Source organism: Streptococcus sp. HSISS3, from assembly GCF_000448605.1.
GTDB classification, from domain to species: domain Bacteria; phylum Bacillota; class Bacilli; order Lactobacillales; family Streptococcaceae; genus Streptococcus; species Streptococcus raffinosi.
This window is the reverse complement of record NZ_CM002130.1, coordinates 1,844,662-1,892,718: the sequence shown is the minus strand read 5'-3', so window position 1 is coordinate 1,892,718 and position 48,057 is coordinate 1,844,662. Positions and strand designations below refer to the sequence as shown.

Sequence of the window (48,057 nt, the reverse complement as noted above, 5' to 3'; positions counted from 1 at the left end):
CAATATCTGTTAGTGACACCTTTTCAGTAAGGAGCTGTGCAACTTTTTGCCGGACTAGATTGGAGATTTGGCAGTTTTTCTCAACGATTGATGTCTTAGCTACCGTGACTCTCCTACAACTTTTACACTGGAAACGACGCTTTTTTAGACGTAATAGTGTAGGTGTTCCAGCTTGTTCAAGGAGAGGAATTTTAGAAGGCTTTTGAAAGTCATATTTGATCATCTTTCCTTGGCAGTGAGGACATGATGGTGCAGGATAATCAAGTGTTGCTTGAACCTCGATGTAGGTATCTTTTTCAAAAACAAGAGAAATAATGATATTTGGGTCTTTAATTCCGATTAATTCTGTGGTATTCTTAATAAGTCTCATAAGTTCTTCCTAATGATGGTTTGGTTGCTTTTCATTATAGTTCTTATGGGACTTTTTGTCTGCATTCAAAAAGCTCTATAATCTCTATAGTGATTTTACCCACTACAGAAATTATAGAGCCCTTTATTTAAGGTACCTCTTAGGCTACAGCCTTAATCAGTCTCCTTCAGAACCCTTATTTGTCCTCCGTAGGATTGGCCTTGGGACCAGTTTAAATCCTAGGAATCCACTAGGCTATAAGATTAGTATCCTACTAGTCATGGGTGTTTTGATTTTCCTCTTTTGTCTGAATCTGTTCGCTCTTCTAAATCCTTAATCGTCTTGTTAACAGCAAGTTTCATATCCTTAACACTATTGTCATCAAAGGCATTCTATGATAGGATGAAAGGTGAAATGATAAAGAGAAGAGGAAAATCATGCGAAAGCTGTCAGAAGCAGAATGGATAAGTCGTTTTGAGCAAGTTCAGGGACGTAAGCCAAAACCTGATGAACTACAACTGGCTTATCAGTCTGGACTTATTGAAGTCTCGAAAAATTACAATTATATCTATATTCTTCTGGGCTCTCTATTAGCAATCGTTGTTGCCATAGGAATTAGTCTGATTTCAGGGACAACACATCAACAGTCTGAGGGACCTTCTACAATGGCTAGCACGCTTTTCGCATCAACGGGAATATCAAGTGACAATTCTAGTGCTTCGGCGAGTGAAAATCCACGTTGGACCAATGATAAAGGAAGTCGTCTTGCTAATTTAATGGTTTCTTGGGGTAACCAGATGAATCAACCTGGTTATCAGGAAATTACCAAAGAAGCCTCCACTATTCCTATCCATTGGGGGTCAGACCGTGATCAGGTTGTGGACGCAACCTATGCTGCAAATGGGAATAGCAGTTCTGAGTACACTATTGTTTCAGTATATGAGCGTTGGCAGGGTACGACCGTTCACCGTTATTTCTTCTCCATAAAAAGAGATGGAACACCAGTTGTTCTTTATTCATCAACCACTAATGGTAGCATTTACTATGTCAAAGAAACAGGAAATGAAAATCTCAAGTCAGCATACGCCGATATTGTCAGCAACTAAAAACTAGATTTCCAATTGGAAACCTAGTTTTTTAGTGTGAAGAAAGGCAAGATGAGAAAACTCTAAGTACCACCTGCCTAGTTAGAGTTACATTCTTTGATATTCACTTTTCTAAGTAGTGTGTTATTTAACCTTTTTAGCCAACATAGTCGCAAATTGAAGGGCAATTGGATTGCCATATTCATCTAAGCGGTGAAGGTGACCAATATTTTCATTGTATTTGACAAGCTCCCAGTCGCTATAGTAGTTTTTCAATTCGCCTTCTTCAAAGGTAAATGGGAAAGGCATGGTACAAGGGTGCTCCTCAGTATTCATGGCACAGACAATTAAATTGTAACCACCAAGGACAGTACGCTCTTGCATATTCTTGATGATAGCCGGAATTTGGTCAGGATCAAGGAACATGAAGACCACAGTTGAGAGAATAAAATCAAAGGTTTCTGATTCTGGAAGAGCAGCAAGGTTGATATCGTAGTAACCAGCTCTAACATTGTAATTTTCCTCATCAGCGATCATCTGGATACGTTGGGTAGCTTCATTATTAATGTCAACAGCAGTGACATCATGTCCAAGTGATGCTAAATAAAGAGCGTTACGACCATGACCACAACCAAGGTCTAGAGTGCGACCAGGTTTGATATAGCCAGATTGCACGGCCTCAAGAACCTCAGAGTGGGCCTTAGTATCATACTTTTTAGCCATGTAGTCCTCAGGTTTGCAATAAAAAGACAGATAGCATTCTAAATCCTCTGAAGCAGCAGCGATGCGGTGCCAAGCCTGAGGTTCTACAAAAGGAATATCTGTTTCAGGTGTGAAGAGATGTTCCGCAGTAACCTGTCCTTCTTCATCTAATTCGTAAAAATAAAGAGCCCCAGACAGGATGGTCAGTTTAGCCCATGTTCCTACCTTTGTATTATGTTTTTGAGTCACCATTTCTGGAAGAGTAGTGGCTGTCCAGTTTGGGAGACGTTTATAGCAAAGAAGTTGCTGATCTATAGTCATTTTGTGAGTTCCTTTCAATAGGTATGGTTCTATTATAGCAAAAGTTTGGAAAAGAAAAAAGTCTAGCTGGGGGGCTAGACGCTTTTATTGTGAGAGAACTGATAATCTAGGAATGGGGGAAAAGTGTTTGGGGAAGATAGGTATAAATGTTAAGAAGGGGTCCTAGACTATCAAAAACGTTCATGAGAACAATAAGTTTCAAATGATAAAATATTTATCTTGAACTCATTCGTTCTCTCTTTACACTATCTATTCTACCAAAAAAATCAGCAAAATGCTTACATAATATTAAAAAGCGTAAGAAAAAATCACGAACAGTCAATTAATGGTCTTGAATGGTAACTTTGTACAATCTATTTTGAGTGATTACTATTACAGTATCCTAAGAAATGTATTTATAGAAAGTAGATAAAAGAAAAAACGTCTAACTAAAGCAGCTAGACGTTAATTATAGGAGAGATCTGGAAATCTAGGAATGGGGGAAAAGTGTTTGGGGAAGATAGGTATAAATGTTAAGAAGGGTTCCTAGACTATATTTTATTCTGTTTATGAGAATAGTGAGTAAAAACTTATAAAAATAACTTTTTGCCTCATCCGGTCTCTCTTTACATTTTCTATTTTACCAGAAATATGGAATATAACTTTACATATTTTTAAAAAGTGTAAGAAAAAATCATGAACAGTCAATTAATAGTCTTGAATGGTCATCTCACTTTATTAAAAAAGCAGATCCCTCAGGTTCTGCTTGTAAATGATAGTAATGATTTGATACCTTAAACAATCTTACCATAGAGCTTCTTAACATTGTTAATATCAACAGGTTGGATACTTGTTTTTCCACCCTTAGGTTCCATTACAGAGGCAACTGCACTATTATGGTCAAGTCCAATCGCATGTCCCAGTTCGTGTTGGGCAGTGTTAAGGAGTTTACCACCATTTTTTTGGTAGTAGTTGTTTTTAACATGGAAGCTATTCAGGTAAACGGTAGCATTGTTATATTGCTTGGTTGGGACATAATAAGTAGAGTAGGTAACTCCAAGAGGAGATGCTACATTTTCTTCATAACGTTCATCAGCAATAATGTTAGCTTTTAGTTTATCGTCGGTAAGTAGGAAGTTAAAGGCTCCAGTATTGTTCCAAGAGGTAATAGCTTCTTTGTAAGCAGTCACTATCTCTGGAGTTTTAGCTTTGATGAAGATGGTTGCTTCATTACTTGACCAATGAGGTGTATTGTAATTTTTTTTGACAAGAACGTTGTTCTTTTGCCATACTTGCGCCACTCGGTCAACTGGTTTAGTAGCTTGGCCTGAAGCTGTGGGCTTATTTTCGGTAGTCACAGGCTTCTTAGGCTGAATAGTTGCAGTTGTTGAAGGCTTGTTTGCAACTGTAGCTGGTTTCTTGGGTTGGTTAGCCGTAGAACTTGATGTTTTAGGTTTAGAAGTTCCAGTAGTCGCTGGTTTTGTCGTGTCTGTTAATGGTTTTGGAAAATAGGTAGACAAAATTTTATGAACATTGCCATTGTCAATTGTCGTTGAAACCCATGTAGCACCATCTTTTGACCAAGTTTGCGCTTGTGCGACAGTTTCGGTCTTTGATGTTGCTTTATTTTCTTGAGATTGAGAATGACTTTCTGAACTTGTCGGAATCTTAGTCTCATAGGTTATGACTCCGGTCTGACGATTAACAGTGCTACTTGCTGTTTGACTATTTTGAGCTAATTCGTCAAAAGTTGGAGTAGTTGAGGTAGATTGATTAAAATCATTTTCATGTGTATGTTGGTCATCCACAGAGGTGTGTGAGATTGTGGTGACGGCAGCAGGTGCTTCAGAAGCAATAGCAGCATGTGTTTGAGTGCCAGTATTTGTACTTGTCTCAAGTTCGGCAAAAGTCAGTGCCTGAGTGGAATCTGAGACATAAGTCTGATCAGCAGAAGCTGTCTGAGAATGTCCCAAAAGAAAAACACTCATGATACCAACAGTTGCAAGGGTTAACAAGGTCCTTGAATGGAATCCTTGTCTTTCAGTAAAACGTAACATAACTTTCTCCTTTTTAATATAAAACAAAAACAGTCCTAATAATACCATCTGAAAATGAATATAAAGTGACAACAATATAACAATTGTTATATAAATAAAAACTTGGTCGTTAAAAAAAGACTTTATACAGAAAAAAGAATAATATCCGCTTAAATATGATAAAATGACAAGTAGGTATGCTAAGTGCATTAGAAAGAAAGAGGGAAATAAGATGCTTTCTATTATCATCCTGGAAGATGATGCCTTACAGCGTCACCGTGTTGGTCGCTTATTGGACGAAGCGGTCGAGGAGTCTAAGGCTGTTGTTAATGACATCACATTCTTTGAGAATGGTCAGGAATTGTTAGATGCTGACAGAGGTTCAGGTAAATCCATGATTTACCTTCTGGATATTGACCTCAAAAATCAGACCAAGCAGGGACTAGATATTGGTTTGGAGATTCGAAAAGAAGACTTGAAGGCACAAATTGCTTTTGTAACAGCCTACTCGGAGTTTATGCCTTTGACTTTTCGTTATAAGATTCAAGCCCTTGATTTTGTGGATAAATCCATGGAAGATGTGGATCTCAAGAGAGCTTTGGTAGAGCTTTTGGATTTTGCCCAGTCGCAGGTTGAGCAAGAAACGAAGACACAGAGTCTCACTGTTAAAACGGATAAAAATGATGTCAGTATTCCTTATAATGACATTTTGTATATTGAGACAGCTCCTGTTCCACATAAGTTGATTGCCCATACCAAGACAAACTTGGTTGAATTTTATGGGAAAATTGCAGAGGTGGCAAAACTGGATGATATATTCTTCCAACCCCACCGCTCTTTCGTCGTTAATGTCAGCAATGTGACAAGTGTGGATCGTACCGCTAATATGGTTTTCTTTGATGACGATGAGTCTTGCCTCCTTTCGCGAACACGTAAAAAAGAACTTTTGGAACGATTGAAAAATCGTTAAAGTATCTAGCCTATCCTTCTTCTCTAATAGTTATTAAAAATTTTCTGAAAACCGAGATGATTATTCAGTTTTATCTCATCTATTGACGGGAATTGTGATAAAATAGTAGCGTGGCTTTTATCATATACCTATCATGACTAGAAGGAGGTGGCTAACTATCATATGATGATTGATTTTCAAATTGCATTAGAGTATCTTTTGCATTTTATCGTCATACAATGGATTTACGAACAGACCAGTTTGGTTAGGGTTCCCCGACTGATTCTCCCCTTGGCTTTCTTAGTAGAATTCCTAGGAGGATTACTCGGTTCCTCTTTCGGGGTCGGCTTGTCCTTTATGACGCCTTTCTATCTTCTTTTCTATGCCTATTTCTTTGGCAAGGAAAGAACGGCCAATATGTTGGCCTTCTATGCCTTCTACCCTTTAGTCATTTATCTGTTGATATTTAATGGTTATTCTTATTTCTTGATGCCAGCCTTTAATATCACTTCAGATTTTCTCAACAAGAGTTATCTTTATTTTATTTTCTTTGACCTTCTAATTGTTCCAACCTTTGTTGCTCTTTCCAAGCTCCTTAATATTGACTTTAAATCTTTAAGGGTCTTGGAGAGAGACCGTAAGTTTAGTCGAATTATGTTTTTCACTAACTTTATCTTGATTAGTTATGTGATTTTTAACTATGCTGTGGTTGTAGCTTCGCAATTCTTTTCACTCTACTATGCTGGTCCTATCGTAACCTTAGTTGGTTTTGCATCTATCCTTTTTGCTGTATATAGTGTCAATAAGTATGCAGATGAGTACTTTGAAAATCAGCGTCGGAAAGAAAATCGTCGTCACTTGGATGATTTAGAAAAGTATTCTGAGCAAGTTGAGAGCCTTTATGAAACACTACGTGGTTTTCGTCATGATTATACCAATGTTCTGATTTCGCTTAGTGAGGCGATACAGATGAGAGATATTGACCAGATCAAGATGATTTATGACACTGTCCTTAAAGATTCAGCATCAGATTTGAGGCAACAAAAATTTGATTTGGCGAAACTAACACATGTAACCAATATGCCACTCAAGAGCCTGTTATCTTCTAAACTGGCTGAGGCGTTTGATAAGGGAATTCATTGTCATGTTGAGGTCGAAGAAGGTGTTTTCTTCACAGATATGCGTGTCTTGGACTTGATTACTATTACATCAATCCTCTGCGATAATGCGATTGAGGCAGCTGTTCTGTCAGAAACACCAAAGTTGTCTATTGCTATCTTTAAGATGGAGGGGCAGTCTGTAATTGCTGTTGAAAATTCCACTAAGGAAGCTTCTATTGACATAGCTCCTTTGAAGCAAAGAGGATTTTCGACCAAGGGAACAGGTCGTGGTTTAGGCTTAGCAAATATTGAAGAAATTCTCTTCAGATATGACAATGTGTCACTCGAAACGGAGTCAGCACAGCACCGTTTTGTGCAGTTATTGTCCGTTACACCAAAACAAGATTAATTGGGGATTTAATAAGAGTTTTTAGAATTCTTGTTAGTCCCTATTTTTATGTTTTGAAATATGTTAAAATAGTAACGTTAATCATGTGTTTTTTAATTTAGGGGGATTTATTATGTTGAAAGACGAATGGTTAGAATACTTTGAAGCTGTCAATGGGCGAAAGCCGAGGCCTATTGATTTTAAAGAGGCTCTAGAAAGAGGAGAGTTTATCCTCTCTGAGGAGTCAGACTCAAGCCAAGTAACTAATCAAGCACCGTCTGATCAAGGACAAGCATCGCCTGATCAATCATTAGATGGAGAAACTGCAACCGCAAAAGCACTAGCCCAGTCTCAAAAAGAGCGTAACGGCGCACAAGAGGCCCTAGCTAATGCGGCTCAAGAAAAGAGAAAAGCGCTATCCCAAGAAAGTGCTCTCCAAGTGAAGACGCTTCAATCAGGTCGTGAAGCTGAGGTTCTTCAAAAGGAAGAAGAACAGCGTCAACGTGTCGCTGAAGCTAAAGAACGGTTGGCTAGTTATGCGCCAACACGTCTGGATTCAGTAAGCCATTCAGCAAGTGCTGCGAGTGCAACTATTCAGGATATTCCAGTGTTCAGCAATGAATCACAATATCATGACAGTTCTGAGGACTTGAAAAAAGCCAACCGAAAAGAAGAAAAAGAGGCCAAGAAAATTGCTCGTCAGGCTGCTCGTGATAAGAAAAAGGCCGAAAAGCTTGCTGATAAAGTCAAGTCCAAAGAAGATCAGACTGTAATCAAACTAGAAAAGAAATTGGAAAGTCAGATTCGTCTTCTAGAAAGTGTTCAGAACATTGACAAAAAATCACAGAAGGCAAAAAGTTGGGGTAAAGGGGCCTTGATTTCTAGCCTTATTGCCGTTGTTTTGATGCTGTTGATTGGTGGTGTTTATGGCTTTTGGCGTAACGCTTCAGGTAACATTGAGGGGACTTGGGAATTAAAAACGTCAAAAGTCTTGGATGAAAATTCTGGCAAGTTAACCAATGCTCTTAAGGAGCATGAAAACAATAATGAAATTTATGTCTCTTTCCTTAAGGTTGACCATTCCAATAATCTACAGACACATTCTTACTTCTATACTAAGGGTAAGGAGGACCACCCTACTTTTACGGCTTCAGATTATCTGAAGGAGTATCAAGTTGTTGATCAGTGGAATAAGTCTATTACCTATACCAAGGAAGTCTCAGAATTTAAGCGTGAGTTGACTCGGGTGGTCTCAGAACTTTATCCAAATGCCGATAAGAACTTAGTGGATTACTATATTTCGGATAATGTAGATAACTATAGACTTTATCGCAAAGGAAAACGAACCAAGTCGTATACTGTTAATAAGGATACCTTGGTTGTTTCTACCTATAATGAAGATGGTAAACTGACTAGCCGTGATACTTATGAGAAGGTCTCAAAAGCGACAGCTAAAGGCTTAGAAGCTGAATATGCTGAAGCAAAAGTGGCTTACGAAAAAATCATAAGACTACAAGCAAAAAATAGGTAAAAAGTGAGTTAGAGGTTGTCTCTAACTTTTTTTGTTGAAAATTTGAGTCTGTCAAGTTTTTTTCTTGACACATAAAAATGTTATGGTATACTAGATAAGGTCGAGAGGTGATTAATGCCTCCACCATAATAAAAAACTAAAGAAAAGAGATATTACAAAATGGCAGTAAAAATCCGTTTGACTCGTATGGGTTCTAAGAAAAAACCTTTCTACCGTATTAACGTTGCAGATTCACGTGCTCCACGTGATGGACGTTTCATCGAAACAGTTGGTACTTACAACCCACTCGTTGAAGAAAACCAAGTAACAATCAAAGAAGATCGTATTCTTGAATGGTTGTCTAAAGGTGCACAACCTTCAGATACAGTTCGTAACATCCTTTCAAAAGAAGGCGTTATGAAGAAATTCCACGAATCAAAATTCTCAAAATAATTTTTTAGCCTATGGATACCATTGAAAATCTTATTATCGCTATCGTTAAACCTTTAATTGCTTCACCAGATCAGTTGACCATTAAAATTGTTGATGGCTCTGAGTTTTTGGAGTACCATCTTGACCTCGACCCAGCAGACATTGGGCGTGTTATCGGGAAAAAAGGACGTACTATTACGGCGATAAGAGCGATTGTCTATTCGGTACCTACTCAAGGTAAGAAGGTTCGTCTTGTTATTGACGAAAAAGAGAATGCTTAAGAGGCGACCTTAGGGTTGTCTTTTTTGCATTTTTTGGTTAACCCTCTTAGTCTTTGGTATAATATGAGGGTTAAACATAATACCTAAGTCAAAGATTAATCTGAAAGAAGGAGCAAGAATGACTTATCAAGAAGCGTTAGAGTGGATTCACGGTCAGTTGAAGTTTGGCATTAAGCCAGGTTTGGAACGTATGGCCTGGATGCTTGAAGAACTAGGAAACCCACAAGACAATTTGAAGGCTGTGCATATCGTTGGGACTAATGGAAAAGGGTCTACGGTAAATGCCCTACAAACGATTTTTAGTCAAGCAGGTTATGAAGTTGGAACCTTTACCTCGCCTTACATTATTGATTTTAAGGAACGGATTTCTGTCAATGGTCGTATGATTTCAGAAGAGGCGTTGTTGGACTTGGTTGAACGTGTTAAGCCTGTAGTTGATCGTCTACCAAAAGAGACAGAGCATGAAAATGCGACAGAGTTTGAGATTATCACAGTCTTGATGTTTCTCTACTTTGGACAAGTCCATCCTGTGGATATTGCATTTATAGAGGCTGGAATGGGCGGCTTGCATGATTCGACTAATCTATTTAGTCCTCTAGCGGTCATCTGTCCATCTATTGGTCTGGATCATCAGGCGGTTTTGGGAAATACTCATGCTGAAATTGCGGCAGAAAAGGCTGGTGTTTTGAAAAATGGAGCTCCCTTTATTTTTGCGACTGAGCGAGATGATGTTCGAGCAGTCTTTGAAAAGAAAGCACATGAAGAAGGGGCTAAGACCTACGAGTTAGGAAAAGATTTCACAGCTAACGGAACAAGTCATTCCTTTGATTTTGCTTACGAGGGACAAAAGCTAGAAAATATCTCATTGGCTATGGCTGGTCAGCATCAGGTGGCTAATGCTAGTTTGGCCATCATGACTTCTTTGCTGCTTCAAAAAGATTATCCAGAAGTGACTCCTGACCTCATTAAGGCTGCCTTAGCTCATGCTAGTTGGCTAGGTCGAACAGAGTTTTTGATGCCTAATCTCATGATAGATGGTGCTCATAATAACGAGAGTGTTAAGGTCTTGATTGATTTGTTAAAATCAGAATATGCGGATAAGGATATTGAATTGCTTTTTGCAGCTATTGATACCAAGCCTATTGATAGTATGTTGGCTCAGTTAGAGTCGGTCGGTGATTTGACAGTAACCAGCTTTGAGTATCCAAATAGTGTCAAATTGGACAAGTACCCAGCTGCTTACAAAAAGGTCCCAGGCTTCCAAACTTGGATCAAGAATCATGTATCAGCGGATAAAGACAAATTATATGTGATTACAGGATCTCTTTATTTTATTTCTCAAGTTCGAAAATGGCTTTTAGAGCGAAAAAGTAACGTTTAGACTTGAAAGATAAGACTTAGGGGCGTATAATACCCCATATGTTTTAAAAGTAAGGAGAAAAAATGCTTCAACGTCTGAAAAACATTTTAATAGGTGAACCCTTGACCCAGGATAATAGCAGTGATGATCACTTATTATCTAAGGTTCAAGCGTTAGCCATGTTGTCGAGTGATGCTCTATCATCTATCGCATATGGTCCTGAACAGGTCGTATTGGTCTTGATGGCTGTATCAAGCGCTGCTATTTGGTGGTCTATCCCTATTGGGGTTTTGGTTTTAGTCCTTTTGGCTAGCCTTACTATTTCTTACAGACAGGTAATTAAGGCCTATCCACAAGGTGGTGGTGCCTACATGGTAACTTCGGAAAATCTGTCACCTAAATTTGGTTTGATAGCTGGTGGTAGCCTCTTAGTCGACTATATGTTGACAGTAGCCGTTTCAGTTGCCTCAGGTGCGGATGCCATTACTTCAGCTATTCCTTTACTTCATCCCTATAATCTGGAAATCTCAATGATTTTGGTGCTTGTTTTGATGGTGATGAACCTCAGGGGAATGCGTGAATCGGCAAAATCTCTGATGATTCCTGTTTATCTCTTTATTGTCTCAACGATGTTCTTATTAGGATTTGGTTTCTTACAGATCTTAACGGGGCATATGCCTTATGCGGCTACGGCCCATTTAGGCCAACCGATTACAGGTGTGTCAGTGATTCTTATTTTAAGGGCTTTTACATCAGGTTCGGCTTCATTGACAGGGGTGGAAGCTATTTCTAATGCAGTGCCTTTCTTTAAGAAACCTAAGCCTAAAAACGCTGCATCAACCCTCTTTATCATGTCAAGCATCTTGGGGATTATGTTTGCCGGGATTACCTTCCTAAACTGGTGGACTGGCATTACACCTCATTCAGGTGTGACAATTTTGGCACAGATGGCTAGAGAAATTCTTGGCTATTCATGGATTGGTAGTATCTTATTTTATATCTTCCAATTCTCAACTGCTATGATTCTTGCAGTAGCAGCAAATACTGGTTTTTCAGCCTTTCCGATGTTGTCCTTTAATATGGCTAAGAATAAATACATGCCTCACATGTATCTTGAAAAAGGTGCACGTATGGGATACTCTAACGGTATCTTGACGCTGGCTATTGGGGCCATTACCCTCTTATTCATTTTCCGAGGAAATACGGAACGGTTGATTCCGCTTTATACTATTGGGGTGTTCATTCCTTTTGCACTTTCTCAAACAGGGATGGTTGTCCATTGGATTCGTGAATATGGTAAGGGATTCTGGAAACACTCTTTAGCTAATATTTTAGGTGCCCTAATTTGTTATGCTATCGTCCTCATTCTCTTCCTTTTCCGTCTAGGAGATATTTGGCCATTCTTCCCTATTATTGCGATTTTGATGTGGATGTTCCTTAAGATTAAGAAACATTACAATGGGGTTGCTCAACAATTGCGTATTGATGGTCAAGTCAAAGAACATCATTATCAAGGCAATATTGTCCTTATCTTGGTGGGGAATGTTACAAAGGCTAATATTGGTGCTATTTCTTATGCACGTTCTATTGGTGATAAGGTTATCGCTATGCATGTGTCTACTAAAGATACAGAGAATAAGGACAAGGAAACCGAACAAGAGTTTAAAAAATATTTCCCAGAAATCGAGATGGTTCATATCCAATCACCTTACAGTTCAATTACGCAGTCAACTATTCAATATGTAGACGAAGTAGCTACTCAGGCTGAAAAAGAGAATGCGACTCTGACTGTTATGATTCCACAGTTTGTTCCGAAAAAATCATGGCAAACCATGCTTCACAACCAGATGAGTTTACGATTGAAATATTATCTCAAATGGCGTGAGAATATTGTCATTTCATCATATTCTTACCACTTAAAAGATTAAATAAAGACAAGCGAGGACAGTCCCCATGTGACGGGGAGTCTTCGCTTTTTTAGCTGGAATTCAGCTAGGCAATTTTATTTTTTGCAAGAAAAATCGAGCAAAATGAGTTATAATAGATAGTACTATAACGTTTCAAGAGGAAATTATGGCAAATCAAGAAAAAGTAGAACAAGCAGTCTATCAATTATTGGAAGCTCTGGGTGAAAATCCTGAGCGTGAAGGTCTTTTGGATACGCCAAAACGTGTGGCTAAGATGTATGCTGAGATGTTTTCAGGCTTAAATGAAGACCCTAAAGATCAGTTTACAGCAGTCTTTTCAGAAGTACATGACGAAGTTGTCCTTGTCAAGGATATTCCTTTTTACTCTATGTGTGAGCATCATTTGGTTCCCTTTTATGGAAAGGCTCATGTAGCTTATCTGCCAAGTGGGGATAAGGTGACTGGACTGTCAAAATTAGCACGTGCTGTTGAAGTGGCGGCCCGTCGTCCACAATTGCAAGAACGTCTGACAGATCAAGTCGCTACAGCGCTTGAAGAAGCCCTTAATCCTCGAGGTGTTTTTGTCATGGTGGAAGCAGAACACATGTGTATGACCATGCGTGGTATTAAGAAACCAGGAAGTAAGACCATCACAACAGTTGCTAAAGGCCTTTATAAAGAAGACCGTGAAGAACGTAAGGAAATTCTTTCTTTGATGCGTGATTTTTAGGAGTTAAAATGTTTATTGGTAAACATGAGATTGCAGGTAAGGCCTGCATTATGGGAATCTTGAATGTCACCCCAGATTCTTTTTCAGACGGTGGTGATTTTGACACAATAGAAGATGCGCTAGCTCAGGTTGAGCGTATGATTGCTCAAGGGGCTAGTATTATTGACGTGGGTGGTGAGTCTACAAGACCCGGAGCAGAATTTGTTACCGAGGAAGAAGAGATTGCTCGTATTGTGCCAATTATACAAGCTATTAAGGCAAATTATGACGTTCTCGTCAGTATTGATACCTACAAGACAGCTACTGCTAGAGTTGCTCTTGAAGCAGGTGCGGATATTCTTAATGATGTTTGGACAGGTCTTTATGATGGTCAGATGTTAGCTTTAGCTGCTGAGAAAGACGTGCCAATCATCCTAATGCACAATCAAAAGGAAGAAATTTACAATGACGTCACTGAAGATGTCTGTGCCTTTCTCAATCAACGTGCGCAAGCTGCCTTGGAAGCTGGTGTAGCCAAGGAAAATATCTGGATTGATCCTGGCTTTGGTTTTGCTAAAAATGTCCAACACAATATAGATCTGCTTAAAGGCTTGGACAAGGTTGTTGAGCTTGGGTATCCTGTTCTTTTTGGGATTTCTCGTAAGCGTGTTGTGGATTATCTCCTAGGTGGAAATATTCCTGCCAAGGACCGTGATCAAGGGACAGCTGCTCTATCTGGTTATGCTGTTAGCAAGGGATGTCAAATTGTTCGTGTCCATAATGTTGAAGCCAATCGTGATATTGTCAAGACTATCGCAGGAATTTTATGAAACGAAAAAAAAGCTCAAATCGAGCTTTTTTCTTAGTCTTGAATTGTCCAAACGCTGACAGATTTTTCAGAAACTGGGAAGTCTCCCCATCCGTCTTCATCAATAGTTACAGTATCAGAGCAGTTTCCAAGGATGTCATGGAAGGTTTGTCCAGCCCAATCACTGCCAATTTCCATAGTTTTGCTGTTAGCAACATCATTAGAAATGGTTACGGCTAATGGAGTACCGCCTTCGTTGCCAGAGCGTGTCCATCCGATACAGTTAGGGTCGTCAAAGTAGTCTTTTTGCTCTCCGTAAGCTAATTCTTTACGAGCGTAAAGTAGGGTGTCTAAGACCTCTTGGAAACTTTCCTGAGCAAACTCCCCTTCGATACCATAGTAGTCCCCATAAAACAGGCAAGGAAGACCATCTTCACGAAGTAGAATAAGAGCGTAAGCAGCTGGCTTAAACCATTCTTCAACAGTTGATTCTAGAGCCTGTCCACGTTGGGTATCGTGGTTCTCTACGAAGGTTACCGCATGCTCTGGGTGATTTTTGACTAATGTTTGATCGAAAATAGTCGTCAAATCGTAATCGGCCCCTTCCAGGCTGGCATCGTATAAGTTGTTATGAAGGCGAACATCCACAAGGTCAAAGCGGTTTTCAGTTTTTTCGAGATAAGTATTATTATCTTCTTCCTTGGCATTCCAAAATTCCCCAAAGACATAGAAGTCTTGTCCTTGTTTTTCTTTGACGTCACGTATGAAATTACGCATAAAGAAAGAGTCTATATGTTTGACAGCATCCATGCGGAAACCGAGGACTCCAGTTGTTTGTACGAACCAGTCGACCCAACTGTAGATATTTTCAATGACTTCAGGATGCTTATAGTCTAGATTGGCATACATAAGGTAGTCAAAGTTACCGTTTTCGTTGTCTACCAAGTCGTTTTCAGCCCAACCTTTGTTGTCACCTTGGATAAGATAGATACCACTTTTATTACGTTTGGCATCGAAGTCCGTCCCGTTAAAGTGGTACCAGTGCCATTCAAAATCGTTGTAGGCCTTTTGACGACCATCAAATGTGAAATGTGTCCACCCTTCAATTTCAAAAGGCTTGCTGATTTCTTTTGTACGATCCTCTGGGTCAACTTCGACCACTTCGAAGGTCTCGAGTTTATCCGCTGCCGCCTTGTGATTAAGGACGACGTCAGCCATGGGTACAATACCAACGTCTTTGAGGCGATTAATAGCATTGAGATATTCATCTTTGAAACCGTACTTAGTGCGAATAGTACCTTTTTGATCGAATTCGCCTAGGTCAAAGAGGTCATAGACTCCGTAACCGACATCATCTTTATTAGTGCCTTTAAAAGCAGGTGGCATCCAAACATGGCTAATACCAAGGTCTGAGAGGTGTTGGGCATCTTCAGCCAAGTGATTCCAATGTTGTCCATCGCTTGGAAGATACCATTCAAAATATTGCATTACAGTTTGATTTGTCATAGTTAATTCCTTGTTCATTGAGAAAGTCATTGATGTTGTAGCAGTAGGTTATTTAACCTCTGCACCTTTATTTTATCAAATAAGAATAATTGTGCAAGCGTTTGCATTGAATAAAGTGACAAAAGTCTCTGTTTTGTCTAAAAAATCATACGAATTAGAGCGTAACTTTTTAGCTGTTTTATGCTAGAATAAGGGTAAGTTTAGTCGTCTAAAGGAGAGTAAATGGATAAAATAATTTTGAATGGTTGCCGTTTCTATGGCTATCATGGTGCTTTTGCTGAGGAACAAACCCTAGGACAGATTTTTGTGGTGGATTTGGAATTGGCAGTTGATTTGGTCAAGGCCTCACGAAGTGATGAACTAGCAGATACGGTTCATTATGGCTTGGTTTTTGAGGCTGTGAAGAGACAGGTGGAAGAAGTAAAGTATAGCTTAATTGAGCGTTTAGCTGGTGCTATTTGCGAAGATTTATTTGCTCAATTTGGCCCTATCCAAGCCATTAAGATTCGTATTTATAAGGAGAATCCACCTATTAACGGACATTACAAGAGTGTGGGAATTGAGTTGGAGCGTAGCCGATGACAAAAGTTTACTTGAGTTTGGGGTCTAACATGGGCGACCGCCAAGGCTATCTCCAAAGAGCTGTGGAAGCCTTGAAGCAGTTGACTGATACTGAGGTTGAAACCGTGTCCTCTTATTATGAAACAGCCGCTTGGGGGCTAACAGATCAGGCTGATTTTTTAAACCTCGCCTTGGCATTAGAAACGCAGTTGCCAGCTGAAAGCCTACTCAGTGCTTGTCAGGCCATTGAGAAAGACTTGGATCGCGTTCGCCATGAGCATTGGGGACCCCGGACCGTGGATATTGATATTCTTCTCTATGGACAGGAAATTTGGGAGACTGAGCATCTGATAGTACCACATCCTTTCATGACTCAGAGAGCCTTTGTTTTGGTTCCTCTGCTAGAAATTGCAAAGGACTTAGTTGAGCCTCAAACTGGTCAAACCTACGAAAATTATTTGAGTCAATTAGACACTAATGATGTTCACAAATTCGTGACTTCGGACTAGTTTTTACTAAAATTCCTTGTCGTCAAGATGGGGATTTTTTGCTATAATTAATCTTGGCTTTTGCTGTATTTTTCCTCGATGTTCGAGGGGAAAATAGTAACACATTTGTAGGTTCTGCCTTTAATGATAGGGAAGCCTATCACAATGCCTACGAAGAAATAAAAAGAATAGAAAAGTATGGAAAAAATATGCTTGATGAATTAAAAAAGATTTAGTGGGAATTGATATTCGTTTCAATGAACCCTTAAAACGTTACACCTATACCAAGGTTGGTGGACCAGCAGATTATTTGGCCTTTCCACGTAATCGTTATGAGCTTTCTCGTATTGTCAAATTTGCTAATAAGCAAGGGATTCCCTGGATGGTTCTTGGAAATGCTAGTAATTTGATTGTCCGTGATGGCGGTATCCGAGGCTTTGTGATTATGTTTGACAAGCTTAACGGTATTGCAGTAAACGGTTATCAAATTGAAGCAGAAGCGGGTGCTAATTTGATTGCGACAACAAAGGTGGCTCGTTTCCAAAGCTTGACTGGTTTTGAATTTGCAGCAGGCATCCCAGGTAGTGTTGGTGGTGCTGTATTCATGAATGCTGGGGCCTATGGCGGAGAGATTGCTCATATCTTGGTTTCTGCTCAGGTTTTGACAAAAGACGGTGATATTCGTACCATTGCGGCACGTGACATGCGTTTTGGTTACCGTCGCTCGGTTCTTCAGGAGACTGGTGAAGTTGTTATTTCAGCTAAGTTTAATCTCCATCCAGGTGACTATCATCAAATTAAGAATGAAATGAATCGCCTCAATCACTTACGTGAACTTAAGCAACCTCTCGAATACCCTTCATGTGGTTCTGTTTTTAAACGCCCACCAGGCCACTTTGCTGGTCAGCTTATTACGGAAGCTAATCTTAAAGGACATCGTATCGGTGGTGTTGAAGTTTCAACCAAGCATGCTGGTTTCATGGTCAATGTGGATCAAGGAACAGCTAAAGATTATGAGGATCTTATCGCCGATGTCATTGCCAAGGTTAAGGAAAATTCTGGAGTTACCTTAGAACCTGAAGTTCGTATCATTGGTGATAAGCTTAACTAAATCAACCCCTATCTTATATTTAATTTTTATGGAGGACTTATGACAATTGACTAATCCGATTATTGCCTTTCAAAACGTCTCAAAAGTGTTTGAAGACAGTGGCACACAAGTTTTAAAAGACATCAACTTCGAACTAGAAGAAGGAAAATTCTATACTCTTCTTGGAGCTTCTGGCTCTGGGAAATCAACCATTTTGAATATCATTGCTGGCCTCTTGGATGCGACCAGTGGTGACGTCCTTTTAGATGGAAAACGTATCAATGATATCCCTATCAATAAAAGGGATGTCCACACCGTTTTCCAATCTTATGCCCTCTTCCCACATATGAATGTCTTTGACAATGTGGCCTTTGCGCTTAAGTTAAAAAAGGTCCCTAAAAAGGAGATTGAAGAGCGTGTAGAAGAAGCCTTGAAAATGGTTCAACTAGATGGTTATCAAAAGCGCTCAATTCAAAAATTATCTGGTGGACAACGTCAACGGGTGGCCATTGCCCGTGCGATTATCAACCAACCACGAGTGGTCCTTTTAGATGAGCCTCTGTCAGCACTGGATTTGAAGCTACGTACTGAAATGCAATACGAGTTGCGTGAATTGCAGCAGCGACTAGGGATTACCTTTGTCTTTGTTACCCACGACCAAGAAGAAGCCCTGGCTATGTCGGATTGGATTTTTGTTATGAATGATGGGGAAATTGTTCAGTCAGGAACCCCTGTTGATATCTATGATGAGCCTATCAACCACTTTGTAGCTACTTTTATTGGAGAATCCAACATTCTTCCTGGCGTGATGATTGAGGATTATCTGGTTGAGTTCAATGGGAAACGCTTCGAATCTGTTGATGGAGGAATGCGTCCTAACGAACCTGTTGAAGTGGTTATCCGTCCTGAAGATTTACAAATCACGCTTCCTGAAGAAGGGAAGCTGCAAGTTCGAGTGGAAACGCAACTCTTCCGTGGGGTTCACTATGAAATTATTGCTCATGATAATCTTGGCAATGAATGGATGATCCACTCGACCCGTAAGGCTATTGAGGGTGAGATTATTGGTCTTGATTTTACGCCTGAAGATATTCACATCATGCGTCTCAATGAGACAGAAGAAGAATTTGATGCTCGTATTGAAGAATATGTGGAAATGGAAGAGCATGAAGATGGCTTGATTAATGCCATTGAGGAGGAGCGCCATGAAGAAAACAGCTAGCCTCTTTTCGGTACCCTACCTGCTTTGGCTTCTGCTTTTTGTGGTCGCTCCAGTGCTCATGCTCTTGTATCAGTCTTTCTTTGATATCAGTGGCAACTTTACTTTAGATAATTACGGGACCTTCTTTTCCAGTTGGACCTACTTGAGGATGAGCTTCAACTCGGTTCTTTATGCGGCTATTATTACTATAGTCACTCTCCTCATTTCCTATCCTACGGCTTATCTTTTGACGAGACTCAAGCATAAACAGCTTTGGTTAATGCTTGTCATTTTGCCGACCTGGGTCAATCTCCTTCTTAAAGCTTATGCCTTTATGGGGATTTTTGGTCAACAAGGTGGGATTAACGCCTTTCTTGGTTTCTTTGGTATTGCACCTATGCAAATCCTTTTTACGGATTTCTCCTTTATTTTTGTAGCCAGCTACATCGAAATACCATTTATGATTCTGCCGATTTATAATGCCCTAGATGATTTGGATGAAAATATCGTTAATGCGAGCAAGGATTTGGGTGCTAATGATTGGCAGACCTTTACTAAGGTTATCTTTCCTTTGTCGCTTAACGGGGTTCGTTCAGGTGTGCAATCAGTCTTCATCCCTAGTCTCAGTCTCTTTATGTTGACACGCTTGATTGGTGGTAACCGAGTGATTACACTAGGAACGGCTATTGAACAGCACTTCCTTACAACGCAAAATTGGGGGATGGGGGCAACCATTGGGGTTGTTCTCATTGCTGCTATGATTGCGACTATGTGGTTAACGAAGGAGAGACGTCAATGAAAAAATTTGCAAATCTCTATCTCGTTTTTGTCTTTGTTATCCTCTATTTGCCTATCTTTTATTTAATCGCCTATTCTTTCAATAGTGGTGGCGATATGAATCAATTCAAAGGCTTTACGTTGGATAATTATCATAGCATGTTTTCAGATAGTCGACTCATGTTGATTTTGGCTCAAACCTTCTTCTTAGCCTTTCTTAGTGCTCTCTTGGCGACACTCATTGGTACCTTCGGGTCTATCTTTATCTATGAGAGCAAACAGAGGCAGCAAACGGGGATTTTATCTCTAAATAACGTACTCATGGTTGCACCCGACGTTATGATTGGTGCTAGTTTCTTAATTCTATTTACCTTAATTGGCTTTCAGCTCGGTTTCGTCTCTGTTTTGCTAAGCCACATCGCCTTTTCAATTCCAATTGTGGTTCTCATGGTTTTACCACGTCTCAAGGAAATGAATCGTGATATGGTAAATGCGGCCTATGACTTGGGTGCGACCCAGTGGCAGATGTTGCAAGAGGTAATGCTACCATACTTGACACCTGGAATTATCGCTGGTTATTTTATGGCCTTTACTTATTCTTTGGATGACTTTGCCGTGACCTTCTTCGTTACGGGTAATGGTTTTTCAACACTTGCTGTGGAGATTTACTCACGTGCTCGTAAGGGAATTTCTTTGGAAATCAATGCCCTCTCAACCGTTGTTTTCCTATTCTCTATCCTTTTGGTTATTGGCTATTACTTGATTACCAAGGAGAAAAAGGAGGAGCAAGATGCGTAGACTCTATGAATTTTTACTAGGGATTGTGGCCATTATACTTGTCCTTTGGGGAATTTCTGCCTATATGCAAAGTCACACAGGAAGTGCCTCTGATAAATTAGTGATTTATAACTGGGGGGACTATATTGATCCTGATCTCTTGACCAAGTTCACTAAGGAAACAGGCATCAAAGTTCAGTATGAAACTTTTGATTCCAATGAGGCCATGTATACCAAGATTAAGCAGGGGGGGACAACCTACGACATTGCTGTACCGTCAGACTATACCATTGATAAAATGGTTAAGGAAAACCTGTTGGTGAAATTGGATAAATCTAAAATCCATGGCTTTGATCAAATTGGCTCAAGCTTCAAGGGACTTAGTTTCGACCCTCACAATGATTATTCCATTCCTTATTTCTGGGGGACTGTCGGCATTGTCTATAATACAAAATTGGTAAAAAAAGCTCCTCAGCATTGGAATGATCTCTGGTCGCCTGATTACAAAGACCAAATTATGCTAGTTGATGGGGCACGTGAAGTCATTGGCTTTTCACTTAATAGCTTGGGATACAGTCTGAACACCAAGAACATGACGGAGTTGCGTTTGGCGGAGACCAAGCTCAATAGTTTAACCCCTAATATCAAAGCTATTGTAGGCGATGAAATGAAGGGCTACATGATTCAAGGTGATGCTGCTATCGGAGTAACCTTCTCAGGGGAAGCTAGTGAGATGCTTGATAAAAATGAGAATCTTCGTTATGTTGTTCCTTCTGAGGGCTCAAATCTTTGGTTTGATAATCTGGTTATCCCGAAGACAGTTAAGCACAAAAAAGAGGCTTATGCCTTTATCAATTTCATGCTTAAGCCAGAAAATGCAGCTCAAAATGCCGAATACATCGGTTATGCAACACCTAACGATGCAGCCAAAGCCTTGCTTCCAAAGCGGATTACTGATGATAAAGCCTTCTATCCATCAGAATCAACGATCAAAAACCTAGAAGTCTATGATAATCTAGGCCAAAAATGGTTAGGCATCTATAACGATATTTACCTTCAAGTTAAGATGTATCGTAAATAAGCCTTCTAAGTTTAAGTGCTAGATTCAAAGTAAAACAATTCTTCAAATGCTTTTATTTCAAAAATAATGAGAGGCTGAAACACTATCGTTTCAGCCTTTTTACTAATGCCAATAAATATCGCTTATTAATCCTCATTTCCATAAGAATCATAGGGGCTTTGGCTAATGTCTATGAAGGGAGCAAAAAGAAGATTTGTTTTTCTTGAATAATTGTATTGCTGTGCTATAATAAAGCAAAGGAATTTATAATGTTTATTTTGGAGGACTTAACATGCAAGCAGCACTTCTCTTTTTACTGATCTCCTTCCTAATTCTCATGGGAATTCTCATCAGTATGCTTTATGTCGTTCGTCAGCAGTCAGTAGCTATTGTTGAACGTTTTGGACGCTATCAAAAAATTGCAACGAGTGGTATCCATATGCGTCTGCCATTTGGTATCGATAAAATTGCCGCACGTATTCAATTACGCTTGCTTCAAAGCGAGATTGTAGTGGAAACTAAGACCAAAGACAATGTCTTTGTCATGATGAATGTTGCTACACAGTACCGTGTTAATGAGCAAAATGTGACCGATGCATACTACAAACTCATGCGTCCAGAGGCTCAAATTAAGTCATATATTGAGGATGCCCTCCGTTCATCCGTTCCTAAATTGACACTTGATGAGCTTTTTGAGAAGAAAGATGAAATTGCCCTTGAAGTACAACACCAAGTGGCTGAAGAAATGACAACCTACGGTTATATCATTGTGAAGACTTTGATTACTAAGGTTGAACCTGATGCTGAAGTTAAACAGTCTATGAATGAAATCAATGCTGCCCAACGTAAGCGTGTAGCAGCCCAAGAATTGGCAGAAGCGGATAAAATCAAGATTGTCACAGCAGCCGAAGCCGAAGCTGAAAAAGACCGCCTTCATGGGGTAGGTATTGCCCAACAACGTAAGGCCATCGTTGATGGTTTGGCTGAATCTATTGCTGAATTGAAAGAAGCTAATGTGGGTATGTCTGAAGAGCAGATTATGTCTATTCTCTTGACCAACCAATATTTAGATACCCTTAATACCTTTGCTGTTAAAGGTAATCAAACCTTATTCTTACCGAATAATCCAAATGGAGTAGATGATATTCGTACCCAAATTTTGTCAGCCTTGAAGACAGATAAATAGTAAGCAAACAAAGAAGCCAGATTTGAGATAATCTGACTTTTTTGTTTATTTTTCTAAGAACTGAGCCAAGCGGATAACTTCAATCTTATAGCCATCTGGATCAGTGATAAAATAGTACATTTTTGGTTTACCAGGAAGACCTGAGAGATCAGTGACAGTGTAGCCAGCTTCTTTGTGGGCTTGGTGTGTAGCTTCTAGGTCATCAACACCAACAGCGATGTGTCCATAGCCATTTCCAAGGTCGTAAGCTTCATGATCGTAATTGTATGTTAATTCCAACTCGTAATCAGGATCGTCTTCGAGTTGCATGTAGACAAGCGTGAATTTATATTCTGGAAAATCATTACGACGGACTTCTTTGAAACCAAGAGCGTCTTGGTAAAAGTTTAGTGAAGCTTCTAGGTCCTTAACACGAACACAAGTGTGTAGGAATTTAGTCATGTGAGAGACTCCTTTTATCTAATTTTGTATTCTCATAGTAGCATTTTGGGACCGTTTTTTCTAGTCTTAGCTACATGTGATATAATGGCGAAAAAGAATCTGAGGAGGTATCTATGACTATTTTAGCGATTGATTTTGGCGGAACTCAGGTCAAGTCTGCCCTTGTTTCGGAGGAGTTTGCCCTTGAAAAGAGTCTACCAACGCAATCATCTCCACAAACCTTGAATCAAACCCTTGATGTGATTGACTATTTGGTAACGTCGGTTAAAGTAGCCTTAACGGGCATTGCTATCAGTGTTCCTGGGACAGTAGATACTGATGAGGGTGTTATTTATCACGGAGGCTTGTTGCGATTCTTCCACGGTTTTCGTATCAAAGACATCCTTGAAGCCAAGTATCATTTACCAGTCACGGCTCTTAATGATGGGAAAGCAGCAGCTTTAGGCGAGCTGGCGATGGGGCATTTACAGGGAGTGACCAACGGTGCAGCCCTTGTTTTGGGTTCAGGTCTAGGTGGTGGTCTTATTATTAATGGTAAACTTTTTCAAGGAAGTCACTTTCAAGCGGCTGAGTTAACATTTCTTCTTCCAGTTCAAATGGAAAAAGTTAATCCTTCACAAATGCGAGGAACAACTCTTTCAGCTGTTGGTTTCATTACTAGGGTTAATGAAGTGCTGGGTAATGCTGATTTAAAAGATGGTCGTGAAGCTTTTAAGGCAATCAATGCTAGAGATGAAGCTGTTTATCCAATTTTTGAGGCCTATTGTCGAAGCTTAGCCATTACTATTCTAAATCTTCAATCCATCTTTGATATGGAAATCTTTGTTCTTGGAGGTGGTATTTCAGCTCAGCCGGTTCTGATTGAGGAGGTCAACCGCCAGTTTGATAAGGTTCGCCATGAGATAGACTTTATCGGAAAAATTATTAAACGACCTAAAATTGTCGCCTGCCATCACCATAATGGTGCTAATTTGATTGGTGCGGCTTATTTCCTTAAACAGAGATAACGGATACTAAAATAAAATGGCAGCAAAAATATACATAAAATACCTAACTTTTTTGTGACGAGCGGGCAATTCCGTTCGTTTTTTGCTCTTAGGACTTTACAATATTCAGAAAATTCGCTATAATGGGACCATTAAAATTTTGGAGGTGTCTTTATGACAATTTATAATTTCTCAGCAGGACCTGCTACATTACCAAAACCAGTGCTTGAAAAAGCGCAAGCTGAATTGCTTAACTACCAAGATTCCGGTATGTCCGTGCTAGAAATGTCCCACCGTTCTCCAGAATTTGACAAAATCGTTAAAGATGCGGAAGCGACACTTCGTGAGCTTATGGCTATTCCTGATAACTATAAGGTTATTTTCTTGCAAGGTGGCGGCTCTACACAATTCTCAATGCTACCACTGAACCTCGCTCAAGGTAAGAAAGCTTACTACCTTGTAGGTGGTTCATGGGGTAAAAAAGCTTATACAGAAGCTGTTAAACTTTCAAAAACCATTCCTTTTGAACCAATTCTTTTGGCGTCATCTGAGGATACTGTTTACGATCATATTCCAAGTTTTGATCCTTCAACGATTGATCCAGAAGCTGCCTATGTTCACTTGACTACTAACAATACCATTGAAGGAACAGCTATCTATGATTTGCCTGATACCAATGGTGTGCCAATTGTAGCTGATATGTCTTCAAATATTTTGGCTGCTCGCTATAACGTTGAAGATTTTGCCCTTATCTATGCTGGTGCTCAGAAAAATATTGGACCTGCTGGTGTGACAGTGGTTATCGTCCGTGAAGACTTCCTTAACGACCAACCACAATTGTCTGCTATGTTGGACTACCGTATTCAAGCTGAAGCAGGATCACTTTACAATACACCACCATGTTTCAGTATTTATATTTCAAAACTCGTCTTTGACTGGGTTAAAAATGAAATTGGTGGCGTAGATAAGATGGCGGAAATTCAACGTGAAAAATCAGGTCTTCTTTATGATTATATCGAGTCATCTGATTTTTACACCAATCCTGTTAAAGATGCCAAGGATCGTTCTGTCTGCAACATTCCATTTGTCACGCCAAGTAAAGACTTGGATGCTAAATTTGTAGCAGAAGCAGATGCTCTTGGTTTCAAGAATATCAAGGGTCACCGTTCAGTTGGTGGTATGCGTGCCAGTGTTTATAACGCCTTTCCACGCCAAGGTGTCCTTGATTTGATCGACTTTATGAAGAAATTTGAAGCTGAAAATAAGTAATTAGGTAAAGAGATGGAAATTAGACAAGCCTTTCCAAATGAAATTAAGCCCATCATGACGGTTATTGAGAGTGCCAGAGCTGCTCTAGCAGAAGCTGGCAGTTCCCAATGGCAAGGGGCTGATGGTTACCCTACTGAAGAAACCATCTTTGATGATGTCCTCAAAGGACAAGCCTATGTCGGTATCATTGACGGTCAAATTGTTTCTTATGCTGCGGTGGTTACTGATGGAGACCCTGCTTACGACAAAATCTATGACGGTGATTGGAAGCATCACAATAAGCGATACATTACTTTTCATAGGATTGCCGTTTTGACTGAGGTTACAGGTCAAAGGGTCGCTCAAACCTTTATTCAAGGTCTTATCGAGGGAACTGACGCTCATGATTTTCGTTGCGACACGCATGAAAAGAACCTTGTCATGTAGCATATTTTGGAGAAACTAGGTTATGTCTATTGTGGCAAGGTTCCTATTGACGGGGAACGATTTGCCTATCAGAAAATCAAAACCAAGAGGGAAAAGGCCTTCTATCAAGAAGTTGATGAGGCAACCCATCATGGTATACATTGATTTAAGAGGAATAAAATTATGGTATTTAGTGTAAAAACGTATAACAATATTAACCAGATTGGTTTGAAGGAACTTGGAAATCATTTTCAAATCGATGGTGATTTAGCGAAAAATCCGGATGCTTACATCATTCGTAGTCAAAATCTCCATGATACAGTTTTCCCTGAAAATTTGAAAGCCATTGCTCGTGCCGGTGCCGGTACTAACAATATCCCAGTTGCTGAAGCCACTCAAAAAGGAATTGTTGTCTTCAATACTCCAGGAGCTAATGCTAATGCAGTTAAAGAAGCTGTTTTGGCTTCTATCTTGCTCTCAGCACGTGACTATATTGCGGCCAATGCTTGGGTTAATACGCTTAGTGGTGACGATGTGCCTAAACAAATCGAAGCAGGTAAGAAACAGTTTGCAGGTAGTGAGATTGCTGGTAAAACACTTGGTGTTATCGGACTTGGTGCCATTGGTGCCCGTATTGCCAATGATGCTTACCGTTTGGGAATGAAGGTCTATGGTTATGACCCATATGTTTCTATTGAAGCTGCCTGGAATATCTCTCACCATGTCAGACGTGTTTCTGATCTCAAAGAAATCTTTGAAAACTGTGACTATATCACCGTTCACGTTCCGTTGACACCTGATACGAAAGGTACTTTCAATGCGGACGCCTTTAACCTCATGCAAAAAGGAACAACAATCATCAACTTTGCCCGTGCAGAATTGGTAGAGAATGATGCGCTCTTTGATGCTTTGGAAACAGGTGTAGTAAAACGTTATATCACGGACTTTGGGACAGAAGAACTGCTTAACAAGCCTAATGTGACAGTCTTCCCGCATGTGGGTGGTTCAACAGGTGAAGCAGAACTCAACTGTGCGATTATGGCTGGTCAAACCATCCGTCGCTTCATGGAAACAGGTGAAATTGTCAATTCTGTTAACTTCCCACGTGTACAACAAGCTTTGAGCGCTCCATATCGTATCACCTTGATTAATAAAAACGTGCCTAACATTGTGGCTCGTATCTCAACAGCGGTCTCTGATTTTAATATCAATATTGACAATATCATCAACCGTTCAAAGGGAGAGTATGCTTATACCCTTCTTGACCTTGATGAAACAGACAAGTCTAAGATTGATGAATTGGTCGCTAAGTTCGAGGCTAGTGACAATATCGTACGAGTACGTTTGATTAAAGGTAAATAATTCAAAATAAGCTGACAGGGACATGTGTTTCCTGTCTTTTTGTTATAATGAACCTATGTTTTATCGTCAGTATTATGTATCTCCCCTTGGTCGCCTGTCCTTGGTGGCTAGTGAGGAAGCCCTCTATGGTATATGGTTAGAAGGACAAAATCATTTTCAAGCTGGTCTTGAGGAAGAAAAGTTAGTAGACACCTCAAATCCTATTTTAGAAGTGACAAAGAAGTGGTTGCAGGCCTATTTTGAAGGTGAAAATCCAAGCCCAAATATCCTTCCATTAGCTGAACGAGGAACAGACTTCCAACAAAAAGTTTGGTCGGCTTTAAGAGCGATTCCGTATGGACAAAGCAGATCATATGGTCAGATTGGTAAGCAGCTTTCTTGTCATTCAGCTCAGGCTGTTGGAACCGCTGTTGGGAAGAATCCCTGGTTGATACTTATTCCTTGTCACCGTGTCCTACCTAACACCGGTCATATAGGAAATTATGCTGCTGGAGAGGCTGCCAAGCGTTTCTTACTCCATTTGGAAGGGCTTAGGTTTGACAAGATGTAGAAACATGCTTATGCTATAGAAAAGGAGAAAAACATGTATACTTTTTATGAATATCCAAAATGCAGCACTTGTCGTAAGGCTAAAGCTGAACTCAATCAATTAGGTATTGAGGTTGAGTCCATCAACATTAAGGAAAATCCACCTTCAGCTCAATTTCTAAAAGAGCTTCTAGAGGGGTCAGATTTAGAGCTCAAGAAATTCTTTAATACGAGTGGACAATCCTACCGTTCTTTAGGATTGAAGGACAAGCTTCCAACCTTATCGGTAGATGAAGCTGTAAAACTCTTAGCTTCAGATGGTATGCTGATTAAACGTCCTATCTTGATTAAGGATGGTAAGGTTTTACAAATTGGCTACCGTACGCCTTACCAAGACTTAAATTTATAAAAAATAAGCAAAATGTCTTGCCACGGTAAACAGTGATATGGTAAGATAGAAACAGTTGCCGCTATAGTTAAATGGTATAATAGAGCAATGGTAATGCTCCGTTCCGAGTTCAATTCTCGGTGGTGGCATCTGTGATTTACTCCAGCTTAGAGCTGGAGTTTTTTCTTGTTCAAAGGGAGCCCGTGGACGGTAGGGATTTTTCAAAAGAATTTACTGAAAACTCTTGAAATCCAAGAAAAAAGGAGTAGACTATTAGGTGATTAAACCTAGGAGGCAACTCGTGAAATACTACGTTCAATTCATGTTGATTTGTTTGTTTGCCGTTATCGGCGAAGCCATTTCAACTTTTTTTAAACTACCCATACCTGGAAGCATTATTGGTCTATTCTTGCTTTTGATTGCTCTGCAGCTCAAGTGGATTCGTTTGCGTCATATTCATGCAGTCGCAGAATTTTTAATAGCTAATATGACCATTCTATTTTTGCCAGCAGGTGTCGGTATTATGGAACGATGGGATGCTATTTCTGATAACATTGTCCCTATTATTTTGATTATTATGGGTGCCTTGGTTCTTAATATTGTAGTGATTGCAGTAGTTGTTGGCTTTATCAAGAAACACTTCGAAGGTGACTACAAGGAGGTTAAACGTGGCTAATTTTTATAACACACCCTTGTTTGGCTTAACCCTTTCTGTGTTGGCCTATACAATCGGGCTTTTGATTTACCGTCGTTTTCCTAATCCATTGACAACACCTCTTCTTGTATCTACTGCCTTGATTATCTTGATTTTGCACTATACAGGAATTTCATATAAGGATTACTATGTGGGTGGGTCATACCTTAATAGCTTGATTATTCCGTCAACGGTTGCCCTAGCTGTTCCTTTTTATAAAAATCTTCACCTCATGCGTCACCATTATAAGAGTATCTTGATTGGTTCGACTTTGGCCTGTGTTCTCAATACAAGTTACACGGCCTTGATTGCTAAGCTTTTTGGGATGGATTATTTCCTAGCGATTTCCCTCTTTCCAAAGTCTGTAACGACGGCCATGGCTGTGGGGATTTCTGAAAAAATGCAAGGGATTACGACCGTTACCCTAGTAGTCGTTGTTATTACGGGAATTTTAACCTCTGTCCTAGGTCCTGTTTTTCTCAAAATAATGGGGATCAAGGACCCGGTAGCTATTGGGCTTGCTCTCGGAGGAACTGGACATGCCGTAGGTACTGGAGCTGCCTTTAGATATGGCCAAGTAGCAGGTGCCATGGGTGGATTATCTATAGCTGTGACAGGGATTTTATACGTCTTTATTAGCCCTATTGTGGCTAGTTTGATTTTAAGCTAAAAAATTAAGGCTTGGACTGGTTTTCCAAGCCTTTTTAGCTGTGAAAAACAAGCAAAATCTGACCTTTTATGTTATAATTAAGGTTATGAATTATGGAGATTATATCTGGGATTTGGGTGGTACCTTACTAGATAATTATCAGGTGTCAACCCAAGCCTTTCAAGCAACTTTGAAACAATTTAACCGTACGGCGGAATTTCAAGCAGTCTATGATGCTCTTAAGGTGTCAACCAGTACTGCTATTGGAATGTTTGCACCTGATATAGCTGATTTTCGCACCCTATATAAGCAGGAAGAGGCTAAGCATTTGCAAGAACCTGTGCTTTTTGAAGGAGCTAAGGCGATTCTGGCTAAGATTGTAGCTGAAGGTGGGCGTAACTTTTTGGTTAGCCACCGTAACCATCTAGTGCTAGACATCCTGGATAAAGCAGAGATAACTCCTTACTTTACAGAGATTGTAACTTCGGAAAATGGTTTTGCGAGAAAGCCTAGTCCTGAGAGTTTCCTTTATTTAATAAAAAAATACGATATTAAACACGGCTTGGTCATTGGTGACCGCCAGATAGATATTGAGGCTGGAAAAGCGGCAGGTATGGACACCTTACTTGTTGATGGCCATAAATCATTATTGGAGATAGTGACATAGATGACTGATGAATTAAAAAATTTCGAAGAAAAAGCACAAGAATATGATGCTAGTCAGATTCAAGTTCTAGAAGGACTTGAAGCGGTGCGTATGCGCCCAGGGATGTATATTGGCTCAACCTCTAAAGAGGGCTTGCATCATTTGGTATGGGAAATAGTTGATAACTCTATTGATGAGGCGCTGGCTGGTTTTGCCACTCATATTCAAGTTTTTATTGAGCCTGACAATTCCATTACGGTTGTCGATGACGGTCGTGGTATCCCAGTAGGCATCCAAGAGAAAACAGGTCGTCCAGCGGTTGAAACAGTCTTTACGGTCCTTCACGCTGGTGGTAAATTTGGCGGTGGCGGCTACAAGGTCTCTGGTGGTTTGCACGGAGTTGGTTCTTCGGTCGTCAATGCCCTCTCAACCCAACTGGATGTTAAGGTCTATAAAAATGGCCATATTCACTTCCAAGAGTATAAACGTGGTGTTGTGGTAGACGATTTAGCGATTATTGGTGATACAGAGAAACACGGAACAACCGTTCACTTTACTCCGGATCCAGAAATTTTCCAAGAAACAACGGAGTTTGATTTTGGAAAATTAGCTAAACGTATCCAAGAATTGGCCTTCTTGAACAAGGGGTTACGCATTTCGATCACTGATAAACGTGAGGGTCTTGAGCAAGAGAAACATTATCACTATGAGGGTGGTATCACCTCTTATGTCAAATACATCAATGAAAACAAGGATGTTATCTTTGATGAGCCTATTTACACGGATGGTGAAATGGATGGTATTTCAGTCGAAGTTGCTATGCAGTATACGACTGGCTACCATGAAACTGTCATGAGTTTTGCCAACAACATCCACACCCATGAAGGTGGTACTCACGAGCAAGGTTTCCGTACGGCCTTAACACGTGTCATTAATGATTATGCACGTCAAAATAAGATTCTTAAGGATAAAGATGATAATTTGACTGGGGACGATGTTCGTGAAGGTCTTACAGCCATTATCTCTGTTAAGCATCCCAACCCACAATTTGAAGGTCAAACCAAGACCAAGCTAGGGAACTCTGAAGTGGTTAAGATTACTAACCGTCTTTTCAGCGAAGCCCTTAGTCGTTTCCTTTTGGAAAATCCAGCTATCGCTAAAAAGATTGTTGAAAAAGGAATTTTGGCTTCTAAGGCTCGTATTGCAGCCAAGCGTGCGCGTGAAGTGACCCGTAAGAAGTCAGGCCTTGAAATCTCTAACCTTCCAGGTAAGTTGGCGGATTGTTCGTCAAACAATGCCGAAATGAATGAGCTCTTCATTGTCGAAGGGGATTCAGCTGGTGGTTCTGCTAAGTCAGGTCGTAACCGTGAATTCCAAGCCATCCTACCTATTCGTGGTAAGATTTTGAATGTTGAAAAGGCAAGCATGGATAAGATTCTGGCTAATGAAGAAATTCGTTCCCTGTTCACAGCTATGGGTACAGGATTTGGTGCAGAGTTTGATGTCAGCAAGGCTCGTTACCACAAATTGGTTATCATGACCGATGCCGATGTTGATGGAGCTCACATTCGTACTTTGCTCTTGACCTTGATTTATCGCTTTATGCGTCCAATCTTGGAAGCGGGTTATGTTTACATTGCTCAACCTCCAATTTATGGGGTTAAGGTTGGCTCTGAAATCAAAGAGTACATCCAACCAGGTGTAAATCAGGAAGAAAAATTACGTGCTGCTCTTGAAAATTACAGTGTGGGACGTTCAAAACCTACAGTACAACGTTACAAAGGTTTAGGTGAAATGGATGATCACCAACTTTGGGAAACAACCATGGATCCTGCAAATCGTTTGATGGCACGAGTTTCTGTGGATGATGCTGCAGAAGCAGATAAGATTTTTGATATGTTGATGGGGGACAAGGTTGAACCTCGCCGCGAATTTATCGAAGAAAATGCCGTTTACAGTACTCTAGATATCTAATATTCTTTTAGAAAAGGGTGCAATGCTAGGATAACTATGATATAATCGTAATGTTATTCTACATTTATGAACATAATAGACGATTAAGGAGAAACTATGTCTAGCGGAATTGTTTTACTGATTGTAGTGGTAGTTATACTTGTAATTGTCGCTTACTTAGTCGGTATTCTTATTAGAAAACGAAATGATTCGCGGATTGCAAATCTTGAAGAACGCAAGCAAGGCTTGTTTGACTTGCCGATAAATGAAGAAATTGAAGAAGTCAAAAAGCTTCACTTGATTGGGCAAAGTCAGACAACCTTCCGTGAATGGAATCAGAAATGGGTAGATATCTCGACAAATTCATTTGCAGATATTGAAAATCATATTTTCGAAGCTGAAAATATGAACGATACCTTCCATTTTTTCAAGGCTAGTGGTGAAATTAATAATATCGAGAGTCAGTTAGATCTTGTGGAAGAAGACATTAAGTCTATCCGTGAGGCTCTCTCAACCTTGAAAAAACAAGAAGAAAAGAACAGTGCTCGTGTGAAGCATGCTCTTGACTTGTATGAAGAGTTGCAAAACTCTATTGAAGAAAATTCTGATAACTTTGGCTCTACCATGAGCGAAATCAATAAACAGCTTAAAAATATTGAAGCTGAGTTTTCAGAATTCGTGACTCTCAACTCATCGGGTGACCCTGTTGAAGCATCAAGTATTTTGGATCGTGCAGAAGAGCACACGATTGCTTTGGGTCAAATTTCAGAGAAGATTCCAGCCATTGTCGCTAAGTTGGAAGACGACTTCCCAGATCAGTTGGATGATTTGGAATCTGGCTATCGTAAGCTGATTGAGCAAAATTATCACTTCCCTGAAAAAAATATCGAACGTCGTTTCCAAGAGATTCGTGAAGCTATCCGTTCAAATTCAAGTGAGTTGGTTTCTCTTGACTTGGATCGTGCGGAAGAAGAAAATGTTGAGATTCAAGATAAGATTAACAACTTGTATAGCATTTTTGAACGTGAAATTGCATCTTACAAAGTTGTTATGCGTCACAAGAAAGTCTTGCCAGACTATCTCAAGCATGCTAAGAATAATAATAAGCAACTTCAAGAAGAACTTGAACGTCTCATGTTAACCTACATCTTCGATGAAACTTATGCTGCGGATGTTCGTAGCTTTGCTTCTGATATTTCAGGTGTGGAAACAGCTGTTCTCCCAACTCTTGAAAACTTTGATACTCAGGTTAAACCTTTCTCAGAGCTCGAGAAAACATTTGAAAAGAGTCTCAACACCCTGTCTGCTGTTGAAAATGGACAGGTAGAGGTCTTTGGAAACCTTCAGGCTATTGAGAAAAATGAAGCTAAGGCACGTGAAGCACTTGATGTGTATGTTAATAAATTGCATGTTATCAAGCGTTTCATGGAAAAACGTAACCTTCCAGGAATTCCTCAGTCCTTCTTGAGTGTTTTCTTCTCAACAAGCGCTCAGATTGAGGCTCTCATGGATGAGCTTAGCCGTGGACGTATTAATATTGATGCGGTAATGCGCTTGACTGAAACCTCTAAAAATGCCATCGATCATTTGGAAGAGACAGCTTACTTGGTTGTTCAAAATGCAACCTTGACAGAACAGCTTTTGCAGTACTCAAACCGTTACCGTTCTTTCGAACCTGCTGTTCAAAGTAGCTTTGAACACGCCCTAAAATTGTTCGAAGTTGACCACGATTATGATGCATCTTTAGAAGAAATTTCTTACGCCTTGGAAACAGTAGAACCTGGTGTAACAGAGCGTTTTGTATCATCTTATGAGAAAACACGAGAACTTATTCGTATGTAAGTAAAAGATTCTGGACCTTGGTCCAGGATTTTTTGTAAGAAGCATTTATTATTTTACAGTTAAACGCCAACCTAGTTAAAAATAAAATAGGTATTTAAAAAAGAGAGGTAATTATGTCACAAGTTAAAGGGTTATTGGTCATGGACGTAGACTCAACTCTTGTCCAAGAAGAAGTCATTGATTTACTGGGAGAAGAGGCAGGTGTCGGTCAACAAGTCGCTGAAATCACAGAGCGTGCCATGCGTGGTGAACTGGATTTTAGACAGGCTCTCAATGAGCGTGTAGCAACCTTAAAAGGATTACCAGAAAGTATCTTTGACAAGGTCTATGCTCGCATTCATTTTAATAAGGGAGCTAAGGAACTAGTGGATGAACTTCATGCACGTGGCTACAAGGTAGGTTTGGTTTCTGGAGGCTTCCACGAGACGGTTGACAGACTAGCCTCGGAGGCAGGCATTGACTATGTTATGGCTAACCATCTAGAGGTGGTAGATGGTGTTTTGACGGGTAAGGTTTATGGTGAAATCGTCACCAAAGATGTCAAGGTAGCCAAACTCAAGGATTGGGCAGCAGAAAATGGCCTCGACCTCTCGCAAACTATTGCTATGGGTGACGGTGCCAATGATTTGCCGATGATTAAGACAGCTGGCATCGGTATCGCTTTTTGTGCCAAGCCAATCGTCCGTGAACAAGCTCCATACCAAATCTCAGAACCAGATTTGTATAAGGTCATTGAGATCTTGGATGAGGTTGGAAAATAGTAGAGATAAAAAGAGTCCTTTGGATGATTTCAAGGGACTCTTTGTGCATAAAAAAAGCACCGAATCGGCGCCACTTTTTCAAGTTGAATACGGACTAAGCCTTATTTTAACTCGCTGTCTTGTTTCGAATGGTTTCAAACCACTATTATTATATAGTTTTGTAACTAATATGTCAATTACTACAGGGTAAAGTATAAAATATTTTATTCTTGATTACAAGATTTTAACGTCATACTATTTAATCAGTAATTCTATCAGATATTGAAATGTTATTTAATAAGTGTATAATATTTTCTATAAATTTAGATTTTTCAAATAAGGAGAAATGTATGACTAAGCCATACTCAATTGGACTTGATATTGGAACGAATAGTGTTGGATGGGCCGTTATAACTGATAGTTACAAGGTTCCGTCTAAAAAAATGAAAGTCTTAGGAAATACCAGTAAAAAATATGTTAGAAAGAACCTGTTGGGGGCATTGCTCTTTGAATCCGGAATCACAGCAGAAGGAAGAAGATTAAAGCGTACTGCAAGACGCCGTTATACTAGACGTCGAAATCGTATTCTTTATTTACAGGAAATTTTTAGCACAGAGATGGCTAAGATAGATGAATCTTTCTTTCAAAGACTAGATGACTCATTTTTAGTTCCTGATGAAAAGCGTGACAGTAAGTATCCGATTTTTGGGAACCTAGTAAAAGAAAAACCTACCATGATGAATTTCCAACTATCTATCATTTAAGGAAATATTTAGCAGATAGTTCTAAAAAAGCAGATTTACGTCTAGTTTATCTTGCATTGGCTCATATGATTAAGTATAGAGGTCACTTCTTAATTGAAGGAGATTTTAATTCTAGAAATAATGATATTAAGAAGAATTTTCAAGATTTTTTGGACAGTTATAATGCTATTTTTGAATCGGATTTATCACTTGAGAATAGTAAACAGCTTGAGGAAATTGTTAAAGATAAAATTAGCAAATCAGCTAAGAAAGATCGTTTATTAAAACTATTTCCTGGGGAAAAGAATTCAGGGATTTTTTCAGAGTTTCTGAAGTTGATTGTAGGAAATCAAGCTGACTTTAGGAAATATTTTAATTTAGACGAAAAAACTTCCTTACATTTTTCTAAAGAAAGCTATGACGAAGATTTAGAGACGTTGTTAGGTCACATTGGAGATGATTACAGTGATGTCTTTCTCAAAGCCAAAAAACTTTATGACGCAATTCTTTTATCAGGTATTCTGACTGTAACTGATAACGAGACAGAAGCACCTCTTTCTTCTGCCATGATAATGCGATATAAGGAACACGAAGGAGATTTGGCTTTACTAAAGGCATATATAAGAAATATTTCGCTAGAAACCTATAACGAAGTATTTAAAGACGACACTAAGAATGGTTATGCTGGTTATATTGATGGAAAAACAAATCAGGAAGATTTCTACGTTTATCTAAAAAAACTATTGACGGGTCTTGAAGGTGCGGACTATTTTCTTGAAAAAATTAATCGAGAAGACTTTTTAAGAAAGCAACGTACATTTGATAACGGTTCGATACCATATCAGATTCATCTTCAAGAAATGAGAGCTATTATTGATAAGCAAGCTAAATTTTATCCTTTCTTGGCTAAAAATAAAGAAAAAATTGAGAAGATTTTAACCTTCCGAATTCCTTATTATGTAGGTCCACTTGCGAGAGGGAATAGTGACTTCGCTTGGTCAATAAGAAAACGAAATGAAAAAATTACACCTTGGAATTTTGAGGACGTTATTGACAAAGAATCTTCGGCAGAAGCTTTCATTAATCGAATGACTAGTTTTGATTTGTATTTGCCAGAAGAGAAGGTGCTTCCAAAGCATAGTCTCTTATACGAAACTTTTACTGTATATAATGAATTAACAAAAGTTAGATTTATTGCCGAAAGTATGAGAGATTATCAATTTTTAGATAGTAAGCAGAAGAAAGATATTGTCCGACTTTATTTTAAAAATAAAAGGAAAGTTACTGATAAGGATATTATTGAATATTTACATGCAATTGATGGATATGATGGAATTGAATTAAAAGGCATAGAGAAACAGTTTAATTCTAGTTTATCTACTTATCACGATCTTTTAAATATTATTAAAGATAAAGAGTTTTTGGATGATAGTTCAAATGAAACGATTATCGAAGAAATTATCCATACTTTGACAATTTTTGAAGATAGAGAGATGATAAAACAACGTCTTTCAAAATTTGAGAATATATTCGATAAATCCGTTTTGAAAAAGTTATCTCGTAGACATTACACTGGCTGGGGTAAGTTATCTGCTAAGCTTATTAATGGTATTCGTGATGAAAAATCTGGTAATACTATTCTTGATTACTTAATTGATGATGGTGTTTCTAACCGTAATTTCATGCAACTTATTCACGATGATGCTCTTTCTTTTAAAAAGAAGATAAAGAAAGCACAAATTATTGGTGACAAAGATAATATTAAACAAGTTGTTAAGTCTTTGCCAGGAAGTCCTGCGATTAAAAAAGGTATTTTACAAAGTATAAAAATTGTAGATGAATTGGTTAAAGTAATGGGAAGGGAACCTGAGTCAATTGTTGTTGAGATGGCTCGTGAAAATCAATATACCAATCAAGGTAAGTCTAATTCCCAACAACGCTTGAAACGTTTAGAAGAATCTCTCAAAGGCTTAGGTAGTAAGATACTTAAGGAAAATGTTCCTACAAGACTTTCTAAAATAGACAATAACGCACTTCAAAATGATCGACTTTATTTGTATTATCTTCAAAACGGAAAAGATATGTATACCGGAGAAGAATTAGATATTGATAGATTAAGTAATTATGATATTGATCATATTATTCCTCAAGCTTTTTTGAAAGATGATTCTATTGACAATAAAGTACTTGTTTCATCTGCTAGCAACCGTGGTAAATCAGATGATGTTCCAAGTTTAGAGGTTGTTAAAAAAAGAAAGACACTTTGGTATCAATTATTGAAATCAAAATTAATTTCTCAACGAAAATTTGATAATCTGACAAAAGCTGAGCGAGGAGGTTTGTCACAAGAGGAGAAAGCTGGGTTTATTCAACGCCAGTTGGTTGAAACACGTCAAATAACAAAACATGTAGCTCGTTTACTTGATGAGAAATTTAATAATAAAAAAGATGAAAATAATAGAGCGGTACGAACAGTAAAAATTATTACCTTGAAATCTAGCTTAGTTTCTCAATTTCGTAAGGATTTTGAACTTTATAAAGTTCGTGAAATCAATGATTTTCATCATGCTCATGATGCCTATTTGAATGCCGTTGTAGCAAGTGCTTTACTTAAGAAATACCCTAAACTAGAGCCAGAATTTGTGTACGGTGACTATCCAAAATACAATAGTTTTAGAGAAAGAAAGTCAGCTACAGAAAAGGTATATTTCTATTCAAATATCATGAATATCTTTAAAAAATCTATTTCTTTAGCTGATGGTACAGTTATTGAAAGACCACTTATTGAGGTAAATGAGGAGACCGGTGAATCCGTTTGGAATAAAGTAGCAGACCTAAGTACTGTTAGAAAAGTTCTTTCATATTCACAAGTTAATGTTGTCAAAAAAGTTGAGGAACAGAATCACGGATTGGATAGAGGAAAACCAAAGGGATTGTTTAATGCAAATCTTTCTTCGAAACCAAAACAAAATAGTAAAGAAAATTTAGTAGGTGCTAAAGAGTACCTTGACCCCAAAAAGTACGGAGGGTATGCTGGAATTTCTAATTCATTTGCTATTCTTGTTAAAGGTACAATTGAAAAAGGTGCTAAGAAAAAATAACAAATGTACTAGAATTTCAAGGAATTTCTATTTTAGATAGGATTTATTATAGAAAAGATAAACTTAATTTTTTACTTGAAAAAGGTTATAAAGATATTGAGTTAATTATTGAATTACCTAAATATAGTTTATTTGAACTTTCAGATGGTTCACGTCGGATGTTGGCTAGTATTTTGTCAACGAATAATAAGAGGGGAGAGATTCACAAAGGGAATCAGATTTTTATTTCACAGAAGTTTGTGAAATTACTTTATCATGCTAAAAGAATAAGTAGCACATTTAATGAGAATCATAGAAAATATGTTGAAAATCATAAAAAAGAGTTTGAAGAATTATTTTACTATATTCTTGAGTTTAATGAGAATTATGTTGGAGCTAAAAAGAATGGTGAACTCTTAAAATCTGCCTTTCAATCATGGCAAAATCATAGTATAGATGAACTCTGTAGTAGTTTTATAGGACCTACCGGAAGTGAAAGAAAGGGACTATTTGAATTAACCTCTCGCGGAGGTGCTGCTGATTTTGAATTTTTAGGTGTTAAAATTTCAAGGTATAGAGACTATACCCCATCATCCCTATTAAAAGATGCCACACTTATTCACCAATCTGTTACAGGCCTCTATGAAACACGAATAGACCTTGGCAAACTAGGAGAGGATTAATGGCGGGTTGGAGAACAGTAGTCGTAAACACACATTCTAAACTGTCATATAAGAATAATCACCTTATTTTTAGAAACTCATATAAAACTGAGATGATTCATCTTTCTGAGATTGATATACTTTTATTGGAAACTACTGATATTGTACTAACCACTATGTTAGTAAAGAGATTAGTTGATGAAAATATTCTTGTTATTTTCTGTGATGATAAACGATTGCCGACAGCTTTTCTTACACCGTATTATGCACGTCATGATTCTAGTCTACAAATAGCTAGACAAATTTCTTGGAAAGAAGATGTTAAATGTGAAGTATGGACGGCTATTATTGCACAAAAGATATTGAATCAGTCCTACTATTTGGGAGAATGTTCCTTCTTTGAGAAATCTCAATCAATTATGGAGTTATATCATGGTTTAGAACAGTTTGATCCTAGTAATCGTGAGGGTCACTCTGCCAGAATTTATTTTAATACACTTTTCGGTAATGACTTTACTAGGGAAAGTGATAATGATATCAATGCAGCATTGGATTATGGATATACCTTATTATTGAGTATGTTTGCACGTGAGGTTGTCATCTGTGGTTGTATGACACAAATTGGTTTAAAGCATGCTAATCAGTTTAATCAATTTAACCTTGCTAGTGATATTATGGAGCCATTTAGACCAATTATAGATAGAATTGTTTATCAAAATCGTCATAATAATTTCGTCAAAATCAAAAAAGAACTCTTTTCGATTTTTTCAGAAACCTATCCCTATAATGGAAAAGAGATGTATTTATCAAACATTGTTAGTGATTATACAAAAAAAGTTATAAAAGCGTTAAATCAGTTAGATGAGGAAATTCCTGAATTTAGAATATGAGTTATAGATATATGCGAATGATATTAATGTTTGATATGCCAACAGATACTGCTGAAGATAGGAAAGCGTATCGTAGGTTTAGAAAGTTTCTTTTAAGTGAAGGTTTCATCATGCACCAGTTTTCGGTATATAGTAAACTTTTATTAAATAATACCGCCAATACAGCAATGGTTGGACGACTTAAAGCTAATAATCCTAAAAAAGGAAATATAACAATACTAACAGTTACTGAAAAGCAATTTGCCCGTATGATTTATTTGTACGGAGATAAAAACACTAGTATTGCCAATTCAGACGAAAGGTTAGTGTTCTTAGGAGAAAATTATTTTGATGAAGATTAATTTTTCGCTTTTGGGTGAGCCTATGGAGGTTAACCAGGGGACAGTTCTCGTAATTGAGGATGTGAGTGTGTTTGCTCAATTAGTCAAGGAATTCTATCAGTATGATGAACAATCGAATTTAACAATATTTGATAGTAAAATAAGGAGTATAAGGTCCTCTGAATTACTTTTAATAACAGATATTTTAGGTTACGATATTAATACTTCTCAGGTATTAAAGTTGCTTCACACAGATATTGTAAACCAGTTGAATGATAAACCTGAAGTTAGATCAGAAATAGATTCTTTGGTATCATTAATTACTGATATTATAATGGCAGAGTGTTTAGAAAATGAACTAGATATAGAGTATGATGAGATTACACTTTTAGAACTAGTTAAAGTATTAGGTATCAGAATCGAAACTAAGTCTTGTACGGTTTTTGAAAAAATATTTGAGATCTTACAGATTTTCAAATATTTAGTTAAAAAGAAAATTTTAGTATTCGTCAATAGCTTGTCGTATTTTTCTAAAGATGAAATTTATCAAATCTTGGAATATATAAAGTTATTACAAGCTGATGTATTATTTTTGGAACCTAGACAGATTAAAGGGATTCAACAATTTATTTTAGACAAGGATTATATTTTGATGCCCTATAATAACTAGTAATTTGGTAATAAGTATAGATAGTCTTGAGTTATTTCAAGACTATCTTTTAGTATTTAGTAGTTTCTGTATGAAGTTGAATGGAATAATTATTTTGTTAGAGAGTAGATTATAAGGCTTTGATAGAGGAGGAGTTAAGTTGCTTTACATATGATTATTAAGAAATAATCCAATATGGTTACAGTCACATCTTGTCTAAAACGTTGATATATAAGGTTTTTTAAGGTATAATAAATATAAAATGGAATCATTTTGAAACTGAAGTCATGCTGAGATGAATAGCGCGATTACGAAATCTGGTAGAGAAAAACGATATACGAGGTTTTAGAGCTGTGTTGTTTCGAATGGTTCCAAAACTTTTATCACAGGTTTTGTTTCTGCTGGGAAGTTTTAGAGCTGTGTTGTTTCGAATGGTTCCAAAACAGTGGAAATGGGACTTACGATGCTGGTACAGTTTTAGAGCTGTGTTGTTTCGAATGGTTCCAAAACAAATTAACGGAAGACATAGATGCAAGCCTTGTTTTAGAGCTGTGTTGTTTCGAATGGTTCCAAAACATTAATAGTGATATCGAGTATAGACTAGGTGTTTTAGAGCTGTGTTGTTTCGAATGGTTCCAAAACGTCTGCTATGACGGTCTTTAATGGGCTTGTGTTTTAGAGCTGTGTTGTTTCGAATGGTTCCAAAACTAATGTTTTTGATTCCGTTTAAGACAAATTGTTTTAGAGCTGTGTTGTTTCGAATGGTTCCAAAACCTATCTGTAATCGGTATGTCTTGGACAAGTGTTTTAGAGCTGTGTTGTTTCGAATGGTTCCAAAACTTATACTCTTTCTCAGCTACCTTAATACTAGTTTTAGAGCTGTGTTGTTTCGAATGGTTCCAAAACATTTAACGCAGAATTGTCAGCGTTCTTGGCGTTTTAGAGCTGTGTTGTTTCGAATGGTTTCAAACCCCATTGTAATGATTTTTGGTTGACTTCTCTTCAAACGCATCTTATCATAGAGGAGTATAGTATTGAAATGGGGGAAGAGACATGTTATACGAATATCCAGCGATTTTTCACACGATTGAGGAAGGTTATCAAATTAGTTTTCCTGATTTTGGTCGTAGCATTAGGGCAGATTCTTTACCTCTTGCCATGACAAAAGCGTCTGTGTTCTTATCACATATTATTAAGGGGTATGGAGATAAGGCTTTACCTGAGCCGACTGCGGTAAGTAGCATTCCTAATGAGGAAGAACTCGTCGTGTTAATCCAAACAGAGCTTGATTAAGACTAAAAACTCTCGGAAAATTAATTCCCGAGAGTTTTAGGTTTTATTGGCCACATAGACGCCCAAGACGACTAAAATTCCTGCAAAAATTTGTAAATACGAGAAGGGTTCTCCTAAGACGACGACAGCCGCTAGAATTGAGATAATTGTCGAAATCCCAATAAAGGATGCTGTTCGGTTAACCCCGATATTTGCGATGGCAAAATTTGATAGAAGATAGCCCAGAACACTGCATCCCAAGCCTTGATAAAGGATGGTGATAGTGAATTTTGGATTGGTCACAGGGATTAGCAAGAGCTCTTTCAAATCGCCTGCTAGAAAGCCTTGGCTGAGTGCAAAGAGTCCAAATGTCAGGCAACCACTGGCAAGCATAAAATAAGTAATCTCAAGACTACTGAATTGACTAGCCCTTTCAACATCAACGCAATACAGGGCGTAGGAGACAACTGCTAGACCTAGAATCAAGTAGCCCACCAGGGAGAAGTGAGTAGAACCGCCAGCAGCAAAGACAGCCATGATGATACCGACGAGGGTTGTGATGACACCGACCACCTGCCAACGGCTGGGCCATTCTTTTAAAATAAGGCTAGACATGATAAGGGCAACAACTGGGATGCAGGCAAGAAAGGCTCCACTTTCAGAAGCTGTCGTCATACGAATACCAATTGTTTCACAGATAAAATAGATTATCGGATTGAGGATAGCAATACGTGTCAGAGGTTTAAGATTCCTACCGTTAATGTTTATCCGACGTCGACTGATGAGAAAATAGAGGTTAATAAAAAGGAAGGCTGTGACAAAACGCCAAGAGATTAAAGCCAGGTCACTGACCTGTGCTGTAATAGATTTGGTAAAGATAAAACTGAGCCCAAAGAGAATCTCACAAGTCGCTGCAGCCAAACATCCCAAGATGATTTTATTTTTCATTGTCTCACCTCCTGAATTTGGATTACCACGCCTATTATAACACTTTCAGGAAGCGTTTACATCAATCTGAATCTAAAAAATAGACTAGCAGAATAGCTAGCCTTTTTTATCTTATTTAGTTACCAATTGAGACAGTTCCGTCTGATCCGACTTTGACGTTTGTACCGTCTTGGCTATTAACTTCGACTGAAACATCTTGACCAACTGTTTCGCTGTTACCTTCGCTATCGTTGGCTTCTACAGTGTTATTGCCGTTTGTTTTTGCTGAGTTATCGTTTCCGTCGCTGACTTCAGTTGATCCATCTTTGTTGACTTTTACTGAAGCATTTGAATCAGTTGAAGAAGATTCTTTGGTCACCTTGCTTGATGATGGTGCTGAAGATGACGAGTCAGTTTTGTCTTTAGGGTTGCCACATGCTGCTAAGGTCAACAAGGCAAGAACTGAGACAGAGGCTAAAGTTAGTTTAGAAAATGTTTTCATAATAGTCTCCCTTTTTTCTTAATACATCCATTGTAAAGGAAAAATTGGAAATTCGAAAGCGCTCTCAAACGATTTTATCTAACTGTAATTCCTCAGTAATAGTGGTGTTGTGCTAGGCTAATCTATTGGAAAATAAGAGGTTAGCTCCTTAACGCTTTCCATCATAATGACAGACAGTTCAAGTCGTTAAGCTCGGTAGGTCAGCTTCTCTTTGTTATAATAAGAGTAAAACGTAATGAGGTGACTAAGATGTATCAAACAACTATTAAGGGTGACAAACCTTATCATTCCCTTTCAGAGGGTTACGGGGCACCTGTGGAACTTTTTGGCTACACTGAGGACGGGGAAACACCCATGAGTTTGGTGAATATTGCTTTGGCTTCTTGTGTAACCATGTGTTTACAGAGTTATTTTGCAAAGTTTCAGGGAAAGGAGGAGCTTGCTATTCGGGTTGATTCTAGCTATGAAGAGGGGCTTTTCAAGCTGAAGATACATTTGCCTGAGAACTTGGTTATCGAAAATGAGGATAAATTGCTGGCTTTTGTGGATGAGTTTTGTCGTGTCAAGAAGCTCTTTCGTGAAGATATAGTGGTTGATATCAGCTTAGCTCCATAAGCTGATTATCCTTTACCAAGTTCGTGTTATACTAGTAAGTAAAGATAAGCTATTTGCTTTAAAGTGGAATAGACAATGATAGGAGGGCTTGCTATGCAAGACAAACTACATGAAATTCGAGTATTTGAGAATTTTCGAGAAGAACTGTTTGAAACTGGTCATGTCATCGTGACGACAAAGGTGGTTGAGAAGTCTCTAAATTATTTTGGCAACGCACATGGTGGTTATTTATTCACGCTTTGTGATCAGGTGGCTGGACTGGTGGCCATCTCAACAGGTGATTATGCAGTGACACTTCAGTCTAATATCAATTATCTAAAGGCTGGACATCTGTCTGATGACCTAAAGATTGAAGGGCTTTGTGTCCATAATGGTAAGTCTACCAAGGTGGTGGATGTCCTCGTCACTAACCAGGAGGAGAAAATCCTAACTAGGGCAACATTTACCATGTATGTGACAGGTGCAGTAGAAGATTAGAGAGGAAGAGCTTATGTCAGATTTTCAAACCATGGACGATTTTGCGGTCTTTGTCAATGACTACCTGACACCAGAACAAGTGATTGTACAAGCTTATTCTTATGCTGCTGATCAGCAAGAACTGTCTCTTCTCGTGACTATTGATGACTATGAGATGATGTGTCGTTGGCATGTTGTTTGGACCTTCTCTGGCTTACACCAGGCCTTCTTTCAGTCTATGATGGATTCTGATAACGGTTTTTTCATTGATGCGAATAGCTTGGCGATGAAGGTACGTCTCAAGGATCAGGAACTCTTGTTCCAAGCAAGTGCACTGGAAATGGTGGTTGTCGATTACCCAGATCCCCTCTATCGTTTGGCTGAAGTATCTTTTAACCAAGGCGGTCAGCGTTACACTTATCTTTGTGAAGATAAAAGCGTGGAGGTAGAGGATTGGGTGCTTGTTCCTATAGGTTCTGGTAATAAGGAAAAGCAAGCCTTTGTGGAAAAAATCTCCTATGCCTTAGCTGATGAGACACCGATTCAGCCAACAGAGATGAAACAGGTTATTCAAAAACTTCATCTGGTGACTGTTCGTTATGATATGGAAATTGTTAAAAAAGGCTTTTTGACGTTTTCAGGTCTGACTTTTGAGGGTGGAGAAATTGGCAAGCCGACAGAGCCTCTCTGGATTCCTTTTCTTGCAGAGCGAGATGATCAGTCCCTTACTACTTATGGGATTCGCATCACTGACGGAAGTCGAAAAACTTATGTCACTGCCTTGGCTGGTGAGGACGATGCCTTGGAGATGATTGCCCTTGCACCGGCGAATTATGCAGTTTTTAAACTTAAGGGGCCGGCGACAGCAGCGGTCTGGGAGAGTTTTCAGCATGCTAAGAAACATTTTGACATTATTAACCAGCCCATGGTAGAGGTCTATCCACCAGGTAATCGTCAGGCAGAAGATTATGAGATGGAAGTTTGGATTCCGATAAAGGAGGATGTGTAGATGCGTCTGGACAAGTTTTTGGTTGACTGTGGTCTTGGCAGTCGTAGTCAAGTCAAGATCTATCTTAAGAAAAAGCAGGTGACCGTCAATGGTCAGGTGGAAACGTCTCCTAAGACTCAGATTGATGAGAAGAAGGACCAGATTGCTTATCAAAGTCAGGAACTAACACATGAGACCTTTGTTTACTATCTCTTGAATAAGCCAAAAGGTGTGATTTCGGCAACAGAAGATGCTCGTCATAAGACGGTTTTAGATTTACTGGATGAGACAGCTCGTCACAAGCAGGTTTTTCCGGTTGGTCGGTTGGATATTGATACTCATGGCCTGCTTCTATTGACCAACAATGGTGATTTGGCTCACGCTATGTTATCACCTAGAAAACATGTGGACAAGATTTATCAAGCTAAGGTAGCAGGTGTCATGGACGAAGCAGATATGCAAGCTTTTGAAAAGGGAATTGAGCTAAAAGACCACACTTGCCAACCAGCTAAATTAGAGATTTTGTCAGTAGATCAGGCAGTTAAAACGAGTACAGTTCAGGTTACCATTGCCGAAGGTAAATTCCACCAAGTCAAGCGCATGGTAGCTGCTTGTGGTAAGGAAGTGACAGACTTGCAACGTTTGAGTATGGGATCTTTAGTTTTGCCAGATGATTTAGAAATTGGCACTTGGCGTCGATTGACTCAAGAGGAGTTAGACGGATTAAGCGTTTTTGGAATTCCTTTGGCTTAAGCTTAACAAACAGTTGCGAAATAGGTAGATTTTTGTTACCATTAAAATGATATACTAGAAGAAAAAAGAGGTAAATTCAAGTGGCATTTGGAGATAACGGACCACGTAAGAAATCATTCTTTGAACGTCTGACAATAGTTGTCGTTTTAATTATGTTATTAGTAACAGTTGGGGCATTGATTTTCCAAGCAGTCGCAGCTGTCCTTTAAGACGCTATTAAGCGTTTTTTTGTGTATGTCGGAAACTCATTGCTTTAAGATGAAATGAGGGCATGCAACATGTGTCAGAAAGAGAGAAAATAATAGATGAGTATGTTTTTAGATACGGCCAAGATCAGCGTCAAAGCTGGTCGTGGTGGCGATGGGATGGTTGCCTTCCGTCGTGAAAAATATGTGCCGAATGGCGGTCCTTGGGGCGGTGACGGCGGAAAGGGTGGCTCAGTCATTTTCAAGGTTGACGAAGGCTTGCGTACCCTTATGGATTTCCGTTATAACCGTAAGTTCAAGGCCAAGAACGGTGAAAAAGGGATGACCAAGGGAATGCATGGTCGTGGTGCCGAAGACCTGATTGTGAGTATTCCGCCAGGTACAACAGTGCGTGATGCTGAAACGGGCAAGGTTATTACTGACCTAGTCGAAGAAGGTCAAGAGTTTGTCATTGCTCATGGCGGTCGTGGCGGTCGTGGAAATATCCGTTTTGCGACGCCTCGTAATCCTGCACCTGAAATCGCTGAGAATGGTGAACCAGGTGAAGAACGTGAACTTCAGTTGGAACTGAAGATTTTGGCTGATGTTGGTTTGGTTGGTTTTCCATCTGTTGGTAAATCAACAATTCTTAGTGTGGTAACGGCAGCCAAGCCAAAGATTGGTGCCTACCACTTTACGACGATTGTTCCTAACTTGGGAATGGTTCGTACTAAGTCAGGTGAGAGCTTTGCCATGGCTGACCTTCCGGGCTTGATTGAAGGGGCTAGTCAGGGTGTTGGATTGGGGACACAGTTCCTTCGCCACATTGAGCGTACCCGTGTTATCCTTCATGTGATTGATATGTCGGGAAGTGAGGGGCGTGATCCTTACGAAGATTACCTTCAAATTAACAAGGAATTGGAAACTTACAACCTGCGCTTGATGGAACGTCCGCAAATTATTGTTGCTAATAAGATGGACATGCCTGAGGCTGAGGAAAACTTGAAAGAGTTTAAGGAAAAATTGGCTGCTAATTACGATGAATTCGAAGAGTTACCACAAATTTTCCCAATTTCAAGTTTGGCTCATCAAGGTCTAGAGAACCTTTTGGAAGCGACCGCAGAACTTCTTGATCAAACAGATGAATTCTTACTTTATAGTGAAGAAGATATGGAACAAGAAGAAGTATACTATGGCTTTAACGAGGATGAACGTCCATTTGAAATTAGCCGCGATGACGATGCTTCATGGGTACTTTCTGGTGAAAAACTTGAAAAACTCTTTATCATGACAAACATGGAACGTGACGAATCAATTATGAAATTTGCACGTCAATTGCGTGGAATGGGAGTTGACGAAGCACTCCGTGAACGTGGGGCTAAGGATGGCGACATTGTTCGTATTGGTAACTTCGAATTTGAGTTTGTGGATTGACGTTGAAAGACTCTCTAAGTGCTAAAGCACTTGATAGTCTACGGCAGTCGCTATGGCGAACTGCCTATCAACCTCACTAACTACGTTAAGTCGGTAAAATCGACCGACTAACCTTC

46 protein-coding genes, 1 tRNA gene, 2 pseudogenes and 1 CRISPR repeat array are annotated in these 48,057 nt (G+C 39.0%); of the genes and pseudogenes, 42 read left to right on the top strand and 7 right to left on the bottom strand.

From position 1 onward, the window contains the following. Positions 1-370 (bottom strand): ISL3 family transposase (locus HSISS3_RS08660; protein ID WP_042771964.1); only part of this gene is annotated, 370 nt, incomplete at its 3' end. Between the two features lie 416 nt (positions 371-786). On the opposite strand from HSISS3_RS08660, the gene HSISS3_RS08655 reads away from it, so the two are divergent. Then, positions 787-1,455, top strand: coding sequence for a DUF4767 domain-containing protein (locus HSISS3_RS08655; protein WP_021152411.1), 669 nt, complete (start codon positions 787-789; stop codon positions 1,453-1,455). A 123-nt stretch (positions 1,456-1,578) separates the two neighbouring features. Here HSISS3_RS08655 and tehB read toward each other — a convergent pair whose 3' ends face one another. Together tehB and HSISS3_RS08645 are read right to left on the bottom strand one after the other, a co-directional pair. Further along, positions 1,579-2,457 carry an SAM-dependent methyltransferase TehB gene (tehB, locus tag HSISS3_RS08650; RefSeq protein WP_021152410.1) on the bottom strand — a complete coding sequence of 293 codons (879 nt, stop codon included), beginning with the start codon at positions 2,455-2,457 and terminating at the stop codon, positions 1,579-1,581. Positions 2,458-3,230: 773 nt separating this feature from the next. Continuing rightward, positions 3,231-4,493, bottom strand: a complete 1,263-nt coding sequence (locus HSISS3_RS08645; RefSeq protein ID WP_021152409.1) for a matrixin family metalloprotease — start codon at positions 4,491-4,493, stop codon at positions 3,231-3,233. A 211-nt stretch (positions 4,494-4,704) separates the two neighbouring features. Between HSISS3_RS08645 and HSISS3_RS08640 the strand changes: the two genes are divergently transcribed. The 9 genes from HSISS3_RS08640 to folP all read left to right on the top strand — a co-directional run bounded on the left by HSISS3_RS08640 (position 4,705) and on the right by folP (position 13,938). Next, positions 4,705-5,442, top strand: coding sequence for a LytR/AlgR family response regulator transcription factor (locus HSISS3_RS08640; RefSeq protein WP_021152408.1), 738 nt, complete (start codon positions 4,705-4,707; stop codon positions 5,440-5,442). Positions 5,443-5,604: 162 nt separating this feature from the next. Next, the gene (locus HSISS3_RS08635) at positions 5,605-6,930 is read left to right on the top strand and encodes a sensor histidine kinase (RefSeq protein WP_196757044.1); all 1,326 of its coding nucleotides are present in this window, start codon (positions 5,605-5,607) and stop codon (positions 6,928-6,930) included. A gap of 112 nt (positions 6,931-7,042) precedes the next feature. Continuing rightward, positions 7,043-8,440, top strand: a complete 1,398-nt coding sequence (locus HSISS3_RS08630; RefSeq protein ID WP_021152407.1) for a hypothetical protein — start codon at positions 7,043-7,045, stop codon at positions 8,438-8,440. A gap of 159 nt (positions 8,441-8,599) precedes the next feature. Beyond that, entirely contained in the window at positions 8,600-8,872 is a 273-nt protein-coding gene (rpsP, locus tag HSISS3_RS08625) for a 30S ribosomal protein S16 (protein WP_008535277.1), read from the top strand. 11 nt (positions 8,873-8,883) lie between these two features. Then, complete coding sequence (locus HSISS3_RS08620) at positions 8,884-9,132, top strand: KH domain-containing protein (RefSeq protein WP_021146292.1); 249 nt, start codon at positions 8,884-8,886, stop codon at positions 9,130-9,132. Positions 9,133-9,250: 118 nt separating this feature from the next. Next, complete coding sequence (locus tag HSISS3_RS08615) at positions 9,251-10,513, top strand: bifunctional folylpolyglutamate synthase/dihydrofolate synthase (RefSeq protein WP_021146291.1); 1,263 nt, start codon at positions 9,251-9,253, stop codon at positions 10,511-10,513. Between the two features lie 62 nt (positions 10,514-10,575). Then, positions 10,576-12,420, top strand: a complete 1,845-nt coding sequence (locus HSISS3_RS08610; RefSeq protein ID WP_008535274.1) for an APC family permease — start codon at positions 10,576-10,578, stop codon at positions 12,418-12,420. Between the two features lie 145 nt (positions 12,421-12,565). Then, positions 12,566-13,129 (top strand): GTP cyclohydrolase I FolE, encoded by a 564-nt coding sequence (gene folE / locus HSISS3_RS08605; protein WP_002884345.1) that lies wholly within the window; start codon positions 12,566-12,568, stop codon positions 13,127-13,129. An 8-nt stretch (positions 13,130-13,137) separates the two neighbouring features. Next, positions 13,138-13,938 carry a dihydropteroate synthase gene (gene folP, locus HSISS3_RS08600; RefSeq protein ID WP_021152406.1) on the top strand — a complete coding sequence of 267 codons (801 nt, stop codon included), beginning with the start codon at positions 13,138-13,140 and terminating at the stop codon, positions 13,936-13,938. Between the two features lie 32 nt (positions 13,939-13,970). On the opposite strand, the gene HSISS3_RS08595 is transcribed toward folP, so the two are convergent. Then, positions 13,971-15,422, bottom strand: coding sequence for an alpha-amylase (locus HSISS3_RS08595; protein ID WP_021152405.1), 1,452 nt, complete (start codon positions 15,420-15,422; stop codon positions 13,971-13,973). Positions 15,423-15,644: 222 nt separating this feature from the next. Here HSISS3_RS08595 and folB point away from each other — a divergent pair, with 222 nt between their 5' ends. From folB to HSISS3_RS08555, 8 genes are all read left to right on the top strand, one after another. After that, complete coding sequence (folB, locus tag HSISS3_RS08590) at positions 15,645-16,004, top strand: dihydroneopterin aldolase (RefSeq protein ID WP_021146287.1); 360 nt, start codon at positions 15,645-15,647, stop codon at positions 16,002-16,004. Beyond that, entirely contained in the window at positions 16,001-16,492 is a 492-nt protein-coding gene (gene folK, locus HSISS3_RS08585) for a 2-amino-4-hydroxy-6-hydroxymethyldihydropteridine diphosphokinase (protein ID WP_008535265.1), read from the top strand. The genes folB and folK overlap by 4 nt, the downstream gene beginning before the upstream one ends. A gap of 199 nt (positions 16,493-16,691) precedes the next feature. Continuing rightward, a complete protein-coding gene (gene murB, locus HSISS3_RS08580) occupies positions 16,692-17,582 on the top strand; it encodes a UDP-N-acetylmuramate dehydrogenase (RefSeq protein ID WP_042771961.1) in 891 nt (296 codons plus the stop codon). Positions 17,583-17,628: 46 nt separating this feature from the next. Further along, positions 17,629-18,783: an ABC transporter ATP-binding protein gene (locus HSISS3_RS08575; RefSeq protein WP_002887695.1), complete on the top strand. Its 1,155-nt coding sequence runs from the start codon at positions 17,629-17,631 to the stop codon at positions 18,781-18,783. Next, positions 18,767-19,561, top strand: a complete 795-nt coding sequence (locus tag HSISS3_RS08570; protein WP_021146283.1) for an ABC transporter permease — start codon at positions 18,767-18,769, stop codon at positions 19,559-19,561. The genes HSISS3_RS08575 and HSISS3_RS08570 overlap by 17 nt, the downstream gene beginning before the upstream one ends. Then, complete coding sequence (locus HSISS3_RS08565) at positions 19,558-20,337, top strand: ABC transporter permease (RefSeq protein ID WP_021152402.1); 780 nt, start codon at positions 19,558-19,560, stop codon at positions 20,335-20,337. Before HSISS3_RS08570 ends, HSISS3_RS08565 begins: the two co-directional genes overlap by 4 nt. After that, the gene (locus HSISS3_RS08560) at positions 20,330-21,397 is read left to right on the top strand and encodes an ABC transporter substrate-binding protein (protein ID WP_008535261.1); all 1,068 of its coding nucleotides are present in this window, start codon (positions 20,330-20,332) and stop codon (positions 21,395-21,397) included. Before HSISS3_RS08565 ends, HSISS3_RS08560 begins: the two co-directional genes overlap by 8 nt. Positions 21,398-21,668: 271 nt before the next feature. After that, complete coding sequence (locus tag HSISS3_RS08555; protein WP_008535250.1) at positions 21,669-22,562, top strand: SPFH domain-containing protein; 894 nt, start codon at positions 21,669-21,671, stop codon at positions 22,560-22,562. Positions 22,563-22,607: 45 nt separating this feature from the next. Here HSISS3_RS08555 and HSISS3_RS08550 read toward each other — a convergent pair whose 3' ends face one another. Next, a complete protein-coding gene (locus HSISS3_RS08550; RefSeq protein WP_008535248.1) occupies positions 22,608-23,003 on the bottom strand; it encodes a lactoylglutathione lyase in 396 nt (131 codons plus the stop codon). A gap of 113 nt (positions 23,004-23,116) precedes the next feature. On the opposite strand from HSISS3_RS08550, the gene HSISS3_RS08545 reads away from it, so the two are divergent. The 18 genes and pseudogenes from HSISS3_RS08545 (at position 23,117) to HSISS3_RS08455 (ending at position 42,102) form a co-directional block, all read left to right on the top strand. After that, a complete protein-coding gene (locus tag HSISS3_RS08545) occupies positions 23,117-24,010 on the top strand; it encodes an ROK family protein (RefSeq protein ID WP_021152401.1) in 894 nt (297 codons plus the stop codon). Positions 24,011-24,163: 153 nt separating this feature from the next. Further along, positions 24,164-25,258 (top strand): 3-phosphoserine/phosphohydroxythreonine transaminase, encoded by a 1,095-nt coding sequence (gene serC / locus HSISS3_RS08540; RefSeq protein ID WP_002887682.1) that lies wholly within the window; start codon positions 24,164-24,166, stop codon positions 25,256-25,258. A gap of 12 nt (positions 25,259-25,270) precedes the next feature. Further along, positions 25,271-25,828 (top strand): annotated as a pseudogene (locus HSISS3_RS08535) (GNAT family N-acetyltransferase). An 18-nt stretch (positions 25,829-25,846) separates the two neighbouring features. After that, positions 25,847-27,025 carry a 3-phosphoglycerate dehydrogenase family protein gene (locus HSISS3_RS08530; protein WP_008535241.1) on the top strand — a complete coding sequence of 393 codons (1,179 nt, stop codon included), beginning with the start codon at positions 25,847-25,849 and terminating at the stop codon, positions 27,023-27,025. A gap of 55 nt (positions 27,026-27,080) precedes the next feature. After that, positions 27,081-27,575, top strand: a complete 495-nt coding sequence (locus tag HSISS3_RS08525; RefSeq protein ID WP_021146275.1) for a methylated-DNA--[protein]-cysteine S-methyltransferase — start codon at positions 27,081-27,083, stop codon at positions 27,573-27,575. A gap of 33 nt (positions 27,576-27,608) precedes the next feature. After that, a complete protein-coding gene (locus HSISS3_RS08520) occupies positions 27,609-27,962 on the top strand; it encodes an arsenate reductase family protein (protein WP_008535237.1) in 354 nt (117 codons plus the stop codon). Positions 27,963-28,019: 57 nt separating this feature from the next. Continuing rightward, positions 28,020-28,090, top strand: a tRNA-Thr gene (locus HSISS3_RS08515). A 152-nt stretch (positions 28,091-28,242) separates the two neighbouring features. Beyond that, the gene (locus HSISS3_RS08510; RefSeq protein WP_021146274.1) at positions 28,243-28,617 is read left to right on the top strand and encodes a CidA/LrgA family protein; all 375 of its coding nucleotides are present in this window, start codon (positions 28,243-28,245) and stop codon (positions 28,615-28,617) included. Beyond that, positions 28,610-29,305 (top strand): LrgB family protein, encoded by a 696-nt coding sequence (locus HSISS3_RS08505; protein ID WP_021146273.1) that lies wholly within the window; start codon positions 28,610-28,612, stop codon positions 29,303-29,305. The genes HSISS3_RS08510 and HSISS3_RS08505 overlap by 8 nt, the downstream gene beginning before the upstream one ends. Before the next feature lie 85 nt (positions 29,306-29,390). Continuing rightward, the gene (locus HSISS3_RS08500; RefSeq protein ID WP_021152398.1) at positions 29,391-29,951 is read left to right on the top strand and encodes an HAD-IA family hydrolase; all 561 of its coding nucleotides are present in this window, start codon (positions 29,391-29,393) and stop codon (positions 29,949-29,951) included. Further along, the gene (gyrB, locus tag HSISS3_RS08495; protein WP_002887798.1) at positions 29,952-31,904 is read left to right on the top strand and encodes a DNA topoisomerase (ATP-hydrolyzing) subunit B; all 1,953 of its coding nucleotides are present in this window, start codon (positions 29,952-29,954) and stop codon (positions 31,902-31,904) included. It begins immediately after the preceding gene. Between the two features lie 96 nt (positions 31,905-32,000). Further along, positions 32,001-33,725, top strand: a complete 1,725-nt coding sequence (gene ezrA / locus HSISS3_RS08490) for a septation ring formation regulator EzrA (protein WP_021152397.1) — start codon at positions 32,001-32,003, stop codon at positions 33,723-33,725. Between the two features lie 113 nt (positions 33,726-33,838). After that, a complete protein-coding gene (serB, locus tag HSISS3_RS08485; RefSeq protein WP_021152396.1) occupies positions 33,839-34,486 on the top strand; it encodes a phosphoserine phosphatase SerB in 648 nt (215 codons plus the stop codon). Between the two features lie 329 nt (positions 34,487-34,815). Next, positions 34,816-38,971: pseudogene (gene cas9, locus HSISS3_RS08475) on the top strand (type II CRISPR RNA-guided endonuclease Cas9). Continuing rightward, positions 38,971-39,840, top strand: a complete 870-nt coding sequence (gene cas1 / locus HSISS3_RS08470; RefSeq protein ID WP_021152392.1) for a type II CRISPR-associated endonuclease Cas1 — start codon at positions 38,971-38,973, stop codon at positions 39,838-39,840. Before cas9 ends, cas1 begins: the two are co-directional and overlap by 1 nt. Further along, positions 39,837-40,181, top strand: coding sequence for a CRISPR-associated endonuclease Cas2 (gene cas2 / locus HSISS3_RS08465; RefSeq protein ID WP_042767104.1), 345 nt, complete (start codon positions 39,837-39,839; stop codon positions 40,179-40,181). Before cas1 ends, cas2 begins: the two co-directional genes overlap by 4 nt. Continuing rightward, a complete protein-coding gene (gene csn2 / locus HSISS3_RS08460) occupies positions 40,171-40,830 on the top strand; it encodes a type II-A CRISPR-associated protein Csn2 (protein ID WP_021152390.1) in 660 nt (219 codons plus the stop codon). Before cas2 ends, csn2 begins: the two co-directional genes overlap by 11 nt. Positions 40,831-41,151: 321 nt before the next feature. Beyond that, positions 41,152-41,781: direct repeats of the CRISPR family, unit length 36 nt; unit sequence GTTTTAGAGCTGTGTTGTTTCGAATGGTTCCAAAAC. A gap of 81 nt (positions 41,782-41,862) precedes the next feature. Next, positions 41,863-42,102 (top strand): hypothetical protein, encoded by a 240-nt coding sequence (locus tag HSISS3_RS08455; protein WP_002884756.1) that lies wholly within the window; start codon positions 41,863-41,865, stop codon positions 42,100-42,102. A 36-nt stretch (positions 42,103-42,138) separates the two neighbouring features. On the opposite strand, the gene HSISS3_RS08450 is transcribed toward HSISS3_RS08455, so the two are convergent. Continuing rightward, a complete protein-coding gene (locus HSISS3_RS08450; protein WP_021152388.1) occupies positions 42,139-43,029 on the bottom strand; it encodes a DMT family transporter in 891 nt (296 codons plus the stop codon). 115 nt (positions 43,030-43,144) lie between these two features. Beyond that, positions 43,145-43,510 (bottom strand): hypothetical protein, encoded by a 366-nt coding sequence (locus HSISS3_RS08445; RefSeq protein WP_021152387.1) that lies wholly within the window; start codon positions 43,508-43,510, stop codon positions 43,145-43,147. A 249-nt stretch (positions 43,511-43,759) separates the two neighbouring features. On the opposite strand from HSISS3_RS08445, the gene HSISS3_RS08440 reads away from it, so the two are divergent. From HSISS3_RS08440 to obgE, 6 genes are all read left to right on the top strand, one after another. Continuing rightward, positions 43,760-44,125 carry an OsmC family protein gene (locus HSISS3_RS08440; RefSeq protein WP_021152386.1) on the top strand — a complete coding sequence of 122 codons (366 nt, stop codon included), beginning with the start codon at positions 43,760-43,762 and terminating at the stop codon, positions 44,123-44,125. 93 nt (positions 44,126-44,218) lie between these two features. Next, positions 44,219-44,602, top strand: coding sequence for a PaaI family thioesterase (locus tag HSISS3_RS08435; RefSeq protein ID WP_008535228.1), 384 nt, complete (start codon positions 44,219-44,221; stop codon positions 44,600-44,602). A 13-nt stretch (positions 44,603-44,615) separates the two neighbouring features. Then, entirely contained in the window at positions 44,616-45,590 is a 975-nt protein-coding gene (locus HSISS3_RS08430; RefSeq protein WP_021152385.1) for a GyrI-like domain-containing protein, read from the top strand. Further along, positions 45,591-46,322, top strand: a complete 732-nt coding sequence (locus HSISS3_RS08425; RefSeq protein WP_008535225.1) for a pseudouridine synthase — start codon at positions 45,591-45,593, stop codon at positions 46,320-46,322. It abuts the gene before it with no gap. Positions 46,323-46,402: 80 nt separating this feature from the next. Further along, positions 46,403-46,531, top strand: coding sequence for a DUF4044 domain-containing protein (locus HSISS3_RS11770; protein ID WP_021146256.1), 129 nt, complete (start codon positions 46,403-46,405; stop codon positions 46,529-46,531). Positions 46,532-46,627: 96 nt separating this feature from the next. Next, complete coding sequence (obgE, locus tag HSISS3_RS08420; RefSeq protein ID WP_008535223.1) at positions 46,628-47,941, top strand: GTPase ObgE; 1,314 nt, start codon at positions 46,628-46,630, stop codon at positions 47,939-47,941. Positions 47,942-48,057 lie beyond the last annotated feature (116 nt).

Excerpts from the sequence above, each read along its gene's own strand:
- folP (WP_021152406.1), top strand. The coding sequence starts at position 13,138 with ATGTTTATTGGTAAACATGAGATTGCAGGTAAGGCCTGCATTATGGGA.
- HSISS3_RS08545 (WP_021152401.1), top strand. The coding sequence starts at position 23,117 with ATGACTATTTTAGCGATTGATTTTGGCGGAACTCAGGTCAAGTCTGCC.
- HSISS3_RS08560 (WP_008535261.1), top strand. The coding sequence starts at position 20,330 with ATGCGTAGACTCTATGAATTTTTACTAGGGATTGTGGCCATTATACTT.
- serB (WP_021152396.1), top strand. The coding sequence starts at position 33,839 with ATGTCACAAGTTAAAGGGTTATTGGTCATGGACGTAGACTCAACTCTT.
- HSISS3_RS08435 (WP_008535228.1), top strand. The coding sequence starts at position 44,219 with ATGCAAGACAAACTACATGAAATTCGAGTATTTGAGAATTTTCGAGAA.
- csn2 (WP_021152390.1), top strand. The coding sequence starts at position 40,171 with ATGAAGATTAATTTTTCGCTTTTGGGTGAGCCTATGGAGGTTAACCAG.
- gyrB (WP_002887798.1), top strand. The coding sequence starts at position 29,952 with ATGACTGATGAATTAAAAAATTTCGAAGAAAAAGCACAAGAATATGAT.
- HSISS3_RS08645 (WP_021152409.1), bottom strand. The coding sequence starts at position 4,493 with ATGTTACGTTTTACTGAAAGACAAGGATTCCATTCAAGGACCTTGTTA.
- serC (WP_002887682.1), top strand. The coding sequence starts at position 24,164 with ATGACAATTTATAATTTCTCAGCAGGACCTGCTACATTACCAAAACCA.
- folE (WP_002884345.1), top strand. The coding sequence starts at position 12,566 with ATGGCAAATCAAGAAAAAGTAGAACAAGCAGTCTATCAATTATTGGAA.
- HSISS3_RS08640 (WP_021152408.1), top strand. The coding sequence starts at position 4,705 with ATGCTTTCTATTATCATCCTGGAAGATGATGCCTTACAGCGTCACCGT.
- cas1 (WP_021152392.1), top strand. The coding sequence starts at position 38,971 with ATGGCGGGTTGGAGAACAGTAGTCGTAAACACACATTCTAAACTGTCA.
- folB (WP_021146287.1), top strand. The coding sequence starts at position 15,645 with ATGGATAAAATAATTTTGAATGGTTGCCGTTTCTATGGCTATCATGGT.
- ezrA (WP_021152397.1), top strand. The coding sequence starts at position 32,001 with ATGTCTAGCGGAATTGTTTTACTGATTGTAGTGGTAGTTATACTTGTA.
- HSISS3_RS08550 (WP_008535248.1), bottom strand. The coding sequence starts at position 23,003 with ATGACTAAATTCCTACACACTTGTGTTCGTGTTAAGGACCTAGAAGCT.
- folK (WP_008535265.1), top strand. The coding sequence starts at position 16,001 with ATGACAAAAGTTTACTTGAGTTTGGGGTCTAACATGGGCGACCGCCAA.
- HSISS3_RS08425 (WP_008535225.1), top strand. The coding sequence starts at position 45,591 with ATGCGTCTGGACAAGTTTTTGGTTGACTGTGGTCTTGGCAGTCGTAGT.
- HSISS3_RS08530 (WP_008535241.1), top strand. The coding sequence starts at position 25,847 with ATGGTATTTAGTGTAAAAACGTATAACAATATTAACCAGATTGGTTTG.
- HSISS3_RS08595 (WP_021152405.1), bottom strand. The coding sequence starts at position 15,422 with ATGACAAATCAAACTGTAATGCAATATTTTGAATGGTATCTTCCAAGC.
- HSISS3_RS08450 (WP_021152388.1), bottom strand. The coding sequence starts at position 43,029 with ATGAAAAATAAAATCATCTTGGGATGTTTGGCTGCAGCGACTTGTGAG.
- HSISS3_RS08570 (WP_021146283.1), top strand. The coding sequence starts at position 18,767 with ATGAAGAAAACAGCTAGCCTCTTTTCGGTACCCTACCTGCTTTGGCTT.
- HSISS3_RS08500 (WP_021152398.1), top strand. The coding sequence starts at position 29,391 with ATGAATTATGGAGATTATATCTGGGATTTGGGTGGTACCTTACTAGAT.
- HSISS3_RS08620 (WP_021146292.1), top strand. The coding sequence starts at position 8,884 with ATGGATACCATTGAAAATCTTATTATCGCTATCGTTAAACCTTTAATT.
- obgE (WP_008535223.1), top strand. The coding sequence starts at position 46,628 with ATGAGTATGTTTTTAGATACGGCCAAGATCAGCGTCAAAGCTGGTCGT.
- HSISS3_RS08440 (WP_021152386.1), top strand. The coding sequence starts at position 43,760 with ATGTATCAAACAACTATTAAGGGTGACAAACCTTATCATTCCCTTTCA.
- HSISS3_RS08610 (WP_008535274.1), top strand. The coding sequence starts at position 10,576 with ATGCTTCAACGTCTGAAAAACATTTTAATAGGTGAACCCTTGACCCAG.
- rpsP (WP_008535277.1), top strand. The coding sequence starts at position 8,600 with ATGGCAGTAAAAATCCGTTTGACTCGTATGGGTTCTAAGAAAAAACCT.
- HSISS3_RS08455 (WP_002884756.1), top strand. The coding sequence starts at position 41,863 with ATGTTATACGAATATCCAGCGATTTTTCACACGATTGAGGAAGGTTAT.
- HSISS3_RS08445 (WP_021152387.1), bottom strand. The coding sequence starts at position 43,510 with ATGAAAACATTTTCTAAACTAACTTTAGCCTCTGTCTCAGTTCTTGCC.
- tehB (WP_021152410.1), bottom strand. The coding sequence starts at position 2,457 with ATGACTATAGATCAGCAACTTCTTTGCTATAAACGTCTCCCAAACTGG.
- HSISS3_RS08635 (WP_196757044.1), top strand. The coding sequence starts at position 5,605 with ATGATGATTGATTTTCAAATTGCATTAGAGTATCTTTTGCATTTTATC.
- HSISS3_RS08555 (WP_008535250.1), top strand. The coding sequence starts at position 21,669 with ATGCAAGCAGCACTTCTCTTTTTACTGATCTCCTTCCTAATTCTCATG.
- HSISS3_RS08655 (WP_021152411.1), top strand. The coding sequence starts at position 787 with ATGCGAAAGCTGTCAGAAGCAGAATGGATAAGTCGTTTTGAGCAAGTT.
- HSISS3_RS08430 (WP_021152385.1), top strand. The coding sequence starts at position 44,616 with ATGTCAGATTTTCAAACCATGGACGATTTTGCGGTCTTTGTCAATGAC.
- cas2 (WP_042767104.1), top strand. The coding sequence starts at position 39,837 with ATGAGTTATAGATATATGCGAATGATATTAATGTTTGATATGCCAACA.
- HSISS3_RS08565 (WP_021152402.1), top strand. The coding sequence starts at position 19,558 with ATGAAAAAATTTGCAAATCTCTATCTCGTTTTTGTCTTTGTTATCCTC.
- HSISS3_RS08630 (WP_021152407.1), top strand. The coding sequence starts at position 7,043 with ATGTTGAAAGACGAATGGTTAGAATACTTTGAAGCTGTCAATGGGCGA.
- HSISS3_RS08520 (WP_008535237.1), top strand. The coding sequence starts at position 27,609 with ATGTATACTTTTTATGAATATCCAAAATGCAGCACTTGTCGTAAGGCT.
- HSISS3_RS08525 (WP_021146275.1), top strand. The coding sequence starts at position 27,081 with ATGTTTTATCGTCAGTATTATGTATCTCCCCTTGGTCGCCTGTCCTTG.
- HSISS3_RS08615 (WP_021146291.1), top strand. The coding sequence starts at position 9,251 with ATGACTTATCAAGAAGCGTTAGAGTGGATTCACGGTCAGTTGAAGTTT.